General features: G+C 33.6%; 47 protein-coding genes, 1 tRNA gene, 1 pseudogene and 1 riboswitch. Of the genes and pseudogenes, 17 read left to right on the forward strand and 32 right to left on the reverse strand.

All coding sequences use genetic code 11. The annotated features are described in order from the left end of the window. The 7 genes from DYH56_RS10635 to gshB all read right to left on the reverse strand — a co-directional run. The coding region (locus tag DYH56_RS10635; RefSeq protein WP_199533018.1) for an SLC13 family permease at positions 1-763 on the reverse strand (763 nt) is incomplete at its 3' end. A 431-nt stretch (positions 764-1194) separates the two neighbouring features. Next, on the reverse strand, positions 1195-1638 hold the full coding sequence (locus DYH56_RS10640; RefSeq protein WP_114642853.1) for a MarR family winged helix-turn-helix transcriptional regulator: 444 nt from the start codon (positions 1636-1638) through the stop codon (positions 1195-1197). Between the two features lie 47 nt (positions 1639-1685). Then, the gene (locus DYH56_RS10645) at positions 1686-2744 is read right to left on the reverse strand and encodes a sodium/glutamate symporter (protein ID WP_114642854.1); all 1059 of its coding nucleotides are present in this window, start codon (positions 2742-2744) and stop codon (positions 1686-1688) included. 1 nt (position 2745) lies between these two features. Next, on the reverse strand, positions 2746-4677 hold the full coding sequence (locus DYH56_RS10650; protein WP_114642855.1) for an FAD-dependent oxidoreductase: 1932 nt from the start codon (positions 4675-4677) through the stop codon (positions 2746-2748). Beyond that, positions 4664-5809, reverse strand: coding sequence for a reductive dehalogenase domain-containing protein (locus DYH56_RS10655; protein ID WP_114642856.1), 1146 nt, complete (start codon positions 5807-5809; stop codon positions 4664-4666). Before DYH56_RS10655 ends, DYH56_RS10650 begins: the two co-directional genes overlap by 14 nt. 568 nt (positions 5810-6377) lie before the next feature. Then, positions 6378-9269, reverse strand: coding sequence for a DEAD/DEAH box helicase (locus DYH56_RS10660; protein ID WP_114642857.1), 2892 nt, complete (start codon positions 9267-9269; stop codon positions 6378-6380). A gap of 139 nt (positions 9270-9408) precedes the next feature. Further along, positions 9409-10470: a glutathione synthase gene (gene gshB, locus DYH56_RS10665; RefSeq protein WP_114642858.1), complete on the reverse strand. Its 1062-nt coding sequence runs from the start codon at positions 10468-10470 to the stop codon at positions 9409-9411. 285 nt (positions 10471-10755) lie between these two features. Between gshB and DYH56_RS10670 the strand changes: the two genes are divergently transcribed. The 4 genes from DYH56_RS10670 to DYH56_RS10685 all read left to right on the forward strand — a co-directional run bounded on the left by DYH56_RS10670 (position 10756) and on the right by DYH56_RS10685 (position 13128). Further along, positions 10756-10953, forward strand: coding sequence for a hypothetical protein (locus DYH56_RS10670; protein ID WP_114642859.1), 198 nt, complete (start codon positions 10756-10758; stop codon positions 10951-10953). Positions 10954-11233: 280 nt separating this feature from the next. Beyond that, complete coding sequence (locus DYH56_RS10675) at positions 11234-11554, forward strand: ArsR/SmtB family transcription factor (RefSeq protein ID WP_114642860.1); 321 nt, start codon at positions 11234-11236, stop codon at positions 11552-11554. An 83-nt stretch (positions 11555-11637) separates the two neighbouring features. Continuing rightward, positions 11638-12693, forward strand: coding sequence for an ACR3 family arsenite efflux transporter (arsB, locus tag DYH56_RS10680; protein ID WP_114642861.1), 1056 nt, complete (start codon positions 11638-11640; stop codon positions 12691-12693). 63 nt (positions 12694-12756) lie between these two features. Further along, positions 12757-13128 (forward strand): arsenate reductase/protein-tyrosine-phosphatase family protein, encoded by a 372-nt coding sequence (locus DYH56_RS10685; RefSeq protein ID WP_114642862.1) that lies wholly within the window; start codon positions 12757-12759, stop codon positions 13126-13128. Between the two features lie 36 nt (positions 13129-13164). On the opposite strand, the gene DYH56_RS16380 is transcribed toward DYH56_RS10685, so the two are convergent. Continuing rightward, positions 13165-13290 carry a hypothetical protein gene (locus tag DYH56_RS16380; RefSeq protein ID WP_255414705.1) on the reverse strand — a complete coding sequence of 42 codons (126 nt, stop codon included), beginning with the start codon at positions 13288-13290 and terminating at the stop codon, positions 13165-13167. Between the two features lie 180 nt (positions 13291-13470). Here DYH56_RS16380 and DYH56_RS10690 point away from each other — a divergent pair, with 180 nt between their 5' ends. Then, complete coding sequence (locus DYH56_RS10690; RefSeq protein WP_114642863.1) at positions 13471-15063, forward strand: sensor domain-containing diguanylate cyclase; 1593 nt, start codon at positions 13471-13473, stop codon at positions 15061-15063. A gap of 287 nt (positions 15064-15350) precedes the next feature. Here DYH56_RS10690 and DYH56_RS10695 read toward each other — a convergent pair whose 3' ends face one another. The 5 genes from DYH56_RS10695 to DYH56_RS10715 form a co-directional block, all read right to left on the reverse strand. After that, entirely contained in the window at positions 15351-15653 is a 303-nt protein-coding gene (locus tag DYH56_RS10695; RefSeq protein WP_114642864.1) for a hypothetical protein, read from the reverse strand. 8 nt (positions 15654-15661) lie between these two features. After that, positions 15662-16294: a YczE/YyaS/YitT family protein gene (locus DYH56_RS10700; RefSeq protein WP_114642865.1), complete on the reverse strand. Its 633-nt coding sequence runs from the start codon at positions 16292-16294 to the stop codon at positions 15662-15664. Between the two features lie 27 nt (positions 16295-16321). Next, positions 16322-17179 carry an endonuclease/exonuclease/phosphatase family protein gene (locus DYH56_RS10705; protein WP_114642866.1) on the reverse strand — a complete coding sequence of 286 codons (858 nt, stop codon included), beginning with the start codon at positions 17177-17179 and terminating at the stop codon, positions 16322-16324. Positions 17180-17241: 62 nt separating this feature from the next. Beyond that, complete coding sequence (locus DYH56_RS10710; protein WP_114642867.1) at positions 17242-19875, reverse strand: glycoside hydrolase family 38 N-terminal domain-containing protein; 2634 nt, start codon at positions 19873-19875, stop codon at positions 17242-17244. A 13-nt stretch (positions 19876-19888) separates the two neighbouring features. Then, positions 19889-21802 (reverse strand): fructose-specific PTS transporter subunit EIIC, encoded by a 1914-nt coding sequence (locus DYH56_RS10715; RefSeq protein ID WP_114642868.1) that lies wholly within the window; start codon positions 21800-21802, stop codon positions 19889-19891. Between the two features lie 159 nt (positions 21803-21961). Here DYH56_RS10715 and DYH56_RS10720 point away from each other — a divergent pair, with 159 nt between their 5' ends. Together DYH56_RS10720 and DYH56_RS10725 are read left to right on the forward strand one after the other, a co-directional pair. Next, positions 21962-24058, forward strand: a complete 2097-nt coding sequence (locus DYH56_RS10720) for a BglG family transcription antiterminator (RefSeq protein ID WP_114642869.1) — start codon at positions 21962-21964, stop codon at positions 24056-24058. A 68-nt stretch (positions 24059-24126) separates the two neighbouring features. Continuing rightward, a complete protein-coding gene (locus DYH56_RS10725) occupies positions 24127-25104 on the forward strand; it encodes a type I phosphomannose isomerase catalytic subunit (RefSeq protein WP_114642870.1) in 978 nt (325 codons plus the stop codon). Between the two features lie 260 nt (positions 25105-25364). Here DYH56_RS10725 and DYH56_RS10730 read toward each other — a convergent pair whose 3' ends face one another. From DYH56_RS10730 to DYH56_RS10740, 3 genes are all read right to left on the reverse strand, one after another. Next, positions 25365-25805 (reverse strand): MFS transporter, encoded by a 441-nt coding sequence (locus DYH56_RS10730; protein ID WP_114642871.1) that lies wholly within the window; start codon positions 25803-25805, stop codon positions 25365-25367. Positions 25806-25822: 17 nt separating this feature from the next. After that, positions 25823-26560, reverse strand: coding sequence for an MFS transporter (locus DYH56_RS10735; protein ID WP_114642872.1), 738 nt, complete (start codon positions 26558-26560; stop codon positions 25823-25825). 118 nt (positions 26561-26678) lie between these two features. Further along, on the reverse strand, positions 26679-27905 hold the full coding sequence (locus DYH56_RS10740; protein WP_114642873.1) for a MerR family transcriptional regulator: 1227 nt from the start codon (positions 27903-27905) through the stop codon (positions 26679-26681). Positions 27906-28319: 414 nt separating this feature from the next. Between DYH56_RS10740 and gltB the strand changes: the two genes are divergently transcribed. Next, entirely contained in the window at positions 28320-32555 is a 4236-nt protein-coding gene (gene gltB / locus DYH56_RS10745; protein WP_114642874.1) for a glutamate synthase large subunit, read from the forward strand. Positions 32556-32618: 63 nt separating this feature from the next. Here gltB and DYH56_RS10750 read toward each other — a convergent pair whose 3' ends face one another. The 7 genes from DYH56_RS10750 to DYH56_RS10780 all read right to left on the reverse strand — a co-directional run bounded on the left by DYH56_RS10750 (position 32619) and on the right by DYH56_RS10780 (position 41344). Further along, positions 32619-33815, reverse strand: a complete 1197-nt coding sequence (locus DYH56_RS10750) for a bifunctional 3,4-dihydroxy-2-butanone-4-phosphate synthase/GTP cyclohydrolase II (protein ID WP_114642875.1) — start codon at positions 33813-33815, stop codon at positions 32619-32621. Between the two features lie 268 nt (positions 33816-34083). Next, entirely contained in the window at positions 34084-34740 is a 657-nt protein-coding gene (locus DYH56_RS10755; protein ID WP_114642876.1) for a riboflavin synthase, read from the reverse strand. 11 nt (positions 34741-34751) lie between these two features. After that, positions 34752-35843 (reverse strand): bifunctional diaminohydroxyphosphoribosylaminopyrimidine deaminase/5-amino-6-(5-phosphoribosylamino)uracil reductase RibD, encoded by a 1092-nt coding sequence (gene ribD / locus DYH56_RS10760; protein WP_255414706.1) that lies wholly within the window; start codon positions 35841-35843, stop codon positions 34752-34754. Positions 35844-36133: 290 nt separating this feature from the next. Beyond that, positions 36134-36598, reverse strand: a complete 465-nt coding sequence (ribH, locus tag DYH56_RS10765) for a 6,7-dimethyl-8-ribityllumazine synthase (RefSeq protein ID WP_114642877.1) — start codon at positions 36596-36598, stop codon at positions 36134-36136. Positions 36599-36782: 184 nt separating this feature from the next. Further along, positions 36783-36896, reverse strand: a riboswitch (FMN riboswitch). A 157-nt stretch (positions 36897-37053) separates the two neighbouring features. Then, entirely contained in the window at positions 37054-37839 is a 786-nt protein-coding gene (locus DYH56_RS10770; RefSeq protein ID WP_114642878.1) for an outer membrane lipoprotein-sorting protein, read from the reverse strand. 11 nt (positions 37840-37850) lie between these two features. Next, positions 37851-40058 (reverse strand): efflux RND transporter permease subunit, encoded by a 2208-nt coding sequence (locus DYH56_RS10775; RefSeq protein WP_158539126.1) that lies wholly within the window; start codon positions 40056-40058, stop codon positions 37851-37853. 59 nt (positions 40059-40117) lie between these two features. Beyond that, complete coding sequence (locus DYH56_RS10780) at positions 40118-41344, reverse strand: hypothetical protein (RefSeq protein ID WP_114642880.1); 1227 nt, start codon at positions 41342-41344, stop codon at positions 40118-40120. 541 nt (positions 41345-41885) lie between these two features. Between DYH56_RS10780 and DYH56_RS15995 the strand changes: the two genes are divergently transcribed. After that, the gene (locus DYH56_RS15995) at positions 41886-42056 is read left to right on the forward strand and encodes a hypothetical protein (protein WP_158539127.1); all 171 of its coding nucleotides are present in this window, start codon (positions 41886-41888) and stop codon (positions 42054-42056) included. 77 nt (positions 42057-42133) lie between these two features. On the opposite strand, the gene mnmA is transcribed toward DYH56_RS15995, so the two are convergent. From mnmA to DYH56_RS10800, 4 genes are all read right to left on the reverse strand, one after another. Next, a complete protein-coding gene (gene mnmA / locus DYH56_RS10785; protein WP_114642881.1) occupies positions 42134-43231 on the reverse strand; it encodes a tRNA 2-thiouridine(34) synthase MnmA in 1098 nt (365 codons plus the stop codon). Between the two features lie 41 nt (positions 43232-43272). After that, positions 43273-43884: a LysE family translocator gene (locus tag DYH56_RS10790; protein WP_114642882.1), complete on the reverse strand. Its 612-nt coding sequence runs from the start codon at positions 43882-43884 to the stop codon at positions 43273-43275. A 73-nt stretch (positions 43885-43957) separates the two neighbouring features. Beyond that, complete coding sequence (locus DYH56_RS10795; RefSeq protein ID WP_114642883.1) at positions 43958-44197, reverse strand: hypothetical protein; 240 nt, start codon at positions 44195-44197, stop codon at positions 43958-43960. Between the two features lie 56 nt (positions 44198-44253). Continuing rightward, positions 44254-45642, reverse strand: a complete 1389-nt coding sequence (locus DYH56_RS10800; protein ID WP_114642884.1) for an amidohydrolase — start codon at positions 45640-45642, stop codon at positions 44254-44256. A gap of 508 nt (positions 45643-46150) precedes the next feature. On the opposite strand from DYH56_RS10800, the gene DYH56_RS10805 reads away from it, so the two are divergent. Together DYH56_RS10805 and DYH56_RS10810 are read left to right on the forward strand one after the other, a co-directional pair. Further along, entirely contained in the window at positions 46151-46564 is a 414-nt protein-coding gene (locus DYH56_RS10805; RefSeq protein ID WP_114642885.1) for a MarR family winged helix-turn-helix transcriptional regulator, read from the forward strand. 670 nt (positions 46565-47234) lie between these two features. Beyond that, positions 47235-48602, forward strand: coding sequence for an MATE family efflux transporter (locus DYH56_RS10810; protein ID WP_114642886.1), 1368 nt, complete (start codon positions 47235-47237; stop codon positions 48600-48602). 66 nt (positions 48603-48668) lie between these two features. Here the strand turns inward: DYH56_RS10810 and DYH56_RS10815 are convergent, their stop codons facing one another. Genes DYH56_RS10815 through DYH56_RS10830 form a run of 4 tightly spaced genes read right to left on the reverse strand, consistent with a single transcriptional unit; the run spans position 48669 to position 51850 of the window. Then, positions 48669-48974 carry a hypothetical protein gene (locus tag DYH56_RS10815; RefSeq protein ID WP_233500030.1) on the reverse strand — a complete coding sequence of 102 codons (306 nt, stop codon included), beginning with the start codon at positions 48972-48974 and terminating at the stop codon, positions 48669-48671. A 57-nt stretch (positions 48975-49031) separates the two neighbouring features. Next, positions 49032-50399: an RHS repeat domain-containing protein gene (locus tag DYH56_RS10820; RefSeq protein WP_114642887.1), complete on the reverse strand. Its 1368-nt coding sequence runs from the start codon at positions 50397-50399 to the stop codon at positions 49032-49034. A 13-nt stretch (positions 50400-50412) separates the two neighbouring features. Then, on the reverse strand, positions 50413-50727 hold the full coding sequence (locus DYH56_RS10825; protein ID WP_114642888.1) for a PEGA domain-containing protein: 315 nt from the start codon (positions 50725-50727) through the stop codon (positions 50413-50415). 19 nt (positions 50728-50746) lie between these two features. After that, positions 50747-51850: a hypothetical protein gene (locus DYH56_RS10830; RefSeq protein WP_114642889.1), complete on the reverse strand. Its 1104-nt coding sequence runs from the start codon at positions 51848-51850 to the stop codon at positions 50747-50749. 474 nt (positions 51851-52324) lie between these two features. Between DYH56_RS10830 and DYH56_RS10840 the strand changes: the two genes are divergently transcribed. Continuing rightward, a tRNA-Leu gene (locus DYH56_RS10840) sits at positions 52325-52410 on the forward strand. Between the two features lie 112 nt (positions 52411-52522). Here the strand turns inward: DYH56_RS10840 and DYH56_RS10845 are convergent. After that, positions 52523-52960, reverse strand: coding sequence for an NUDIX hydrolase (locus DYH56_RS10845; RefSeq protein WP_114642890.1), 438 nt, complete (start codon positions 52958-52960; stop codon positions 52523-52525). Between the two features lie 614 nt (positions 52961-53574). Between DYH56_RS10845 and DYH56_RS10850 the strand changes: the two are divergent. From DYH56_RS10850 to DYH56_RS10875, 5 genes and pseudogenes are all read left to right on the forward strand, one after another. Then, a pseudogene (locus tag DYH56_RS10850) lies at positions 53575-53780 on the forward strand (glycoside hydrolase family protein). A gap of 147 nt (positions 53781-53927) precedes the next feature. Then, positions 53928-54179 carry a hypothetical protein gene (locus tag DYH56_RS10855; protein WP_114642892.1) on the forward strand — a complete coding sequence of 84 codons (252 nt, stop codon included), beginning with the start codon at positions 53928-53930 and terminating at the stop codon, positions 54177-54179. Between the two features lie 872 nt (positions 54180-55051). Then, the gene (locus DYH56_RS10860; RefSeq protein ID WP_233500032.1) at positions 55052-55984 is read left to right on the forward strand and encodes a reverse transcriptase domain-containing protein; all 933 of its coding nucleotides are present in this window, start codon (positions 55052-55054) and stop codon (positions 55982-55984) included. 97 nt (positions 55985-56081) lie between these two features. Next, positions 56082-56585: an HNH endonuclease gene (locus DYH56_RS10865; RefSeq protein WP_158539128.1), complete on the forward strand. Its 504-nt coding sequence runs from the start codon at positions 56082-56084 to the stop codon at positions 56583-56585. A gap of 491 nt (positions 56586-57076) precedes the next feature. Continuing rightward, complete coding sequence (locus tag DYH56_RS10875) at positions 57077-57667, forward strand: outer membrane beta-barrel protein (protein ID WP_114642896.1); 591 nt, start codon at positions 57077-57079, stop codon at positions 57665-57667. Positions 57668-57671: the final 4 nt, after the last annotated feature.

The raw sequence follows: 57671 nt of genomic DNA on the forward strand, positions 1-57671 counted from the left end.
CACTGAGAGCCATTATAGCCAGTCCCTTATCGATGAAGTTATTCATCAAAAATCCAAAGATTACCAGGGCAAATATAGTAGCAGATTCCTGTAATAATCTTATGTTTTTTAAGGATCTGGATGCATCCAGTTCCATTACCCTGGCCTTTAGATCTCTCGATACAACCATCTTTCTGCCGTACATAAAATAGACTGTAATTATTAACATAATCAGTGAAATAATGGCTATTGGAGCTGTATTGATTAAGAAATCATTGAATCCTATCTTACCCTCTGCTCCTATGATCAGCTGGGTAGGATCACCGATCAATGTAGCTAATCCCCCTATGTTGGCCGACATTATGAGGGTCATGATATATACAAAGGGGTCAACTTTCAGCTGGTTTGCCAGTAAGATAGATACCGGTGCCATGAGTAAGATAGTGGTTACGTTGTCCAAAAATGCTGAACAGACTGCAGTTATTACTGCCAGAAGTACCAGTAAGGGAAAGGGTTCTCCCTTTACTAATTGTGCTACCTTTACTGCTAAATACTGGAAGACTCCTGTTTCGGAGATAAAATGAACGATGATCATCATCCCTACCAGCAGGAGTATTATTTCCAGTCTGAAGCCGATGGCATGGAGTGCTTCGTGTTCATTTATGATTCCCACAAGTGCCATGGACAGCCCCCCTAAAAGGGTGGCTATGGGACCCGGGACTTTTTCTGTTATTATCAAATAAAATGTCGTTATAAATATGATTAAACCTATTGCTAGTTGCATCTTTTCTTTCCTCCTAAACTTATGGTTCTGTTGCAATAATTATTCTAATATTTCTTGATTTAATTTGTTTCTAAACATTGATTCCAAATAAGTTATTTATAAAATCTACTGATTCCTCTTTTATTGCATTGAAACATAAGACGTCTATATCATCCCAGTTGCAGATAGGATTTTCTTTATCGGGGAGCATCTTTTTTCAAAATTCGCCTTTCAAACTTAATTTATCTTTGCAATTGTTTCAATAACAATAGTTTCTTTATGCAACTATTTTATATAAAAAAATTTATTCTATTTTCTTCAAATAATTTTCAAGTCTAAAATAAGCATATTTTCTTCTTTTCCTACCTTTTTACAAATTACTGTAAGGAGCTTTTTAACTATAAAAAAAGTCCCCCAGAAAGACTGCAGTCTTTCTGACGGCTTCATAAAATTTAAAGCTTTCTCAGTTTATCGGCTTCTTCCTGGATATTATTCTGCAGTATATCTAAAAGTTTCAACAGTTCTGTTTTTTGTGGATCGGATAAACCCCTGGAAAAAATCTGATTTATATTATTTGTTATTTCAATAAAATCTTTTCTGTCAAAAGAACCCTTCTCAGTGATATAAAGTCTGTAGATCCTTTTATCTTCTAAATCCTTTACTTTATTGATATACCCCTGTTTTTCCAGGTTTTTTACAGCCTTACTGACAGTTATTTTATCTTCTTTTAAAATAGAACAGACTTCATTCTGGCTTAAACCGGAATACTGATTAATAACCTTTAAAGCTCTTATCTCATGTTTTCCGATATTATACTGCTTTAACTTCTTATTCATATAATAGTTATAATCCCGTTCAATACTGGATAAAGCCATTGTAATTAAATGTTCCTTCATAATCTCTCCTTTAAAAAATTCTTAAATAAATTATATCATAGATAAACTTAATTTAAGAAAAAATTTGAAATAACAGGATTAAAATACGTTATCAGCCATGCTCCTACAACAGGAACAATCATAATCATATGAGGAGGTGTCCCCCTTTCTTTCCCCACCTGCTGCAGTACCGACATAGTAGATGGAGGAACACCTATACTGAATCCGAGGATGGCTGCGGACAAAAAAACAGCTAAAGTTTTTTTCCTGTATATTTTATATACGAAGAAGGCCGAGAATAAGACAAGCAGGATAATCTGCAAAAAAACAATAAAAATATCACTTAAAGCCAGTATCTGCAGGCTTTTTATATCTAAGGATGAAAATTTTAGGAGGATGAATAATGACAGGAAATAATTTCCTATTTTATTTATATGAAAATTTTCTAAATATACTGCTTTTTTATCCAGGTTCCATCTGAATAACAGCCCTGAGATATATGCAATACCAATACTTTTCAAGGGAGATAAATAAGTTTTCTCCAGTAAAAGGGATAAAACAGTGATTATAAAAATAATAACTGCAGGTTTAAAAATATTTTTTATACTGGTTTTTTGCAGTTTTTCCGTATACAGCTTTTTCCCCTTCGAAATAACTAAAAAGAATAAACTGCAGGAGATAGTTCCTAAAATTATAGTAAGGGTTTCCATCCCTGAAATAGAAGGATGGGAGGAGTATTTTGAAACTACAGAAAAATCCCCCATGAGCATCAGTGAAGAATACAATTTGATATCTTTAAAACAGACAAAAGAACCTACTATTTTGATAAATAAATTCTGAAATACAGACACAGAAACAGCAGAGATTAAAAATATCATCTGCCACTTGAACCCTTTAAAAAAAGTTTTTTTGGAATACCTCAGACCGATAGTTGAAAAAAATGCAGTCAATAAAATTTTACCGGTCTCCTGGGTAAAATTAAACTTAAAATATATATTAAATAAAGATACTAAAATCCCTATGAAGAAAAGGGAAGGAAAAGAGATCTTTCGTAAATGAGAGATCTCTTTTCTAAATTTAATATCTGCCAATAAACATATGTTTAAAAATATAAAAGTTTTCAGCATACTACTTTAAGTGCAGAGGTTTAATGGAATTCCTGTCGCACCTCATACACCTGCCCGCTTCTTTTTTGGCTTCCTCTCTGGTATATACCACAGAGACCAGTTCAAAGTTATCGGCTAAATTTTGGGGAACATGAATATTTTCATCAGCTTTTTCAACTTCCCACATCTGGCAGTTAAGAGGTCTTTCCGGGATCTCAATTTCCTCTCCTAAATAGAGCCCGTCTCCTCCCAAGGCTTCATCCATGGCAGCTGCTGCTTTTTTAGCTTCTGCAATGGCTTTTATGGCTATCCCGGGTCTGTACATATCTCCTATGGCATAAACACCTTCAGCTGTAGTCTTAAATGAATATTTATCTGTTTTAACCCAGCCATTTACTGTTTTGATATCTTCATCTAAATAACTATTATCCGGTCTCTGGCCTATTGCCATAATTAAATTATCTACCTCTAAAGTTTTAATATCATCTTCATCATATTGAGGGTCGAACCTGCCGTCTTTTTCCAGTATCAGGCACCTTTTTAATGTAACCAGAAGCTTTTCTCCCTCTATCTCGATAGTTTTAATTCCATACTGGTTGAGAAAATTAACTCCCTCTTCTCCGGCTTCGTGTTTCTCCTCTTTACTTGGCATCTGATCAAAACTCTCTAAAGAAGCCACAATAACATCCGCTTCCAGCCTGAGAGCTGTTCTGGCAGCATCCATCGCTACATCCCCGCCGCCGATAACCAATACAGTTTCTCCTATTGTTTTTCTTTTATCAATTTTAACCTCTTTTAAAAATTTAACAGCCGGTTCAATATTTTCTGATTCCGGACCGAATTTATTTCCCATATGACATCCGGAAGCCAGTAATACTGCATCATTACTGTCTCTCAAAGTTTTCAATGAAATATCTTTTCCTATTTTTGTGTTTTTAATTATTTTTACTCCAAGGTTGGTGATCAACTCTACTTCATCGTCGATAGTTTTCTGGGGCAGTCTGTATTCCGGTATTCCCATTGCCAGCATTCCTCCGATAACAGAAGAAGCTTCATAGATGGTCACACTGTACCCGGTTCTAGCCAGGTAATATGAAGCACTGATCCCGGCAGGCCCTCCCCCTACAACAGCAATTTTTTTGGAATTAGATTCCAGTTTATCTTCGGTATATTCTTTATTGTTAACCACCAGATCACAGGTAAATCTTTTTAGAGCCCGGACTCCAACTGTACTTTCGATCTCCTTTCTTCTGCACCTTTCTTCACAAGGCCTGGCACAAATCTTCCCGCATATGAAGGAAAGGGGATTGTTTTTTCTCATAAGATCATATGCCTTTTCATACTGGTCATTTTTCATGAGTTCAATATACCCGGGGATATAAACTTCAGCAGGACATGCATTTATACACTGTGCAGTGATGAGAGTCCTGCAGATACCCGTTGAACATTTTTTATCCAGGATATGCTCCAAAACCTCATCTTTAAATTCATCCAAAAGAAATAAAAAGATGTCAGCCAGACGTTTTTCTGCTACAGTTTTTCCCAGGACAAGAGATTTTTTAATCTCTTCCAGGGTCTCCAGGTCTCCCCTTCCCTGGGTTATTTTTTCAATCGACTGGTTTAATTTTCTTATGTTATCGTTGTCAATTCTAAGTTCTCTTATTAAAAACCTGGTTAAAAACCTCATATAGTCTACCGGGCAGAACAGATCATTTAAAAAAGCTATCATCCTTCCATTGAAAAACTTTTCAAATTCATTGATATTTTTGGATATATCCTTTGGAGGAATACAAATTCCCAGGGGTCCTCCGATCTGGACCACTTTTAACTTCCTGTTTTCTTTCATACCTTCAGATTCACTTAAAATATCCGAGACAGTGGTTTTCTCATTTATTTCCACAGCTGATTTATTGCAGATATCTCCAAAAGTATGGATTATTTTATTTTTTTCCATCTATTTCACCTTCTCCTCTTAAAAATTCCATATCTAAATCTTCTTTGGCCAGATTATACCTGTAGTATTCCGGTAACGTATCCATACATTTTTCATACCCGAAAAGACTGAAAGGACATACTCTTACGCACTTCATACACTCCCTGTCCGTTGTCATCATTTCAAAACAAGTAGCGAAACGTGTCTGGCGCTTAAGAATTCCCTTATGCATTTTTTCTTCCTTAGGGATAGATTTTGAAGGACATGATTTCTGGCACATCCTGCACCTTGAGCAGAATTCTTCGATATTAAAATCTCTGGGTTGATCTATGGGCAGTTCATCTATTAAAATAGCGCAATATTTAAGACGAGTCCCGGCTTCCGGGGTGATACATACACCATAGGTTGAATAATTCCCCAAGCCTGCATTTACAGAATGGGGCGGATATTTAATACCACCTTTCCAGTCCCTGGCCTGGCACTGATAACCTTTATCTCTTATGAAATCTGCCACCTTGTGAACATTCCGTGCACAGCCCGTATATGCATAAAAAGCACCTAATTCTCCCTGGGGCTTTGGATAGTTCTCAATTATCTCTTTGGGCATCTCATATCCCAATAAGATAATGGTGTCATAAGCTATTTCATTTTCATACCCGGCAGAAACATACCTTCTGTCTAATTTTGTCACGCCCACACTTGAAAATCCCAAACTCTTGGCATATTTTTTCATTTCACCTTTTAATTCATGAAGATCCATTTTTTTCTCTGGATTGGGCTTGGGAGCTCCGCCTTTTATCTCCTTCATAATTCTTTCCATGGAGATCATCTGGTCTTTAAAATAATGCATCTCATCTCCTGTTACTTCTTTGTGCATCACTTTAAAAAATTCCCCGGTTTTACTTTTGGGATTTCCCGATCTTGCCATAGCAGGCGGAGACAGGGGATATGGTTCATTTTCCAATAATAATTCAAACTCTTCAACATCTAAAATATTGACATAGGGATTATTGTCTGTGATTTTTTTCCCTTGATTTTCCCTAAAAAACAAGACATCTGTATCATCCCAGTTGCAGATAGGGTTTTCTTTATCTATCAGCATATTTTTTTTTCTTTCTCTCCATTCTCTAGCCAATTCATCATATTTTTTCATAAACTCACCTCTTAAACTTAGTTTCTTTGTGCAACTATTTTAACATGTATGGTTTCAAAAAGCAACTATCATGCATATAGCAACCTTATCTAAGTTATTTATTTCATTTAAAAAAATTCTTTATGAACTTTTTTGACATAGGTTCTAAACTCTTGACGCTGATTAGAATCTGACTCTATCTTTTGACTTTTAATTTTGAAGTTTATAGTCGTCTAGCTTCCTCAGTAAACACCTTGCAAGTTTCGTCGCACCTGTCATGCCCGTCAGGCACCCCAATAAGAAACGGGAATCCTCTGACTTACTCATAAAGATAATTATAAACTTGCGGCTCTTTTTGGATACTTATTTCTAGCTGTAGAGAAAAAGTATTCCGTATTAAAGATGGAATCTTTAGAATTTTTCTTTGTCACGAATTATTACGAAATTTATTGATGGCAAAGCTTTTATTTTCCAGGTAAGCACAAGACCTTACCCTTACTAGTCGTTCCTCTTTCCATAAAAAAATACCCCTAAATCAATGTAAGTTAATTCTACATCGATTTAGAGGCATAAACGGAGATATCCACAACTACTCCTCCATCAGATACCTGTACATCTCATCTTCTACACTCCTGTTTAACCTGCACTCTATTCCTACCACCGAGACATCTTTTCCCTTTTTATCCTTTATTATGGTTTCCTTTATCCCGTCTTTTTTCGGGGTCAGATCTCCCATATAGAAAAATTCTATCCCCTCATCCTCACTTTTTTTTACAAATAAAGGCATCCTTATCCTCCGGTTTCTGATCACAGTCATATCCGGACTGGTTAATTTTCTCCTGGCCTTGGACATCCATTTAAATTCCGACCTGCTTAAAAAACCGTGATCATAGATCTGTTCATCCCCGTGATAGGTAATAAATACAGGGCAGTTCCCCAGTTTTTCATTCACCTTATATCCTGCAATCCCCTGGGCAACTTCATTTTTTTCCCAGTTCAGTACCCTTATGACATCTTTTCTGGAGTATTTTTCATAGAGGATAAATCCCTCATAGAAATTTTCTTTTTTATAGACCTTATCATATTGAATTATAGAATAATTTAAAAGATCCAATAAAAAAGTCTTAAAAGTTTCGTCTTTCAATGACTTTAGAAAATCATCTTCCAAGGTAAATTTACTATCTTCTAAATTTACTATATTAAATCCATATTTTTCCCTTACACTGACCAGCTTCTTCTCCTGCTTCTCTGTTATAAATTCAAAATTAAGATTTTTATAGAGGGAAATCACAGTTTCATGGGATATCTCATACCCATATTTTTTTAAAATATCATTCCTCAATGCTTCTACCCCATAGTTATTTCTCTCTATCAGCTGGGAGATCACCACCACTTCCTCAATCCTTTTCACATTGGCAATATCTGTGGAAAAAAACTCCAATAGTTTTTTCTCCCTTTCCTCCAGGGGAGGGATCAGGTCTTTTTCCTGGGAAGCTATAAAATTATAGTAGGATTTAGAATAATCTACATAGGTTTTGGGATCCCTGGAATTCATCTCTGCAAAGTCGGTCATCATGGGTATTTTTCCCAGCTTATATTTTAAAAGTTCATAATCTTTTACCAGATCTTTTTTGGTCTTTAAGTTAGCCAGGTCAAGAGCTTTAAAGATCCTTTCTTTGGATATCCTGTCAAAATTAATACTGGAGCTTCCGGGGATCATCCTGCTTTCATTGACCAGCATCTTTTTTATCTTACTCTTGTCAAAACTGTTATCCCCGTAGAGGGCTATGGGAATCAGATAGTTATTGTTGTAATTTCCTATAAAATCAATAACTGTAAGATAGCTTTTTCCCCTGCTTTTTCGAAGACCCCTTCCCAGCTGCTGGATAAATATTATGGCTGACTGGGTTGGACGAATCATAATTATCTGGTTTACTTTTGGTATATCTATCCCTTCATTGAAGATATCCACTGTGAAGATATAATCCAGTCTGTCAAAATCCTCCGATTCCAGCCTTCTGACAGCCTCTTCCCTCTCATTTTCCGTGCTTTCCCCCGTAAGAGCTGCTGTCCTATACCCTTTTTCATTGAATAATCTGGACAACTCCTGGCTTTCCTTCTTCCTGCTGCAGAATATCAGTCCCCGAACAGTCCCGTCATCTGTTCCGTAAAATTTTGATTTTTCAATTATCCTGTCCACCCTCTCTTTCGAGGTCAGTCTGGAAAAGTTTTCATCTTCAGATATGGAGTTATTTTCCATCTTTATATCGGTAACCCCGTAATAATGAAAGGGCACCAGCATCTCCTCCTCCAAGGCTCCATCCAATCTGATTTCATAGGCAATATTGTGATCGAACTGGTCAAATATATCAAAACCGTCTGTTCTTTCGGGAGTTGCTGTCATTCCCAGTAGAAATTCGGGAGTAAAATAATTTAATATCTTCTGGTATGTAGGAGCACTGGCCCTGTGGGTTTCATCGATTACAATATAGTCAAAATGATCCTTTGAAAATAATTCTAAATTTGATTCTTTGGAGATGGTCTGCACCGTGGAAAATATAAAATCCGACTCTGTATCTTTTTCCTCCCCTGAAAACAGTCCCAACCTTTTTTCTCTGCCAAAGATGGTCTTATAGCTTTCCATGGCTTTTTTTGCTATATTTCTCCTGTGGACTATAAAGAGAAATTTCCTGGGATTAAATTCCTTTACGTCAAAGGCCGACAGGTAGGTTTTACCTGTTCCTGTTGCTGATATGAGGAGCCCCCTGTCATTTCCGGCTCTTCTCAATCTTTCTATATTTTTCAGGGCTTCTTCCTGCATCTTATTGGGTTCAACCCTCTTTAAAATACTCTCTATCTCCTCCCTGTTTTTATACCTCACTTCCCTCTGGTGATCATAGATTTTTTCGTAGATCTTTATATATTCAGGGGTTACAGGATATCCCTTTTCAAATTCTGAATCAGCTTCTTCCAAAACCTCCGATATCAGATTTGAGTTATCCGATGCGGTTACCATGAGGTTCCACTCCTTGTTGGTGCAGAGTGCACTGGCAGTGAGGTTGCTGCTTCCCACCATGAGGGTGTACCGGTTTTTATGTTTAAAAAAATATCCCTTGGCATGAAAATTACCCACAGTTGCTATACGGAGTTCGATGTTCTCAAACTGCAGGAGGGTTTTCAGGGCTTCCGGCTGGGTAAAATCCTGATATTGGGACACCAAAACTTTTCCCCTTATTCCCCGGTTCCTCAGCTCCTCCAGAGTATTTATCAGCACAGCCACTCCGCTTTTAGTCAAAAATGCAACTGAAAAATAAAACTCGTCACAGGTTCGCAGTTCATTTAAGAGGGTCGACAGGACTTTTTTATTTTTTAATCTGTTATTTGTGATTAACTGGGGCAGATATAGTCTGTTTGAACTGTAATTTTTATCTATAAACCCTGTTTCCACAGACCTTCTTAATTCTTCATGGACAGATCCCATCTACATCCTCCCTTTTTTATATTTATTTACCTTTATAACAACATATTAACATAAAAAGGCAGTGGGATAAAATTTATATGGATAAACTACCGGTTAAAAAATAAAAGGTATAAAATTTCTTATCCTGTGAATAATCTTCCTAGTTCTTAATTTTTAAACCGGACATCTCTTTTTTAAATAATTTTCTTCTGTTGAGTCTGTATTCTTTTACTTTGGCAAATTCCTCTATCTCATGAACCTTTTCCTCCACAAAATCTATAATATTTTTTTGAATCTTATTTCCAGTCATTTTATTGATATTTACTATCCCACCGGGACTTTGAACATTGACCTCTATAAGTTTTCCTGCAATAATATCAAGGCCTACCAGATAAAGACCGTCCTGAACAAGTTTCTTTCCTATCCTCCTGCACATCTTCAGATCATGGTCTGTAAGTTTATACTTTTCGGCACTACCTCCGGCATGTATATTCGACCTGTTATCCGTTTTTGAAGGTACTCTCCTATAGGCTCCTATTGGTTCACCGTTTAACATAATTACTCTGACATCACCATTTTCAGCCTCAGGGATATACTCCTGCACTATTACATAGTGTTTACCGGTCTTTCCATTTATATAAAAATCCAGAAGGGAACTTAAATTTTTGCTGGCACTTTTTTCAATGATAATTACTCCGCTTCCCCCATAACCATCAAGAGGTTTTAATATCATTCTTTCCTCAGCTGATTTTTCCATTATTCCCTTTAAGTATTCGGTATTTTTGGATACATAGGTTTTTGGAAGAAATTCATCTTCCGGGTCATGAAAAGTAGTAGTATAAAGTTTGTTGTTAGCTTTCCTGATCCCGTCGATATCATTTACTATAAATACCTCATCCTTAACCGAATCCAGAAAATTAAGCATAATAGAATCTACCGGTGGAGCAGCTCTTAAAAACATTGCATCAAATGCATTTATAGGCATCATCTTCTCATCAAATTCCATCTTTTTATGAAAACTTGTAAAGTTATTCAGTGCATAACTTTCTTTTTTTAATACCTTAACAAAGCCATAGGTGATATTATCTCTTATAGTAAGGTTGCAGGGATATAAGATCCCCACATTATGACCCCTTGCACAGCATTCGTGAATCATTCTTAAAGTGGAATTTTTAGACGGGTTCAATTTTCCCCAATCACCTATAACAAAACCTATATTCATTTTTTCCTCCATAATAAAATCTTTTTTACGTAAAAATTATTTATATATAAATGATTTTTAGTAAGATATTCTATGCTTTTGCAATTAAAAAGTCAACTTAATTTTGAGTGAAATCACGTCTAATTTTTGTGTGAAAAAATAAAAAAAATACAATTGATTAATCCATTAAAATATAGTACTATAATGTCTGTCAAAAGAAGAAAATCTCCTAAATCAACTTGATATTTCTATAATAATTAAAGGAGGAAAAATTTCTTAATAAATTTACAACAAGGAGAACAAATTATGGATTTAGATGAATTAAAAGAGATTATGACACCGGAGGATTTTTACAGGTTTTTAGAACTGTTTGAACGTGAAGAAGATATGTATACTCCTGAATGGTTTGAGGCCGAAGAAATGAAAGAAGAAATACTTGAAAAATATGATATAGATTACCCTGAAGATTCAGACGAGGTAGAATCTGATAATGATTACTATTAAAAAAAATACAAATAAAGAGATTAATATTTTAGAGAATTCTCTAGGAGGATAGCTAAATAAAAAGAGGGTGGCTCAAGTAGAAAATTTACTTATGAGTCGCCCTCTTTTTATTTAGGTACCTGGATATCTTATTTTATTTTTACTGCAACTTTATTTCCTAAAATTCCTCCACCTGCTGAAGGAGCAAAGAAAACACACACCGATAACGATTAAAATATCTTGACTTATATTGTAAAAAAAAGTAATATGATTATATAATCATATAGCTGAGGAGGAAAACATGGAGATAATAGAGATATTAAAGTTGATTTCAGATAAAAATAGAATGAGAATATTAAATATATTACACAACAAAAATAAAACCTGTGTCTGTATATTGGAAGAAATATTGGAACTCAACCAATCGAATCTTTCCAGACACCTCAATAAACTAAAAAAAGCGGGAATAATTGTAGGAGAAAAAAGAGTTCAGTGGGTTTATTATGAGATTTCTGAAAAGTTTCTGAAAGAAAATTACTTTGTAAAAGAAATATTGGAGAGTAGATTAAATGGAGGGATATTTTTAGAAGATTTAAACAGGATTAAATACTCAGAATGTTAGTATATTTTTTTTAATCAGGTATATGATTTGATAATCATATACGGTTATCAATATAATTTTAAGTTTTACAGGGAGGAAAAAGGATGAAAAAAGAAACAGGAATTAATTTTTTTGAAAAATACCTTACAGTTTGGGTGATCTTGTGTATGATCGGAGGGACATTGATTGGAAAATATATCCCTCAAATTCCAACAGCCTTAGGTAAGTTAGAGTATGCAAATATTTCCATGCCGATAGCAGTATTGATATGGCTGATCATCTATCCAATGATGCTTAAGATTGATTTTAAAAGTATCGTAGGTGCAACGAAAAATGTAAAAGGATTAACCATAACTACCAGTATGAACTGGTTGATTAAACCCTTTACAATGTATGCTATAGCAGTACTATTTTTAAAGGGAGTTTTTGGCGGACTTATCCCTACAGAGCTTGCAGATGAATATATCACCGGGGCAGTTTTATTAGGGGCAGCACCTTGTACAGCAATGGTCTTTGTATGGAGTAAACTTACTAAGGGTGATACTGCATATACCCTGGTGCAGGTAGCAGTAAACGACCTTATACTATTGGTGGCGTTTGTTCCCATTGTAGGGTTTTTATTAGGAGTTTCCAATGTTACCGTACCATATGCAACTTTATTTTTATCAGTGGTTTTATTTGTGGTAACCCCTCTAGTTGCAGCATGGGTTACAAGAAAATCTGTAGTAGCTCACAAAGGGCTGGATTACTTGGAAAACACATTTATTAAAAAGTTTGATAAAAGTACTATGACAGGATTATTGTTAACTCTTATCATTATATTTTCTTTCCAGGGAGATAAGCTGTTGACCAATCCAATGGATATAGCTCTTATTGCGGTGCCTCTTACTATCCAGACGTTCCTGATATTTATTATAGCCTACCTATGGGCTAAAAAATGGGGAATGCCCCATGAGATTGCTTCTCCAGGAGCTATGATTGGAGCCAGTAATTTCTTTGAGCTGGCAGTGGCAGTGGCAATAGCATTATTCGGTATTAACTCTGGAGTCACTTTAGCAACTGTAGTAGGGCTTCTGGTAGAAGTACCTGTAATGTTAATACTGGTAAAAATTTCAAATTCAACAAGAAAATATTTTAAAGCAAAAGAAGCAACTGTATAAGAGAGTATCTTAGAATCAATGAATCAATGAAAAAATATTAAAATAAAAAAGGAGAGTAAACAAATGAAAATAGCATTCGTATGTAGCGGAAATTCTTTTAAATCTCTTATTGGAGAAAGGTTTGGAAATGAATTTAATGATGGAACTTTTGAAATTTATTCAGCAGGAACTAATCCGGCTGAAAAGGTAAATGAAGCTGGGGAAAAGATAATGAAATCCAAAGGATACTCCATGGAGGGATATCATCCAAGCAGTATGGATAAGTTGCCTGAAAAAGTAGATGTTTTGGTAAAGATGGGGTGCGATATTGACTGTCCAATCCATCTGGCAGATAAAGTGGTTAATTTTGGACTGGAAAATGTAAAGGACAAGAAAAAATGTGTAGAGATGATAGAGTTAAAGGTAAAAAAATTATTAGAAGATCTGAGTCAATAATTATTAGGTCATAAGATCAACACTTTAGAGGATTCTTTAGAAGAATCCAACAACAAAAGAGCTTCTAATCGAAGCTCTTTTTGTTGTTGTTAGATTTTCCAGTTCCTGCTTTCTCAAATTTTCCCCGTTAACTATATCGACCAGAACCTTTCCAAGCTGCATAATCTTGTCTGAAGTCCGCTCAAACTTCTTACTTAAAAACAAACAATAACAGGCTTACAATCGATTCCCTTAACTTAATTGAATATAATGAACTATTGAAAAAACTTCAATTTTGAAAAATTAAGTAGTATACTAGTGATAACATCTGCAACATTAAAGATAAAATAAGGGAGGATTTAGTTGAAAAAAAATCTAGAAAATTCTATGAAAAAATGGTTCTTTTCTCTTATATGCATAATGGCCGTTACCTATATAAGTTCTTATATTTTGGTTGTTATTCCGGCTCTTAAAAGAGCTACCAGAGAGAAACATAAACAGGATATAAATAAATTATTTTCAGTTACTTCACAGCAATTTGACCACCTTTCTTCTATCCTAAAGGACAATGCCGAGTGGGATACACTCTACCAAAGCATGGATGGATCTATGGGCAGGGAAGAAAAACAAAAATTTTGGGAGGGACTTTTTACAGAAGACTCCCTGAAACTCTTTGGACTGGATTACATTGCTATCTATGACAATAAGCAAAACGAGGTTGTTAATTATTCTTTTCCCGAAACAAATATAAAAAATGTCATCTCATTAAAAGGTAAAAAATATTTTTTCAGCAGCCAGCCAAATGGTGAAAACCGGGTCAAAACAGTATCGGGGTATATGGATATAGCCGGGAAAGCCTATATATTTTTTTCCCATGTTATTTTGGACAGCAATGGAAATGGAAAAGCAGCCGGACACCTTCTGTTTATTCAAGAAATAGATGATGACTATATATTTGATTTAAAGATAAAAAATAATTTATCATTGCAACTTTATATTCCCAATGAAAATGATAAAAAACTTATACAAAATATTCTTGATTCAAAAAAAGAGCTGGATTTTTATTCCGATAAAATAGAAGGCGGGAAGAGAGTTTATTACCTTCCCTATATGAAAAGTGTTCATAAAATAGCTTACATCATAAAGGTGACGGTAGATGACCGGATTTCCAAGGGTGCTTTATTGAATTTTTGGATAGGAATGATCCCTATTATCCTTTCATTCCTATTTATTTTCTTTGTAAAAAATAGAGTGAATAAAAAATTGATTACTCCCCTTGTATCCCTTTATAGTCATATTACTTCTATAAGGGAAAATCAAAAATATAAGCTGCTTGAATATCCTGAGGTAGGCAATGAGATGGATGAAGTTATAAGAGCATTTAATAATCTTATGGTTCAAACAGAAGAACAAAAAAACGATATAGAAGATAAAAAAATTGCTCTGGAAAAATTAGCATATACAGATTATTTAACAGGGCTGTCTACCAGAAGGTTTCTGGATGAAGGATATGATCTGCTGTTTAAGAGTGCTAAGAGGTCTGGAAGCATATTAACTCTCATCATGATGGATATAGATTATTTTAAGAAATATAATGACAGGTACGGGCACCCTGAGGGAGACCGGGTTTTAAAAATAATAGGGAAGCTTCTAAAAAAAGTTTTTAAAAGGGAAGGAGACATCGCCGGCAGGTACGGTGGGGAGGAGTTTTTAATAATTTTATACCAGACCCCTTTGGAAGAAACTATATGTCTGATAAATGAATTCCAGAAAAAATTAGAAATGTGCAATCTGGAACATAAGGATTCTAATTTTGGGCAGGTAACGGTCAGTATGGGGATAAAGAGCTCTACAATTCCCAAAGATCAAAATTCTTATTTATTTTTGAAGGAAGCCGATAAGGCTCTCTACAAAGCCAAGGAAAGCGGCAGGAATAGATATATACTTCAATCTTAATAAAATAAAAACCTCCTGACTGCTATTACAGCTGGGAGGTCTTTTATTTTTTTTATATCTTTTTGTTATTGTACCATTTTTAATATCTAAGGTGAATTTTTCACTTGGAAGATCTGTAGAAAATTTTAACATGGTAGAAGAAATTCCATTAAACCTTTTTTTGAAAATGTTTGAAATACTATTTCCCCCACAAACTTTATTATCTTCATAAATGAGTTTGATGTCAGTATCTGAAAAAGCTTTAGATAGAAGTTTATATTGTCCAATTCTCTTGAGAGGGATATCTTTTAAGCAAGGGAATCTGCATTTCTTGGTTTATAAAAATCAGTTATAAGATTGAATCCACTCCAGTTTTCATAATCTTCCAAAGATTCACCTTTATTTAATAGATTTTTAGCTTTATCTTCTGCATTCGCCCATTCAGGGGTATTTTTAAAATCAGTGCTATTCCATTGGTCAAAACTTATTTCTGTTTCTAATTGTGAGAGGATGAGCATCTCTTTTCCATTGAGTTTAAAAATCATTTCTTTGATATCTTCTGGCCATTCCTTTGGTATGAAACAAAGCCTAACTAATTTTTTAATGTCCACTCATTATTTTAATTTTTCAAAACAAGATTTAACCCTTTTCTTGCTGTAGGCATCATAAAATGAATGATATTCCCCATAAAAAAGGTATTAATGATAGTTCCAATTCCAAAGTTTGAAAAATCTTTTAAATATAATCCTAAGATAAATGAAATAAGTAAGGCAGAGGTGTCGGCAGCTGTTTTGACAAACTTATACTCTAAGTTAAAAGTATTAGTTATTGAAAATACAAAAGTTTCAGTATGATTTTTAGGGAAATTTGTTACAAAGATCATGGCACACCCTAATCCAATTGCTATAATTCCTAATATTAAAATCAAGAAACTTATCATGAAATTATCAAAGTTGCTCCCTTTAAAGACACTATAATACCAAAAATTAATAACTTTACCTGTAACTGCTGAAACTATTAAAGCTGCTAAATTTGGTATTTCCCTTTTTATTAAAGCTGCCAAAAGTACTAGAGTTATTCCAATTAAAAGAATGATGGTTCCAATTTTTATATCGATTAGTTTACTTATATTTTCAGTAAGGGCATCCCATCCGCCAGCTCCTAAGTTACTTAGAAGGGTCAAACTAACTCCTAAAGATAAAAATATAATTCCTATAAAATAATAACTGATTTTTCGAATATCTTGATTCATTGTAGCTCCTTTAGGTAGTTTTTTTAATTATTGCTTAAGTAATTTGATTTCTGAGATAACCGGTCCATGATCTGACAAATAAATACCATCTTTAATCATTTTATATTGACCATAGCTATTAACTTTTATTTTGTCATTGACAAAAATATAGTCAATTTCTTCTACAGGATTTTTTCCAAAACCATTATATGTAAATTTTTTCCCTTTAGCAGCAGTAGCTGTAATAACCTTAGCATCACTATAATTTTCTTTAAATGCATTATATGATCTTTCGTTAGTTCTTTCAAAATTAAGGTCTCCCATAATTATAACTGCTTCTTTTTCAGAATCAGTAAATTCCTTTGATTTATCTGCAAGAAGTTTAGCACTTTCTTCTTGAGCTAACATTCCAATATGATCAAAGTGTGTATTAAAAACAAGAACTCTATTTCCTGTTTTCTTTTCCTCAAGTCTTACCCAAGTTGCAATTCTAGTAAGTTCTGCATCCCAACCGACACTTGCTACTTTTTCAGGAGTTTCAGAGAGCCAAAATGTTCCACCGGCTATATAAGAAAATCTATCTTTTTTATAATAAATATTACTATGTTCTCCGCTTTTTTGACCGTCATCCCTACCTACTCCTACCCATCCATATCCAGGAAGTTGCTCGTCTAAAAACATTACTTGATCATAGAAAGCCTCTTGAATACCAAAAATATCAAATTTTTCTTCTTTTATTAACGAAACAATTTTATTTTTTCTAGCAGGCCAATTATGTTTTCCATCGATTTTAAGAGTGCTATCCTTACTATTTCTAATATTAAAACTCATAATATTAACAGATTCTCCAAAACTTACACTAAAAATTGACACCAATAAACTTAAAATTAAAACTATTTTTTTCATTTTTATTCCTCCTTTGATTAAATTTAAATATAATATTTTTTAGAATATATACCCTAAAAATATTAGTTAAGAACTATTTTAATGGTTTTATATCCAAAACCATCAATGGTTATTTCTTTTATCTCATCCATCTCTTTTTCATTTAACTTAACTTCTATTAATTTTTTTATATTTTTTCCTAAAATACTTACTTTTTCAGATTTCTCACTAGGATTATATAATCTTACAATAATTCCTTCTCCATTATAAGGCTTTTTACAACTACTCATATAGATCTTTTGATTATCGATTTTAAATAGAGAAAAACTTGTTGAAATACTTGTGTTTAGGTGTGATATCGAAAAACGTTCTAATCGTTCTTCAAAACTATTTAAATTTTGATTTTGATAAACGCAGGATCTTTCAAGGTAATTTTCAACATTATCATAAATATTATTTATATTAGTATCACAATCAAAATAAATAGCATAGTCGAATTTTAACTCTCCTATGAGCTGCCCATTGGGGTTTTTTACTACAGTATTGTTTATTCCAGAAGCTCTATTAGGGCGCCATAGAAGGTTATCTCTACCTAATAATCCATTGCCTCTATAGAGGGTAAGAGCAAATTTATCTTTTTCTAAAATCTCATATTCTTTTAATCCTTCTACAATAACTCCAGCCAAAGAAGTGTTATCTTTTACCAGTGCAATATTTTCCATATTATAGATTGGGACAGGAGCTTCTACGTATTTATTTTCCTTCCATATCTCCATTCGTAGAGATATAGTTTCGTGCGGAATTAAAGCATATCCGCTATCAGCATAGGAATTAGCCGGATTAAATATACCGGTTTTAAATATAGTTCTGACCCTGTGATCTTTTATATTGTTATCTATTTTATGACTAACTCTAATAAATTTTTCACCCTTTCTAAGTTCAAAAGTTGTATAGATTTCCAATGTTTTAGAAGTGGTTTTAGATTTTCTTTCCTCTAAATCTTTTGGTAAAACTAACCTGTGTAGAAGTTTTATTTTTTCATTAAAATTATTCTTAGTAACTTCTATAACTTTTGTTAGATTTATTTTAAATGGAATGTCTCCTTCCAACGGTGAAAAATCATATGAATCACCATAGTCACCACAATCTTCAAAGTAAAAAGCATCCTCTATCATACTTCCAAATTTTTCAATATTTATTTTGCCATTTTCAACTATAACTTTAATATCTTTATTACCGATACTTTCATTGATAGATTTCTTTTCTTTTAAAGGTTCTGAGTGTTCTTCCATAAGGAGTGTATTCCAACCCATAGATTGGATCTTAGTTTTGATTAAAACCTCGGACCTATAATATCCAGGTAATTCAATTTCTACATCTCCTTTATCACTGACTACAATTTTCTTCCCACCCCCTATATATTTTTGATGAATGATTTCACTTTGAACATTGTTCCCAACGGTATCTTTCAAACTTAATGTTGGTTGTTTGGTGAATAGGATAGATTTTTTTAGTCCTGAAAATTCCTTGCTGTTAGTGTTAAACAAAACAACTATATTGCTTTTGTTTAGCCCCTTTGAAATTGCAAAAGTTATTCTTTTTTTCAATAAATTAACGAGTCCATCACATGTTCTATTTACTTTTCTTAATCGACCTATAACCTCTGCATTGGTATCGTCAGAGTTACATCCGCCTATAGAGTCATGGGCATGAGCATCAAATAGTTGTTTCCACATCAAATCTAACCAAGATTTAGGATATTCTAATTGAAATTGTTCCCCTATAATTGCCAAAGGCTCTAAGGTGTTTAATATCTTATTTTCTACCTCTGAATTTGCTTTTTTTATGTCATATCTCATAGATCCTATGGTTCTGTGAACTCTTTGGCTTTCAGTTCCCCTTAGTTCTCCATGTAACGTAGTCTCAAACTCCTTATTTTCCCAAGAATTATCCATAAAATCTTCAAAATTAGAGATAATAATTTCATAGTCGTCTACCTTTGAATTGATATTTTTAATGACTTCAGGAAGGTTTTTTTGAATTAAATTTTGATCCCCTCCCACTAAAAATAAAATATTGTTACTATTTTTATTTGTTTTTTCTATTTTTTTTACTAAAGGTAAAAACTTTTGATCTATAAATTCATCTGAATCAGAAATAAATTCTCCTGGAGAATATCCTAAGATAAGATAATTAGATTTGATCTTTTCTCCATCAGGAGAAGACCAGTTAAAATTAACATCTTCTTTTATTTCATCGGAATAAATTCCTCTTTTTAAGATAGAATAATCAATATCAAACCCTTTGAATATAGAAGGCAGATATGTATTTTGACCAAATGTATCAGGGAGATATCCTACATTCATAGAGTGACCAAAAGATTCACAAATACGTGTTCCATAGAGTAAATTCCTGACGATAGATTCTTTATTTACTAATAAGCAATCTGTTTGGGTGTACCATGGACCTACGAAGATCCTCTTTTCTTTGATGAGTTTAGATAACCGTTTTTTTTCTTCTGGAACTACTTTTAAAAATTCATCGATGATAGATGCTTGAGCGTCAAAGGAATAAGAGGAAAAGCTTTGGTTTTCCTCTAAGGTGTCCATAACATTTTTTAAATTTTCAATTAATAGTATATTTGAGTCTTCTATCGTAAAATACCACTCTCTATCCCAATGGGTATGAGCAACTATATAAATTGTTTTTTTCTTCAAAATATTTTCTCCCTTATGCTAAATCTAATGCTCTTTCTTTTCTTTTTCCCTTTAAAAACACACTAACTACAGCAATAAATATAGAACCAGTTAGAATAGATATTACATAGATCTGCCAATTTTCTACAGCTAACCATCCATAAAATCCAGAGATAGGTGCGGTATTATTTGCTCCCAATCCAACAGCCATAGCAGAAGCTAAAGCAGAGCCTAAAACTGTTACAGGAATTACTTTTAATGGGGCTTCTATTGCGAAAGGAATAGCTCCTTCTGAAATACCAACTAATCCCATTAAAATAGAAGATTTTCCAGCTTCCACCAAAGAATCACTATATTTATCCTTACCGAATATAGTAGCTAATCCTAACCCGATAGGCGGAACAATTATTGCTACCTGGGCAGCTGTATTAGGAAGACTGATTCCAGAAGCTAATAATGCCATAGAAGTAGTTACAGCAGCTTTGTTTACAGGTCCACCTAAATCAAACCCTACCATTCCTCCAACAATTGCAGCCATTATTATTTTATTTCCTCCTGACAATCCCATAAGCCATACTTCTAATGCTTTATTTAAAAATGACAGTGGAGTTCCAACTATATAAATCATGAGTAATGCAGTAACGAGAGTTCCTAAAACTGGAGCGATAAATATAGAGGTTATTCCAGAAGCAAAACCAGGTAATTTTATCTTTATTAAAATATATTTAACAATATAACCAGCCATAAGTCCCGCTATTAACGCTCCTAAAAAACCAGTATTTAATTCTTTTGCTAGGAGTCCACCGACAAAACCTGGGACTAATCCGACTCTATCGCCAATAGAATAAGCTATAAATCCCGCTATAAATGGAAGCATTAAACCTAAAGCACGTCCTCCAATACCATCCATTAAATGAAATAATTTTACCAATGTATTTCCACTTTCCATATGTGAACCATCCCAAATGTCTGTAACGCCAAACATAGATCCACCAATTCTGGCCATTCCCATAATTACAGCTCCTGCAATTACAAGTGGGATCATATAAGAAACTCCAGTCATAAAATGTCTTTTTATGTCTGATCCGATCCCTGTATCTGAAGATTTATTTTCCTTAGATTTATTAACTTTCCCGTCTAAAATCCCATCAGGGTTATTTAGAACTCTTTCTAACATTCCCTGAGCGTCTTTTAAGGGTGTGGCAACTCTGGTTTTTATGAATGGTTTTCCAGCAAATCGTTCTATATCTTTAGGCGCCACATCTGTAGCAATTATTACTGCATCTGCTTTTTCAATTAATTCTTGTGTATGTTTATTCTCTATACCACTAGCTCCCTGTTTCTCACTAATTACTCGAATGCCCATTTTTGCCCCGGCTTTTTCCAAAGCCTCTGCTGCTAAATATGTATGTGCTATTCCAGTGGCACAAGCTGTAATAGCAAGAATTAATTTAGAGTCTTTAGAATATTCGATAGTTTCTTCTTCCATAATTTCTTTTTCTAAAACGGCAATTAAATCTTTTGGAGTTTTAGCCTTTTGTAAATTTCCAATAAATCCTTCACGCATGAAAGAGGTCGTAAGCTCTGTTAATACTTCTATATGAGTTGACCCTTGTTCAGCCTTTGGAATAGCTATTAAAAATACCAAGGTTACCTCGTTATCCTCATCAATAGATTCCCAATCTTCAATAGGATTATTTAATCTTGCTACAGCAAAAGCAGCTTTATTTACTGCATCTGATTTTCCATGGGGAATTGCAAGCCCTTCTTCTAACCCTGTAGGAGAAACTTTTTCTCTTTCTAGTACTGCAGAAAGAAATTCTTCTTTGGATTTCAAAACCCCATCACAGTCCAAACGCTCCACTAATTTTTCAATAGCTTCTACTTTGGATTTTGCTTCCAAGTCTAAAATAATTAGATTTTCATTGGTTAAATCAGTTAAATTCATAATATGCCCCCTTATATTTTATTTAAAAAAATAATAACACTGATTTTAAAAAAATAAAACTGTATATTTTTTGCAATTTTTTATGAAAAAATCATTCCATGTAATTATATTTTATTTATTGTATAATTATTGTTATAGTTCTTAAGGGGGTATAGAAAAATGCTAAATAAAAGAATGCTTCTCATTATTGAATATCTAATTAATAATAATGGAAAAGGAATATTGAAAGAAATGGTTGATTTTATTAATATGAGTGAGAGAACAATCAGGTACGATATAGATAAAATAAATGAATTTCTTTTAGATAATAAAGCGGGTAAAGTGATAAAAAAACCCAAGGGAGAGATAGAACTTTTTAATCCACAGAAGGTAAAAAATTATTTACTCGAAAATTTTCATAAAATATTTTTTTTAGAATATAGAGATATTTCTATTTTAATTTCTATACTTTTTAAAGGAAAAATTAATATTTCTCATTTGTGTGAAGAATTTGATTTGAGCCGTACAACAATAAAAAATGATTTAAAAGGGATAAAAAAAGTACTTTCGAAATACAATCTAGAATTAATTATAAATCCAAAGAAAGGTCTACTTTTAGAAGGGAAAGAGGAAGATGTTAGAAGGTTGCAGTTAAAAATATTGAATGATCATTTTAAGATTGGTTGTTCGAAATCTTTGGAAAAAACATATACATCTATTTTGATTCAAAAAAATTTTAAAGGGATTGATATAAAACATATCAATAGTTTTATTGATGATATTACCAAATTAATCGATAAAGTGATCTCCGATGAAGCTTATTCTATTATTAGGAATTATACCCTTATAATGATTTCTAGAATTAAAGAAGAGTTTTACCTTAATTCTTCACCTAATAAAAAGTTTATGTCTGCAACTGAGGAAATTTCGGCAGTTTCAAAAACAATCCCTATACTAGAAGAAAACTACCAGATAAATCTCAATGAATTTGAGATATTTAAACTGACTGATTATTTCTTGGGAAGTCATAGTTATAACACCAATATGTCTTTTTATAAAAACTGGATTGAAATTGAAACTATGACAAAAAAAATAATAAGGAAATTTGGTAAGGAAATTTGTTTAGATCTATCAAAGGATGAATTTTTAATTAATGGGTTATTAAATCATATTAAGCCTGCTATTCATAGGATAAAAAATAATATCGAACTAAAAAATTCTATTTACACTGAAGTTATTGTAGAATATCCAAAATTATTCGAGATAACCAAAAATTCTATCACAATTTTAGAAGATTTTTTAGAAAAACCATTTCCTCAAGAAGAAGTTTGTTTTTTAGTATTACATTTCAAAGGAGCTGTAGATCGAAATTTATACCAAAAAAAAGAAACTAAAAAGATTTTACTGGTTTGTGGAGGCGGCTTAGGAACATCTAAGTTAATAGAACAACAACTAAAAGAAAATTACGATATCAATATAATAAAGACTATCCCGCTAAATCAACTGGAAAAAACTATTGTAGAGAAGAAAGAAACGCCAGATTTAATAATAACAACCTTAGAAATTAATGAATTTAACACAGAAATCCCTGTAATTCATGTAAAGACAATATTAAATACAGAGGAATTAAAAAAATTAGAAAAATATAATCTTCCTAAATACAATAAAAAAATACTAATTTCAAATATTTTAAAAAGTTTAAGAAAGGGAGCTGTAATAAAAGATGAAAAAATAATTATAAATGAATTAAAAAAACACCTTGGAAATAAACTTATCGATGATACAAAGGGAGAACCTCCCATCCTTTCAGAACTTCTTCTTCAAAGTAATATAGAGTTGAACCTCAATATAAAAACCTGGGAAGAAGCAATAAAAAAAGCAGGAAATATACTCTATAGAGAGGGATATGTGGAAGGGAATTATTCAACTGAAATGATAAAAGTCATAAGTAGATTTGGCCCATATATGGTTATAGCGCCAAATTTAGCTATTCCCCATACTGAAAAAAAATATGTCAAAAAAACAGGGATGTGTTTAATAACGTTGACTCAGCCAGTTTATTTTTCAGGAGGAATCCCTGTTAATACTGTATTAGCTTTTTCATCTGTAGATGACAGTGAACACTTTTTTGCTCTGTCTAAGTTTTTAGAGATGGTAAAATCCTATGATTTTCTAAAGAAAGCTCATAATACATCCTCACCTAAGAAAATAATAGAAATCATAAAAAAATATGAATTTTTGATAAATTTAGGAAAACATAAGGAACCAAACTTTTAATAGAAGTTATTTTAAATTAAAGATATGACATTATATCTGCGATAAATAAAATGTAAAGGAGATACATTATGAAAAAATTATATCCGCTTAAATTTAAAAAAATATTTAAAAAAAAAGTATGGGGTGGAAGAGGTTTTAAAGAAAACCTGGGAATAAATCTTCCTACCAAAGATTCATATGGAGAATCCTGGGAAGTAAGCTCCCATAAAAATGGAATGAGTATAGTGGACAATGGCAGCTTAAAAGGTAAAGATTTAGATGAACTGCTTTTAGAATACAAAGAAAAACTTGTAGGAGGCGAGGTATATGATAAATATAAAGATAAATTCCCATTACTTATAAAGTATCTCGATGTAAATGACAGATTATCTGTTCAAGTACATCCAAGTGATGAATATGCACTTGGGGTCGAAAAAGAATTTGGCAAATCAGAATCATGGTATATATTAGAAGCTAGTTCCGATGCTAAATTAATTATGGGATTAAGAAAAGGGATGACTAAAGAAATGTTTATAAAAAAAACTAAAAATAAAGATTTTAATGATTTATTTAACGTAATCTCTGTAAAAAAAGGAGATTTTATAAATATTACTCCTGGACTAGTCCATGCAAGTTTAGAAGGGAGTGTATTAATTTGCGAAATCCAACAAAATTCAGACACAACCTATAGAATCTATGATTTTGACAGGCTAATAGATGGGAAACTTCGTGACCTTCATTTTGATAAAGCCATAGAAGTTATAGGTTATCAAAATGTTCCCCAAATCAGTAGTGATGAAAATAGAAAAAATATAGAAGTTTCAGGGGGAACGAAGCAGGAAATTATTAGAGGTGAATATTTTAATATAGATAAATTTCTCATTCAGGAAAAGTTTAAAGATATAGATAAAGACTCCTTTATGATCTACTCTATATTGGAAGGAGAAGGCAACCTAAATTGTGAAGGAGTAATCTATCCTGTAAAAAAAGGTGAAACTTGGTATATCCCTCCTGAATTAAATATATGCATAGAAGGAAAATTAGAAATATTTAAAACATTTATATAAAAAGGTAGTGTGAATAATTTTAAAACTTTTTCCTGTTTTTTCCGACTAATTAACATAAGCAGATAAAAATCAAATAAAGACCTCTTCACTGTATGACTATTACAGCTGGGAGGTCTTTTATTTTTATAATTCAAACCCTGTGTTTATGGTGAAAGGATAGCTCTCCATTAACCACAATTTTCCGCCTCTCTAATTTCCCTTCTAAGCCCTGCAAGATTCTTAGATGCACAAGCTATCTTTAGAAGTCTTGGTGGTGCCCTTTATTTGAATACATCCCCCTCCCCTCCGAGATAAATACTGCTGTCCTGTGGAGGAGTTAACAATAAAAATACCAGTGATATTGCTATGGGAACTACACCTAGGATTATGCTGTAACCCGGTGTACTCATATCGATGATCTTCCCGGATAATAATAATGCTATGGGCATTATTGTTTTTACCATTCCTATGAACAGTCCTATTATCTGTCCTCTGATATTATCCGGCAGTTCCTGTTGAAAATAAGTAAATAAGGGAATATCTACTGAAGCAGCCAGTCCTCCTGTCAGAAACATTCCAATGGAATAGATTGTTATAGTTACCATCTGGTCTAAATCTGCAAATATTGGAATTAAAAATAGAATGTTTACTCCTATAAATCCAATAAATAACACTTTTATCAATTTAGGTGTCAATTTGAAGTTAAATTTCCCTATTATCATAGCTCCAACTATTAATCCTATGGAAAATAATTTGTAATAAGATATGGAATAGGAACTACTATTGCCATTGGGAATGAAAAGTTTAAAATAATTAATAAAACAACATATTTTTTTAACTTTTTATCCACCATCATATACCTTAAGCCTTTAGTCAGAGATATCTTTTCTTTTTTCTCTGCTTCTGTTTTGACATCCTGTATAGTTAAAAAGGTCTCTATAATCATAGAAAATAAGAACGAAATTCCGTTGAATAAAATAAAGGTTCTTATATCAATAAATGCATATACCAATCCTCCTAAAAATGGCCCTGCTATCCTGCTTCCTGAACTGATTATGGATGATAAAGAATTAGCCTTTACCAGCCAATCCTTTTCAAACATCTGAGCTATTCCGCTTTCAAATCCTATGGATACAAGCAGAGAAAATATACTGGTGAATACAGAACCTGCGTAGATTAAAGTGAGATTATCTACAGAATTCCACATATAGAAGATTCCAAACATTAGAAGAGCATTTAAAAAATCTCCTAAGATTATAAGTTTTTTCTTGGAGTACCTGTCTACAAATATCCCAAAAATCGGTGATAAAACAACAACCGGTATTGTATATAATATTATATTAAAAGCATACGATGTCCCCTGATGGGTTACATCCAATAAATACATCCCTGTAGCAAATGAAAATAATACCGACCCCAATAGAGATATAAATATCCCCGGGAAATATATCAGTTTATTTTTTAAATAACTATTCATCTCTTTCCTCCCCAATATTTTATTATCTTAATCTTATTATAAAATATAGATATAAGGCGACAGCAATAGCCAAAATAAAAAAAATTAATAATAAAAATGGTAAAAGGTGGAGTTAACCCTACCTTTTACCAAAGTATAGATATGTTGAAATTATTTCTCCAGGAACGGTAAAATCCTCATATTTCCCTAACTCTCCATCAATAAAAAAGGAAGGAAGCTGTTTTTGGGATAAAACCTTATAATTCATTTCAAATAGTTTAGTTTCAATATTTTTTAAGATTAAATATTTTCTGAAATCTGGTTTGATACGTGAATTCTTTTTAAATTTTTCAAAGATAATATATCCGCTCAAAAGAGCTGAGTTCTTTTTTAAATATTTTTCTAAATTTTCAATAAGAAAACCTCTATTTCTAAAGGAAAAATTACTGCTGGTCAGATAATCTACGAGAATATCAACACTATTCATCTTTATTGGTATCTCTTCAACATCTGAACAGATAAAAATTATTTTTTTTTTGATACCTTTCCTTTCAAGTCTTTTTTTTAGAAAAATTTGTGAATCCAAATTTAAATCTACAGAAATATAGGTAGTATCTTCACTGAGATTATCATAAATATTGTTCAGAAAAAAACCTATACCGCTTCCTATCTCCAATAAAGTCTTATTTTTCAAAAAATTATTGGGAATTATATTGGAAAACCATGCTGAATTTTTGTAAACATTCTCTAATAATTCATCCCTGGTATTATTAATATAACTTAATAAAAAGTCTTCAGGATAGTCATACCGGCTCTCAAAAGGAGTATCAGAAACAATAAGAATCCCATCTTTAATTAGATACTCTTTTTGACAATGACATCTAAGAACTCCTTCTAAAATTTGATTGTCTTCTATACTCCCTTTATAAATTCCGAGATCGGACTGACAGAAAGGACATCGTAACAGATGAAGGCTGTTTAAAGGGATTCCTATCTTTATTTTTGAGTTATCCTCCTGTGAAAGTAAGTTTCCAATCTCCTTATTAAGTTCTTTATCCATTTGTCTTAGAGATTCGATTTCTTCTTTTATTTCCTTGCTTTTTTCCAGATAGTATTTTTTATATAAATAAGAACTGGTTTTTGAATCGAGGTTTCCTAATCTTTTGGTTAAAATAATACTTTTAATTTCACTCAAAGTAAACTTTAAAGATTTTAGACGCAGAATCTGGTTCAACGTTTTCTGGTCATTTTCTGTGAAATCATATTGATTATTTATTTTTTTAGGATTAAGAATTCCAAGGCTTATATAATACCTAATCGTGTCCTTAGTAAGGTTATTATTTTCTGTAAAATTTCCTATTTTCATATAGTTCCCCTTATATGCATATTTGTAGAAGCTTTTTTATTTCGATGTTCATAAAGTTCCAATTCTTTTAAAAGGCTCCCCCTTTTTTAGCTTCATTATATATATATGATTATCTCTCAAGTTTGTCAAAAAAATGTTTTTATTTTTAATTTTGCAATATTATCTATTTTAAAGGTGTCGCGGCGACATTTTTCTTCTTTCAAAGTTTCTCCTTTATTTCAAATATTTTTTCCCCGACTATGATAAAATTGCTTAAATAAAAAAATTAATACTTTTATAAAAAAACAATTGACATTACCATTCAAAAAATATATCATTAATGAATAAATCATTCAATATATATATGTAAAATGTATAAATATAATATGATTATACTATAAATGTAGGTAGAGACTTGAAATAAAGGAGGAATTTATGAAGGAACATTCAAATTGTGGAATAGGAGTAGTAGCTGATATAAACAATATCCCCCAGCACCAGATAGTCAGAGAGGGTATAAAAATATTAAACAGGTTGGAACACCGGGGAGGAACTTTAAGAGACGGCAGTGGCGACGGCGCCGGTCTTCTGGTTCAGATCCCCAGAGAATTTTTTAAAGAAAAAACAGGTATAGACGGTGATTATCATGTGGCTATGACATTTCTTCCTAAAAATGAAATTTTAAGAAAAACCTGTATAGACATAATTTTAGAGGAGGCCTCTTCTGCCGGAGCGTTTATCCTGGCTGAAAGAGAAGTCCCTGTAAAGGAGGAGATTCTTGGAAGTAGTGCAAGAAAATCTCTTCCATATATATATCAATATTTTATAGAGATCCCTCAAAGTAAAAATAATTTTTCTGCATATACTCTCAGAAGAAATATAGAAAAAAGGATTTCTGCTGAAGGAATATTCAAAAAAGACTTTTATTTTGCTTCCTTTTCCAATAAGACGGTAGTTTATAAGGGACTTATTACTCCCAAACAATTCAATGATTTTTATACAGACCTCTCCGAGGAAAGTTTCAAATCTGCCTATGTAATGATTCATCAGAGGTTCAGTACAAATACCCTCCCTTCATGGGATCTGGCCCAGCCATTCAGGATTTTAGAGCACAATGGAGAGATCAACACAATAAATGGTAATACAGCCTGGATAGAAGCCAGAAAAAATGATACTTACTCCAAAGAGTACCTAAAAGATGAGATAGAAAATATATTTCCCCTTACCGGTTCTGAAAATTCCGACAGTGCCAATCTCGACAGTGTGGTGGAATTTATGATGTATACAGGGAAAAAACTCCCTGAGATAGTTACTACCCTGGTTCCCCAGGCGTGGGAAAAAAATAATAATTTAGAAAAAAACTTAAAAGAATATTATGAGGCTAAATCTTTGGTAATGGAACCCTGGGACGGACCTGCGGGACTTATTACATCCAATGGGGATGAGATCTTTGCATCCCTGGACAGAAATGGTCTGAGACCTATGAGATATACAATTACCACGGATAATAAACTCATTATCTCTTCAGAGATGGGAGTGCTGGATACAGATTTTTCAAAGATTGCCTGTAGCGGTAAGTTAAGTGCGGGGGAATTTCTCCATTTAGACCTTATAGAAAAAAAACTTCTGACCAGAAACGAGATAATAGAAAGGATCATAAGTACTACAGATTACACTGAAGAGATAAAAAATCTAAAAAAATACAGCAGGGCAGAGGAAATGAAGGCTCATATGGAGATAGGGGAGATAGAAAATCTTTTAGACCGATATTCATATACCAAGGAAGATATAGATATGTCTATAGAGCACCTGGCTATAGAAGGGAAAGAAATGGTAGCATCTACAAATTACGATGCGCCTCTGGCTGTCCTGGATGAAAAAAATCCCAGATTATTCTTTGATTATTTCAAGCAGAAATTTGCCCAGGTAACCAATCCTCCGACGGATTCCATCAGGGAAAAATCAATATTTTCTATCACTTCCCATTTTGGAGGGAGAAAAAATATTTTGGATTCCACCGAAGACAGGGGAATTATCCACCAGTTTACCTCTCCCATAGTGGAAAATAAATATATAAGTGGGTTAAAAAAACAAAACTCAGCCGTAATTTCAACGGCATTTGAAAAAAATATGGAAAAATCCTTAAAAGAGATCGTAGAAAATGCCCTGTCAAAAGCAAAAGAAAATAAAAATATCATCCTGACCGACAGAGGAAGCAAAAGATCCATTCCTACATTACTTGCCATATCCGCAGTACATCATGCCCTTGTGAAAGCAGGTTTGAGAGGAAGAATAGGACTGGCTGCAGAGAGTGGCGAGATCCGTGAAATTACCCACTATGCCCTTCTTATCGGGTACGGGGCAGATCTTGTGAACCCATATCTTGTATTGGAGTATCTTGCAGTTAAAGAACTGGACACAGCTAAATATTTAAAAGCAGTAGATGACGGGATACAGAAGATAATGTCCAAGATGGGAATATCTTCCATAGCATCCTACAGGGGAGCTAAAATATTTGAAGGGATCGGTTTATCCCGTGAACTCTGCAGTAAATATATGGGAAATACATCTTCGGATCTTGACGGACTGAATATAGAGGATATAGAAAAAGAAGTAATCCTCAGAGAAGAAGCTGGATATTCCCACAGGAAAAGCATTGGGGAGTTTATCTCTTTAAAAAATGGACTAGCTCATAAAAATTCGTATGATATGGTAAAAAAACTCCAGGAGGCAATATCTTCAAAGGACTATATGAAATATAAGGAATACAGCGACAGTTTCCATAGGGTAAAGGGAACACTGAGGGATCATTTCAATTTGAAAAATAATCCTATTCCATTATGGGAAGTTGAATCTGAAGAAGATATATTAAAAAGATTTGTAGCAGGAGCAATGTCCTTTGGAGCTCTTTCCAAGGAAGCCCATGAGACTATAGCTATGGCATTTAATTCCATAGGAGCAATGTCAAATTCCGGTGAAGGGGGGGAAGATAATGACAGACTGAGGGATAACCGTATATCCCAGGTAAAGCAGGTAGCCAGCGGAAGATTCGGTGTAACAACAAACTATCTTATGCATGCCAGGGAACTTCAGATAAAGATGGCTCAGGGAGCAAAACCCGGGGAGGGAGGACATCTTCCGGGGCATAAGGTAAGTGAGATTATAGGAAAAGTAAGAAATACAGTTCCCGGAACAGATCTTATCTCGCCGCCGCCCCATCATGATATCTATTCCATAGAGGATCTGGCTCAGCTGATATTTGACCTCAAAAACTTAAACACAGATGCCAGGGTAAGTGTGAAACTGGCCAGTGAAAAGGGAGTAGGTATAATAGCCAGCGGGACAGTAAAAGCAGGGGCAGACAAGGTCGTTATATCAGGATCTGACGGGGGAACAGGAGCGGCAGTTTCTTCATCTATGAAATTTGCAGCTACCCCTTGGGAATTAGGACTTTCAGATACCCATAAGGTGTTATGTGAAAATGATCTGAGAGATCTGGTTAAACTCCAGGTAGACGGAGGAATAAAAACAGGATACGATATTGTTGTAGCAGCTCTTCTGGGAGCAGATGAGTATGCCTTTGGAAGCGGACTCCTTGTTGCTGAAGGATGTATCTTCTGCAGAAGGTGTCATACCAATTCCTGTCCTGTGGGAATAACAACCCAGAAGGAAGAATTGAGGAAAAAATTCACCGGGTCGGTGGAAGATATCATCATATATCTAAAATTTATAGCTAGTGAAATAAGGGAATTACTGGGATCCATAGGAGCTAAAAGTCTAGAGGAGATAATTGGAAGATCCTCTTTATTATCCTCCGATTTGGGTTCTGGATATAAAAAATCTAAATTAAATTTTGATCCTATCTTCAGGGAGGTTAGAAGCCAAAAAGAATACTGTGGGAATATCAATACAGTGGATCATCTAAATGAAGTGATATGTCAAAATTCAAATCACGGAAATTTGGAATATCACGGAATAATTGATAATACAAACAGATCTTTTGGGACTACAATAGCTGGAAAAGCTCAGTTAGAGGCCTTTGAGAATAATGGAAAAACAAATTTAAATATAAACCTCAGGGGATATTCGGGACAGAGTTTTGGAGCCTTTGCTGTGAAGGGACAGAAAATAACCTTAGAGGGTTATGGAAATGACTATGTAGCCAAGGGTCTCTCCGGGGGAACAATCATAATTAAAAAACCTCAGGAAGCAGATTACCCGTCTGATATGGGATGTATTGCCGGAAACACAGTATTATATGGAGCTACAGGAGGAGAATTATACTTAAACGGCAGTGCAGGAGAAAGATTTGCAGTGAGAAACTCCGGAGCTTCTGCTGTGGTAGAAGGTATAGGAAACCATGGGTGTGAATATATGACCGGCGGTCACGTTGTTATCTTAGGAAATACAGGAAACAATTTTGGAGCAGGAATGAGCGGAGGAACAGCCTATCTGTTGAAAGAAAAATTTTTAGAAGGTAATATAAATATGGATATGGTGGAATGCTTTGATATAAATGAAAAGGACCTGGGAATATTAGAAGATCTATTGAAAAAACATCTGGAATATACAGAAAGTGAGATAGCAGAAAATATCCTAAAAAAAGGTTTCAAAAATAATTTTATAAAAATAGCCTCCAAAAGATATCTGGAAAAAACAAGGAATATATAAATAAGTAAAAAAGACAGATATTTTTTAATATCTGTCTTTTTTATCTACCAATTGAGACCCATTTTATACCTCTTCCAGCATATGGTCTAATTTTTCTTTCTTAGTTTTTAAATATCTTTTATTCTCTTCATTGGGTGTAATTTCGATATTTTCTCTCTCTACAACATCTATTCCGTAAGATTTTAGTCCTTCTATCTTCTTGGGATTATTTGTCATAAGTTTAACCGATTTTACTCCTAAATCTTTTAATATCTGAGATCCCAATACATAATCTCTTAGATCTGCTTCAAATCCCAGTTTTTCATTGGCTTCTACAGTATCCAGCCCTTCATCCTGCAGATTATAAGCCTTCATCTTATTATAAAGACCGATACCTCTTCCTTCCTGACGCAGATAAAGGATAACTCCCTCTTCTTTCTCATCTATAGTTTTCATAGCCTTGTGTAATTGGGAACCACAGTCACATCTACGGGATCCCAATACATCTCCTGTAAAACATTCGGAATGGATCCTTACCAATACCCCTTCCTTACCCTTTACATCTCCCTTTACCAGGGCAATATGCTCTTTATCATCCAGGCAGTTTTCATAGGCATGAAGATTAAAATCTCCCCACTGGGTAGGCATCTTGGCTACTGCCACTTCGTTTACTAAAACGTCATTTTCTTTTCTATATTTTATAAGATCTTCTATACTTACAAGTTTTAAATTATGCTTTTTGGCAAAGATCTTCAGGTCATCTAACCTTGCCATAGTACCGTCGTCTTTTAAAATTTCACAAATTACACCCATCGGCTTCAGCCCTGCTAAACGTGCAAAATCTACAGATGCTTCTGTATGACCGTTTCTGATCAGAACTCCACCATCTTTAGCCACAAGGGGAAATAGATGTCCCGGTCTGTTAAAGTCATCAGCACCTTTATTTCTATCGGATAGATCTTTTATAGTCTGTACCCTGTCTCTGATGGATATTCCTGTAGTAGTATCCTTTGAATCTACAGATACTGTAAAGGCTGTCCCATGGGGATCGGTATTATTTCCTACCATTTGATTTAACTTTAATTCCCTGGCTCTCATTCTGTCCATTGGAATACAAGTAAGTCCTCTGGCATGAACTGCCATAAAATTAATGGCATCATAGGATACCATGTCCGCAGCCATTACTATATCCCCTTCATTTTCTCTGTCTTCATCGTCTACTACAATTATCATCTTTCCCTGTTTTATATCTTCAATTGCATCTTTTATATTATCTAACATAGTTATTTTCCTCCTAAACTTTTATAGATGTTACACAGATTTTTTTTGCCACCAATCTACACTAATCGATATACGAGTATTAAAATTAAGTGTACCTAAAACTTAATAAAATAATTTAAATGTATTCAATTTTATTAGTGATAATTGGTGTTTATTAGTGGCTAAGTTTTTTGGGTTATCAATTGTATATTTTATTTTTTCTCCGTATGCCTTAGTGTCCTCTTTTCTTTGTGATTAATCTTTTTTAGTTTTTACTTCTTACCTGGGTCTAATAAAATCCATTTTCAGCTAAAAAACCTTCTGTGATCTTACTTTTTTTCTCAGTGACAGGACTCTCCTTAAAGTTCATCATCCTCTCCACATATTTCCCGATGAGATCGGTCTCTACATTGAGATAATCTCCTACACTTTTGCTCCCCAAAGTTATCATCTCCTGGGTATGAGGAATCAGGGATACACTCAAGAAATCATCTCCAAAATCTACTACAGTCAGACTGGCTCCATCCAGGGTAATTCTGCCCTTTTCCACAACATATTTCATAAGTCGCGGCTCTATCTTTACCACATAGATTTTTGCTATTCCATCGGAATAAATATTAGATATCATTCCTTCACCATCTACATCTCCCGTTACCAGATGCCCTCCCAGGGGAGTTGCCAAAGTTATAGATTTTTCTAAATTTACACGATCTCCAACCTTTAATCTTTTAAGGTTGGTTCTTTTTACACTTTCATGCATTATGTCGGCTTGGAAATAATCTCCGCCTATCTTAGTAGCAGTCAGACAGGTTCCATTGGTCGCAATACTGTCTCCTAATTTAGCTCCTTCGATTACTTTTTCACACCTCAGTGTTATTTTAAGTGAAAGATCTCCTGTTTCCAGACCGATTACTTCCCCCATCTCCTCTACTAATCCTGTAAACATAATTTTTCTCCTTATAAATTAAATTCTACTGCTACATTATCTCCATAGACTTTAAACTTCACATCTTTTAACTCTATACTCTCTTTCATGGTTCCTATATTAAAACCGCTTATAAATGGTATGGCACCATTATCTCCTGTTATTTTTGGAGCAATGAATATCTCTCCTCCATCCAAGGCCTTTTCTTTAAAAGCCATGGATATCATGGAATTTCCGCCTTCCAACAGGATGGAATCTATTCCTGATTTACCGATCTCTTTTAATATATCTTCCATTAAAAATCGATTTCCATCTAAAAATATAAACTTCACCTTATAATTTTTTTCGAATTTCACATGTTTTTCACTGTGGATATTCCCTTTGGAAGTGATTATTATAGATTTATTGTCACTGTTATTCTGGATAAAATTATAATCCTCCGGTGTTTTTAAGCCCGGATCCACAACTATTCTATGGGGGTTATTTCCTCCCTCTATCCTTGCATTCAGTCTGGGGTTATCTCCTAAAAGGGTGTTTATCCCTACCATTATTCCCATATATTTATGCCGAAGTTCCTGTACCCTGGCCCTTGATTTTTCATTGGAGATCCATTTGGAATCCCCGCTTTTAGTGGCTATCTTTCCATCCAGGGTGATGGCACACTTTAAAAATAAATAGGGAATCTTTTCCTCTATATATTTAAAAAATACAATATTTTGTTTTAAGGCTGCATCTTTTAAAACATTAATTTTTACTTCTATCCCTGCATCTTCTAAAAGTTTAACACCTTTCCCTGCTACCAGGGGATTGGGATCCAGAGCAGCGATCACACATCGTTTAATTCCCATCTTAATTATTTTTTCAGCACAGGGAGGAGTTTTCCCATGGTGGGAACACGGTTCCAAAGTCACATAGATAGTAGCTCCAGAAGCTTCTACCCCGGCCTCATCCAATGCAAAAACTTCTGCATGGGGTCCGCCATATTTTTTATGGTAACCCCTTCCAATTATTTTACCAGCTTTTACAACTACCGATCCTACCATGGGATTAGGATTTACATTTCCCTCACCTAGGGCAGCCAGCTCCAGGGCTAATTCCATATATTTTTCGTCTAAATTCACCACAGTTAACCCTCCCCATTTTTTATCCTATTTTTACCACCAATCTACACTAATTTTCTCCAATCTTTTAATCTGTGTTAGTCTGCGTAATCTGCGACTAAAAATTCTTTTTTTTCTTTGTCACCAATTAAAATCTTTCAACACAGAGATTCACTGAGTTTTCACTTAGAGTTTCACAGAGCTTTTTTATTAGTAATTATTCACTTTATCTCCTGATACCTCTTTTTCCTTCTATATAACTCTGTTACTTAAATTTTCAATTTTTCATTATCCATTTTCAATTTTCCTCTTCCTTATCCTATTGTGTTGATCAGATTTACCATCTCTATAGCTGATACTCCTGCATCAAACCCTTTATTCCCTGCTTTAGTTCCTGCTCTTTCTATAGCCTGCTCTATTGTGTTAGTTGTTAAAACTCCGAAAATCACAGGAATTCCAGCATCCATAGATACAGTTGCTATTCCTTTAGATACTTCTGCACATACATAGTCAAAATGAGGTGTTGATCCCTTTATTACTGCTCCTAAAGCTATTACAGCATCATATTTTTTAGTTTCTACCATTTTTTTAGCTATCAGCGGCATTTCAAATACTCCCGGAACCCATGCCATATCTATATTTTCATCATTTACACCATGTCTAACCAGAGCATCCTTAGCTCCTCCTAATAATTTAGAAGTGATAAATTCATTAAATCTTCCGCATACTATTCCTACTCTGATGTTTTCTCCGTTAAAATTTCCTTCAAATGTTCTCATAATTTTTTCCCCCGTATATTTTATTTTTTTTTATAAAAAAAGCCTCAAGTTTTTTACTTGAGGCTTTGGACTTTTAATAATTTTCATTAATTCATAATTTTGTTAACAACATTTTTCTCTGAGCTTATTAAGAATGCAGCAAAAAGAAAAAATGCTTTTAAACTTTATAAATTAAAATTTTATTAAAAAACTTCTTTCATCCAGACTATCACTGTCGGTACCAGAATTTCACTAGTTCAGCTTACGCTCGCGGACTATTACCGCCGGTAGGGAATCACACCCTGCCCCGAAGTTCATATTCAATTTTATAATTGATTATATCCTTAATTTCTTTTCCTTGTCAAACATTTTTTTTATTAATAATTTAAGACAAACAAATAAATAACTTAATCTATCCGACTTGTACAAATTTTTACTGAAAAAAAATCTTCAGCATTAGCCGAAGTTTTTTTTTCTCACTCCCTTTTCAGGTACCTGAAGGAAAAGTACTCATCCTTTACATCTCTGTTCAAGACTATTTGGTCCGTTATCATCTCCGAAACTCTTTCATTTTCCAGGTTTTTCATGACCATATGTGTCAATCTGTACCTTTTTTTTTCCAGGTCCACCTCTTTTATGGAAAGGACGCTAAACTCTTTTCTGGGCTCACCGTCAAAGTTGTAATACAGGGCCCTTCTTATGATAAAATCTTTTTTAGATATGTAGATAATCTTTTTTAAAAAATCGTACTCTTCCTCTTTCTCCTCATTTATGGGCACCTGTTCTATCTCCCAGCAGGCTTCCCTGTTGACCATTTTTTCCCCCGACAGCTTGAAATTGAAGTCGGTGATTTTAATCCCACCTATGTCTGCATAGGTAAACTCCGACCCCATGAAGCTGTTCCCTTTTTCAGATGAAACAATCCTCCTTATCTTCCTAAGTGACGGGAGATACAGCCACTGGTCATTGTCCTTTGAACTGTCATAGTTGTATGTCAAAAAACTTGTTCCCTTTATCTCCCTTGGTTCCAAAAACCTCATGAGTATCTTATTTGTTTCCCCCTTGTCATAGAGTTTGGTGACTGCTGCAATTTTTCTGACCCTCATGTTTCCCCTGTTGTCGTAGATCACAAGCCTCATGACGGCTTCTGAACCATCCAATTTAAGTTTTTCTTTATAAGTATCCACTATTTCATCAGCTGTATAATTTTGACCAAAACTCATGTTGAAAATTAAAAAGAATAAAAATAAAAGTTTCTTCATGGCATTTCCCCCTATCTTAAAAATTTTGGATCGAACACAATACACATGGCAGGAAGAGTTACAATAGCAGCTATAAGACAGGTTGTGATAGACACCACCACAAGGAACCCGAAGAACTGTACAGGGAGAAAGTTTGAAAGCAGCAGGGCCAAAAAACCTACTATAACGGAGAGGGCATTGAATACAATTCCCCTGCCCACTGTGGTAAGGGTCTTTTTAGCAGCCTCCCCACTTGTTTCCCCCATTCTTTTATACACCCTGTACCTCCATAAAAAATGGATTGTATAGTCCACCCCCACCCCTATCATTATCGAGGTTAGCATTACGGTGACTATGTTTAACTCTATTCCAAAATATCCCATGAGACCGAAAAGTACCAGGATGGCAGAGCATATGGGGATTGTTGAGAATAGTCCTGCCCACATAGACCGGAATAGAAATCCTACTATAACAGCAACTACCGTCATAGACAGTGCAAGGCTCAGCAGCTGCCCCCTTACAACGGCTGTCACAAGCTCTGCAAGTATATCGCCGAAGCCGCCGATCAGTTTAAAGGGTGAATTTTCAAACTCGATATCATTCTTTATGACCCTTAATTCATCCTGTATCGCCTTGACACTTTTACTGGCTACCCTCTCTGTAATAAGGGCATTTTCATAGTTAAAGTCAATCAACTTTTCAAGATCCTCAGGGTCTCCACTCATGGAATAGAGCAGATAGTACTCTGAGATTGTTCTTGTGTTTTCAGGCACCCGGTCAAATTCCGGGTCGTCGTTATTTAGGACCTTGTTCATCTTTCTCATTACATCGGAAATAGAACTAACACTCCCCACTATCTCCCTGCTCTCCATTTTTTTGCCCAATGTATCCAAATCTTTCATTATCTTTGGATCTTTTAGATCTCCACTTGCAAGTACGGATATTGTGGTGGAACCGCCAAATTTTTCATTTATAAAGTTGTCCGCTCTGACAATGGGGGAGTGTTTTGGAAAATAGTTTACCGGATTTGTGTCCACAACAATCTTGAATATTCCCAGGGAAGCCAGCACTACAAAGACTGTGCTGGCGAAAATAACTTTTTTGGGTTTTTCAGCCACTGTATCTGCCAGGATTTTCAGGATTTTTTCAAGGGGGGACCCCCTTCCTGTTTTTTTACTCTTAGGTTTTGATTTTGGCAGTATGGCAAGGAATGCAGGTATGAATACCAGACTTGAAAACAGAGCAAATGCAATACCTATAGAAGCAAGTATCCCCAACTGTTTTGCAGGGACTATTATATGGGTTGCCAGACAAAGCAGTCCGGCAATTGTAGTGAGACCAGCTGCAATAACAGGACCCCCAAGTGATTTAAGAATTTTTTTGATTAACTTTTCTTTATCCATATCCGGGTTTTCTCTCAGTTCAAACTGGTATTCTGCAATAAGATGGATGCCGTAATCATTTGCAATTGCAATCAGTATAACCGGTAATATAATGGTAATAAACTGTATCTTCCAGCCAAATAGACGTATTGAACCCATGGCAATTGAGATTGAAAGTATTACAACTACAAAGGGAAGTAGTACCCCCTTTAACTCCCTAAAGCAGACATATAGAAAAATCAGCATGATGAGTATCCCCACAGGCATAAAGGTTTTTATGTCTTTTCTCATGTATTGAGAGACAAGAGACCTGATATATGGCAAGCCAGCGATCTCTACCTTTTCCTTTCCTGGGTATTTTTCAATTGTCTTTTTTATCTCCCCTACTATATACTCATCATTTATATTTTTCTCCACAAAAACCACTATGGAGGCTGCATCGAAATTCTTGGATACCAATGACCCGTAAACCATATCATTTTCAACTATATGTTTTTTCAGCTCTTCAAAATCGGATTTTTTTCTTGGTATTCTTTTTAAGAAGGGGCTGATCAGCAGCGCCCCCTTTACAGACCTTATGTCATTTGTTTCAGAAAGGCTCATTATTCTGTCAACACCATGGATCTTACCCAGCTCTTTTGAAAGATCCTTTACCCTTTTTAATGTGTCCCCATTTAATATGTTGTCTGTTTCCAGGCCTATCATTATTATCTCTGTCCCGCCAAAAATCTCCTCTATCCTGTCCAGCCTCAGTCTGGATGGCATATCATCCGGGAGCTGGCTTTTTATATCGGCATCGAACTGGGTCCTGGGGATGTTTCTGGCAAATACAAGTCCGATAACTATAAAAAAGGCCACAAGAAACCACCTGTACTTTATATAAAACTTAGAAATTTTTCCCCACATAGCTTTCACCCCTAGAAATTTAATTTTATCTCTGCATAACAGCTTGTCTTCCTATCCCCGATTAGGTCGAAAAGGGTACCACTATCCCCTAAAAATAGATCTGCCCCCACTGTGAGTACGAGGTCATCTGTGATATTATATTCAGCTTTTATCCTGGTAAAAAGCTCTTTTGTGTCTATGTTGTAGTTTGTCAGGTTCTCCAATTTAAGAGTTTCATAGAAGAGATCCCAGGAGAGTCTGTAGACAAGAGAGTTTTGCAGTTTTTGGGTCTGCCCGGCAAGGACAGAGTTAAACCTCTCTATTTCACTGGAGTATTCCCCACGAAAATCAACTACATAGGTTCCCATATACTGTAAAATCAGATTAAGATCCTTTGCGATCTCCCTGTCAATACCCATTATATATTCTATTTCAGGATTTGGGACATAATCCTTCTTCCTATAATTTTTTGTATGTTTGTAAGCAAATTCACCCCTGAATCCATAGTCCCCTAATGTTGTTGCAAAATCAGCCCCCAGCACATCATACCTGTAGGGCTTTTTTACCCTTTCCCCATCTATCACAGCAACCCCAAATTCCGGGGAATAGCCATGAAAATAGGAGATCGATCCGTCAAATGCAGGATCCTCAAATGTAAGCTTTAAGGCTTCGGAAAATTTTTCCTCATATTCACCCTCTGGCAGTTCTATGGGTATTTCTGAAAACTTATATCTGGGTATGAGAACGCCCTGCAGGGTGAATGGGTAGAAATTATAGTCGGTTTTTGCCATGAAGTTTGCCAGTCTCCTGTCATCCTCCTGGGGAGAAAAGAGACCCAGGTCTTTAGGATTTAGGTTATCAGTTGGGTTTACCCCATCACCTCTACCCCATACAATCACCTGTTCCCCCACTCTAAAGTCAAATTTATCCAGATAGATGTCCAGATACCCTTCCCTTATAGACACCATGTCCTCCTCCGACTTTATCCTCAGGTCCACATATGCCATTCCGATTTGCTCTCTGGGGATCTTAAGCTGCAGTGAGGTTTCAAAATATTGATCAGCTACCTCACCATCCTTCTCCAGGAAGATATCTCCCCGGACATATCCTCCCAAATCATATTTTGGTCTTCCCTCATCACCTTTTAAAATCGAACTTTCAAAATTCCCTGTTTCTTCAGAGATTGCAGACTCAAAAAGCCCATTTTCCCCTAGAAGAGAAGTGCTTAGCGTGATAAAAAGCAGAAATATATTTTTCAAACTATCCACCTCCCAAATAAAAAATAAAAGAATATCTAAATTTTGTTTTTAAACGTTAGTTTTATATACCTAATTTAAGTATATAATCTTTTTTATAGTTTTCAATAAATTTAGTTTATTTTTTTTATTTGTAAATAGTTAGTAATATTTTGTCATCTCATGCATTATTTCGATGACTTTCGGCACACTTTGAAGTTAGGTTAAAAACGAAATAGTTAATTTGAAATAAAGGAAAATCTTATCTTATCGAATAAATAGTAATATATCAAAAATTAATCTTAAAAAAAAGTGAGCTATTCACGACGAGAAGCAATGAGTATTTTAGAGGATACCCTATTGGCGGAGCTGTTGGTGATACCTTAGGTCTTTTTTACAAATAACAATCAGGTTAAACAATCATTAAATATTAAAAAAAATTAATTTTATGGAGTGTAAATTTATAAAATTTTTAATGGAGTTTTAATTTTATTCTATCTATTATAGGTGGTATACTCGTATTGAGGAGATATTACCTTAATTACTTTCAGGAGGTGTCTATAAGGTGAAAGCGTTTCTTATATTGAAAAAAGGTGAAAAAATAATACAAAACTTTAACAACAAAACATTACTTCTAGCTTCTATCATATCTTGGAATAGAAGTTTTGGAGACTATGATCCTATGAAAATAATCATGGCTCTAGACGGCAGCGGACAGATAATTTTTAGTTCTTAATTTTTTATAATTTTAAAAGCCCAAGTCTTTAGACTTGGGCTTTATTATTGGAAATAATTTTAATTTTTTAAATCTTATTATTTAACTATAAATCCACTGGCCATGACTTCACCATCATAATTATAAAGTACCACACCTTGCCCCGGAGTTATAGCTCTAACCTTCTCTTGCGTAAAATCTATCTTTATCTTATCATTTTCTAAAACCTTTACAGTACAAGGATGAAATTTATCCCGAGATCTAGTCTTTGCTCTCAATTTCATATTTTTTAAATCTTCTATCATTTCGCAGCCCAAAAGATTTATCTTATCGGCTATCAAATATGAACTGAATAATTCTTCATTATTTCCAACTATCAAACGATTTTTTTTCCCATCTATCTGAACAACATAAAGCGGTGTAGGGTAACTGATTCCCAGGCCTTTTCTCTGCCCAATAGTATAAAAACTAACTCCTCTATGCTTACCTATTACCTTTCCGTCTGTTGTAACAATCTCACCTTCACATGTGGCTTTACCATCTGTCAGCTCATTTAAGAACTCTCCTAATTTACCATCTTCTACAAAACAGATCTCCTGACTGTCTTTTTTAGCATATACTCTGATATTTAATAGCTCAGCTAATTCTCTTACCTGGGGCTTTTCAAGATCTCCTATTGGAAACATTAATTTTTTTATATTTTCTTTTCTCATTTGAGACAGGAAATATACCTGATCTTTATTTGGATCGTCACCTATTTTTAACAGCCCATTTTCTATCTTGGCATAATGCCCGGTAGCTATAAAATCTGCTCCGTGGGATAATCCTAATTCTACCAGCCTTCCAAACTTGATGTATCTATTACACACCATGCATGGATTAGGAGTTCTTCCTTCCATATAGTCATTTACAAAGCTGTCTACTACTATGTCTTTGAATTCATCTCCTAAACGAATCATATGATGTTCTATCCCCAGATCATCACATACTTTTTTTGCATCACTTAAGTCTATACTTGTACTGCATGCTGACCCGCTGGTCCATACTTCCATTGTGATTCCAAAAACTTTGTATCCCTGTTTTTTTAACAGATACGCTACTGTTGAAGAATCTACTCCTCCACTCATTGCCACTGCTACTGTTACATTTTCATTCTTCGGATCATACTTTAAGTATGAGTCTAATTTTTTTACCATTTCACTACTCCTTTTTTAAGATTATAGGAAAAAGCTATATCTTAGTTTTTTATAAATGATGACAGAGTGATTGCCACTCCGCCTAACATAATTATTACACTGGCATAATGCCTCAATGTTTCTAAAGTTTTTAATGTTATTTTTTTTCTATAATGAGATAAGGCCCCAGTTATTACAAACCACTGGACTCCTCCGCCAATTATTATTCCCAAAGCAATTTTTAAACTAATACTTTCTACATTTGTAGATACACCCAAGATCGCAAAAAGACCTATAAAAGTCAAGATAGAAAGGGGATTAGCAAGTGCCACTAAAATAGTCGTTGCATAAGATCTCATACATCCAAAGTGATCTTCTTCCACAATATTTGTTATCTCTTTTCGACTTCTAAAAATTTTATATCCCAATCCTAATATCAATATCCCGGATACTATTTTGATCTCCACTTGATAGTCCTGCAATAATTCTTCCACATATCTAAATCCAAATAATGCAATAAGCCCGTAAAAAACATCCACTGTTATCATTCCCAAAGAGGACATAAATCCCCTATTCCTTCCTTCAGATAGTGTTTTTTCCATGCAGTATATAGCCAGCGGACCAAAAGGCAATGAAAGTACCATCCCACATATAATTCCATCTAATAAATACACATAAATCTCCTCTTCTGCTACTTTATATGAACAATTTATCTACATTATATCATATTTCATCTATTTTTTCCCTCTAATATTCATACTCCATTATTGTTTCTTTATCCGCTCCCATATCGGATATTTTCATCATTGTCTTCCTTTTGGAATTGTCATATCTGTATTCATATATCCAGTGAACTAAGGTTTCCCCCATACCGTCTATTTTTTTAAACAAAATTGGATCTCCATATTCATTATATTTATACTCCTGGATACTTTTTATATTTTGATCTTTATCTTTAATAACTATTTTCTTTGGATTTTTTTCCACCTTAATCCTCCTCTAAATTTAAATCCACCCCCAAAAGGAGTAGATTTACTTTTCATCTATAAAGTTTCTGCTATCTTTTTAACTTTTTTAGAAAATTCCTGAACAGCCTTTCTATTCTTTTCCTCATCATAGGTCAATAATTTTTTATCCTCTACAATCAACTTTCCATTTACAATTACCGTATCTACATTGGAAGCATTGGCTGAGTATACCAATACTGAATACGGATCAAATATAGGGTGCATATTTACAGATCTCGTCTCTAAAACTACTATATCCGCCAACTTCCCATTTTCTAAAGAACCTAATTCATCTTCCCTGTGGATAGCTCTGGCTCCTCCCATTGTAGCCATCTCCACCACTTTATACGGCGGCATTGCCGACCTGTCTTTATTTGCTAATTTATGCAATTTTGCCACATATCCCATTTGACCGATAATATCCAGGGTATTCCCGCTCATAGGTCCGTCTGTTCCAAGGCCGATTCTAACTCCGTCATCAAACATCTTCAATGCCGGAGATACACCTTTTGCCGATTTAATATTGGCTACCATATTATGAGCTACTCCTACATCTCTTTTTTTCATAAGTTCAATATCGGTGTCTGTTACAAAGATAGAATGAGCTGATATAAACCTTTCATTTAATAAGCCTATAGAGTCTAAATATTCAACAGGGGTCATATTATATTTGGTTTTAAATTTATCAAATTCTTTTTGAGTTTCTGCCACATGCATAGAAACCGGAACATCATATTTTTTAGACAGATCTCTTATTCTCTCCAAATCTTCCTCCTTAACTGTATGAGGTGCATGAGGTCCAAACCCAGGAGTGATCAATTGGTCATTTTTATATTTTTCTACAAATGCTATTGCCATCTCTACCTTGGCATCTCCATCTTTTCCATCTGCTGTAGGATATTTTATGATGTTTTGTGTCATTATCCCTCTCAGCCCAATCTCTTTTACAGCCTGTGCCGCACTTTCTTCAAAGAGGTACATATCTACCATAGTTGTAACTCCGCCCTTAGCCATCTCTATGGACCCATGAACAGCACCGGTATAAACCATCTCTTGAGATACCATTTTGTTTTCCAGGGGGAATATATATCTGTTTAATCTATCTGGAACATCATCTGCTAAACTTCTGAATACACTCATAGAAACGTGGGTATGAGTATTTATCATCCCCGGCATGATGATTCCCCCATCTGCATCTATTGTTTTTTTAGAAGAATATTTTTTTAATATCTTTTTATCCCCTACTTCTACTATCTTATTTCCTTTAACAATGACTACACCATCATCTAATATTTCCTTTTCCCCATTCATAGTCAAAACTATTCCATTTTTCACTATTAAATCTACTTTTTTTGCTGCTTTTACCTCTGCATTATTAAATGCAAACAATGAAACAATCGATCCCAATAACAATATTTTTTTCATTTTTTCCCCCTTAATTATTTAAATTATTTCATTATATCATTCCAATGTTTATATGGATATTTATTTTTCCATCTATTTTAAAAAGTGTCGCCGCGACACTTTTTGATTTTTCTTTATTTTTTTATCCTCTCATTCATACTCCACCTGTTTCCGCCTCTAGCACATTCTAAATTATTTTATTTAAAATAAAAGTAATTTAGATACTCGTGTCTCTGGCGGACAAAGCTCAATTTTGAGTTTCATCTTAAAGTTTATAGTCGTTGAGCTTCAGCAGTACTGTTTCTACAACAACGATTGTGACTTCTTCACATTTCTCACCACAGAAACGATATAAAGAGTTCCACTAAGAAATGACACATAATTTTTAAAATCAAAAAGTGTCGCCGCGACACTTTTTGATTTTTTATGTTTTATAAGTTTATTGTTACTTTATATTCCTTATTGTTATTGACAATTTTAACATTCCACCTTATACTGTTTACATATAAACAGTATAGGAGGTAAGTTTATGTTTTCAAAATATATCAGTATAACCTACAGACAATACCAACATTATATGAGGGAGGAACTGAAAAAATATAAGATAGGCAACAGCGATTACCCCATCTTACTCTGTCTGATCAATAATCCGGGGATCTGCCAGAATGAGGTTTCCAGATTAACCAAATTAAATAAAAGTTTAATATCGAAAGGGGTAAAAAAATTAATCCAATACGAATATCTATACCAGGAGGAGGATACCCACCACAAACAAAAACAAAAACTGTTTTTGACAAAAAATGGAAAAAAGATAATCCCTGATCTAAAAGATATTATCACCCGTTGGAAAAAAATCGTCTTTAAAGATCTCACAGAGCCAGAGATCGAGATCCTATACAAGGTCATGAAAACCGTGGATCAGAATTCAATGGCTATAAAATAAAAAAATATTTGATTCTTCACTACAAAGTAAGGGTCATAGAACTACTCGTAAAGGGCATCACCAAAATAACTAGAACTTATCAAGTAAGTTAAGAATTTTGCGATATTAGTTTATTTCATAAACATAGAACTGAAAATAAGATAAAGAGTTTTGCAAAGAAAATCTAAACTTTCTTTTGACGCAGACTAAAAGCTGACTTTCTCTTTTGAACTTAATTTCTTTTTCTAGATGTTCCCTAGCTTTTTCAGATTTACTTAGTTTTTTGTTTTTAATTTCGAAGTTTATAGTCGTTACACTTCAGCTGTACTGTTTCTGCAATAACGATCGTGACTTACTCACTAAGACAATTATAAACTCCTGGCACTTTTTGGTTACTTTTTCTTGCTACAGAGAAAAAGCAACCCGTATCAAGGACGGAACCCTTGGAACTTATTTTGATCCTCTTTGGTTTGTTCCGATTCATGATTATTAAATTTATTTACATAAATAAAAAAATTTAAATATGACTCACTAAAAGAAATAAACCCAGTTGAAGATGAGATCCTTAGGTATTTTTTACAACTAGCAACTTCGATGAACTATTTAATTAGTACTATGACAAAAAAACAAAAAGTGTCGCGGCGACACTTTTTATTTAATAATTTTATCAGCATTTTTTTTAGGAGTGTATATGAAAAACATAAGATTAGAATCAGAAAAAATATCCAAACTTTTATGGGAATATTCCATACCTGCCATCACAGGAACATTGGTCTACATCCTATATAATATCGTAGACAGAATATTTATAAGTTTTGGCGTTGGACGATTAGCTATTGCCGGAATAAGTATAGCCCTGCCGCTTTTCACCTTTATACTGGCAACAGGGTTATTTATAGGTGTAGGAGGAGGAGCTCTTATATCTATAAATTTAGGAAAAAAAGACAGGGAAAAAGCAGAACAGATCTTGGGAAATGCACTGACTTTATTTATTCTAACAGGGATTTTATTTTCAATTTTAGGTACCCTGTTCCTGGATGATATCCTTTTATTGTTTGGTGCTACAGCAAACAACATCGATTATGCCAAAGATTATATGTCTATAATCTTTTTTGCCACTACCTTTCAACTGCTGTTTATAGGAATGAATAATATTATGAGGGGAGAGGGCAACCCAAAAGCTGCCATGAAAATGAGCATCATAGGCTGCGGGTTGAATATCCTGCTTGATCCCCTTTTTATATTCACACTGGATATGGGGATAAAAGGGGCAGCCATGGCCACGGTTATCTCAAATATACTTGTAGCATCACTTCAAATCAGGCATTTTTTAAATGGCGACAGCAATATAAAATTAAAATTAATAAATTTGAAATTAAAAAAAGAGATCCTTCTGGGGATGGCCGGCATAGGGATAGCACCATTTATCATGCAGATGTCCAATTCCATTGTGGTTATTTTTATCAACAAAAATTTAAATATCTATGGAGGCGATATTGCAATTGCCGCTTATGGAATAATCAACAGTATAAGCGTCCTTATGTATATGCCCATTGTGGGAATATATCAGGGAAGTCAGCCTATATTAGGATACAATTACGGTGCTAAAAATTATAGAAGGGTAAGGGAGACATATAAACTATCTCTTTTAGTGGCCATCAGTATTTCAGCCATAGGATTTATTCTGGCTATCTTTATGCCCCATATATTAATTTCACCATTTATCAACAATGATAAAACATTATTGGATCTGACAGTAAATGCAACTAAAATATTTTTCAGTATGACCCTTTTTATGGGATTTCATATGATTGGCAGCAGTTATTTCCAGACAGTTGGAAAGGCCAAAATAACCACAGCTATAAATATTATCCGTCAGTTTATCCTTATGCTGCCCCTCCTATATTTTTTACCTAAATACTATGGTGTAAAGGGGGTTTGGTTAGCTGCTCCCATTACAGATTTCACCCTGGCTGTAATAACATCATATTTTGTTGTCAGGGAGTTTAAAACTCTTAAAAGGAAGTCAAATTTGAAAAGAGAAATTGTTGAGATCTAAATATATTGCAAAAAAAAGCAAAAAGTGTCGCGGCGACACTTTTTGCTTTTTTTATGTGTTTAAATTTTATCCCTCTAAAATCTCTGCTGTAGCTTCATAATAAGGTCCCTCTTCATCTTCTCCATATTCTACAAAAAAAGTTACTTGTAAATCTCCCAGGTAGAACCCTACTCCATTTCCTTCTTTTTCAACAAAGTATTCTATTTTCTTTAATTTTGTTGTTAAGATTAGTTCGGCGATATCTTCTCTCATCTCCACTAATTCTTTCATATCTTCCTCTAAGTCAAAACCTAATTCACTTATCTTCTCACTCATTGCCACAACTCTTCTATCTAATTTTTCTCTCATCTCTTGATCTAATATAATACTCAATATAATCACTTCCTTTAATTTTTTATTTCTTATTATACCATAAAAAATAAAACAAACTTATAATTCTTTCTTTCTATATCCATCCCTCAATGTTATAGTTTTATATTCATGAATTTCTTTTCTTTTATATCCACTTTTCCCTTTTTCGTATTCTTCAATCATATTTCCATAAGAATCATATTTATATGCGGATTTGGAGTAAAACCCACCCCTGAACTCTTTGGAAGATTCAACCATCTGATTATCACTGTTGTATCCATATGTGTATTTTTCCCAGTTAAAATCATCCCTATATTTTTTAATTAAATTTCCATTATTATCATATGTATAAATCATATTATCTGAGAAACGAACCTTTCTTTCTTCTTTTAACCGGCCATTATTATTATATACATATACCGTTATAAACTTATTACCTGGATCACCAATTATAGAAGTTTCCTTTATAATTTGATTCTTATAGTTATATTCATATTTATCCTTTCTCCATTCCCCATTTGAACGTTTTTCAGATTTCTCTATCATATTATTTTCCCTGTTGTATTTATAAGTAGTCTTTTCCCACCTATCATAACTATCATCCATGTATTTTTCAATAAGATTATTATGGATATCATATTTGTAGATAGTTTTTTTTCTGCCATATTGTTCTCTTCTTTCTTCTGTAATCAATTTATTATTTTCATCATATGTATATGTAATCTTATCTTTAGCATCACGAGCATGTAACCCTTCCCGTTCTAAACTTTTTTCTATAAGGTTACCTCTCCCGTCGTATCTATAGACAGTTTCGTCTACATCTATAGATATACCGGTTATTTTTTTTGAAACGATTAGATGAAACTTTTTATCTAGAAGTTTTTCACTATATTTTCCATGGGGATATTTTTCTAAATAATTTTGTGTCCCCTTTAGAGTAGATGTTTTTTTATAGACTTCCTCCTCTATAAATTTTTTGAGTTCTTCACTATACCTTCCCTTTGGATATCTTTTTAGATAATCCTCTGCCTTACTTATAGTGGTAGCTCTTTTAGAATATTGTAATTCAATAAAACCTTTCTTCTCTTTAGCATATTCACTATTAGGATATCTCTTTAAAAACCATTCTGCACCTTCCAAAGTCATAGTTTGTTTAAAATATTCATCCTCTATAACTTCTTTAATCTTTAAACTATATTTTCCATGGGGATAAAATTTCAGATATTTTTCTGCACTCTCTATATCAACCGCTTCTTTAAAGTATTCATCTTCTATAAAATCTCTCATCTTCCCACTATATCTACTTTCAGGATATTTTTGCAGATACACTCTAGCCTTATCTATGGTAGTGGCATCTCTTACATACTCCACCTCAATAAAGTTTTTTATCCTCTCACTATGCTTACTGTCAGGGTAGTACCTCAGATATTTTTCAGCCTCCTCCACTGTAGTTGCTTTTCTAAGATAATATTCCTCGGGATACTTTTTTTTCTAAAATGGCATTTATCGGGACCTTTATATCTATTTTACCCACTTTTAAAGTTTTGGAATAATAACCATAACTTCCATCTCCATTCTCATTTTTTACTTCTAGCAGATATTTTCCAGCAGGGAGTATAAACTCAAGGGGAAGTTCGTCATAGGTCCCCGCTATTTCGCCATCGACATATATATCACTTCCACTCTGGTCACTCATCAACTTTATATAGGCATCTGAAAATGACAGTTGTCCATAAAAGATTCCCAGGATCATAATCCATAATATTTTTTTCATCTTTTCTCCTTAATTAATTTTAATAACCGTCATACGATATATAATAGATTGCTTCAAATCTTCCTAAATCTGTAAAATTCTTCTCCAATAATTCCTGTAATTTTTCCACAGAGATTTCTAAACCATATTTTTTAATTATATAGTTTGTGCACTCTCCTTTAATATTTTTTCTTTTTTCTTCCCATCTGCTCTGCAGTCTGGGCAGATCATTTATAGCAGCCTTCTTCACTCTCCTGACTCTTTCCTCCCTTTTTCTCTCGTATTCTTTCGATCTTTGTTCCCGTTTTTTTCTTTGGGCACCTGTTTCGCCAATATATTCTGCTGTAAGAGTAAGTCCTCTTCCTTTTACCTCTACCATTGTATAATAATCCCCACATCTATCCGAGATAAACTTTATTATCTCCCCATCTATTTTCTTTAAATCTTCCTTGGGATCTTCAGAATTCATCTTATCAAATTTTTTGAAGGGGTCTTCCTTGGTAAATAGACTCTTTTTTTTGTCTTTATTCTGTATCCAGCTTTTTATAGGATTCAAATTAAATTCAATCCTTCCAATACAAGAAGAATCCTCATTTAGTCCAGCTATAAAGATCTGTTTTGCATCACTCTCAGAAAGGTAGTAGTGTTTTTTAATACCCCCATATGGAGAAGTTTTATAGACAGTCTTATCCCATTGGGGGGAACCCGGTACATTAAAACTAAAATATTTCCCTCTTTGTTCTTTGGATAGATTAAATAAGTGCCCCCAATAGATATCCCCCATGGAACCTAAATCAAAATACATATAGCGTTCATAATCCAAAATTGCAGCGGCACTAGCAGATACAACCAATATTTTTTTTATTATCTCCTTGGGAACCTTGTACAGTTTTTCCTTATAGACCACAGAAGATGTTGTCCCTGGAGAATTAAAGGTGATCCCAACTATCCCTCTGGCATTTAAAACAGGTTCTCCCATCAAGGTACTGGCACTCCACTCTATATATAAAGAAGCTGTCTCGTGCACTTTGGTATCCCCATCCTCTATCACAATACTTTTTATGGTATCGTGCCCCTTATACTCCTGACCATATAATAACCCGCAACCGAGAATCATTATGAGAAGTATTAATTTTTTATACATCTTCCCACCCCTAATTTTATATTTCCCCTTAAACTAACTAATTATTTTACTATCATATAATGATATATGTCCAATAATTATTCAAAAAAAAGTGTCGCCGCGACACTTTTTGATTTTTTTCTATCTCTGAAATAAAACCTGCTTCTATACTATTTAGAAATATCTCCTCGTATTCATCTGGATGGGAATATCTACCTGGCTGTAGGAGATACTATATCTGGAGATATCATAGGAGATCACTGCTCTCCTATCTCATATACTACCATCATGTCATCTATGGCAACAGACATCATGTTAGGACTCCGATCCCCTATGCCCTCCTAAATGCAGGGATAAGTTCTATAATATTTATTATTTTAGGATATCTGGGTTAAAATTTAGACGATCTATCAGACAGCTGATTTCACTTATATTATTTTAAAAAAACTTTTGATTGACAAGTGTAGGAGATTACTATATAATTTCCTATGTTGAGCATCAGTGGCGGAATGGTAGACGCGTAAGGTTGAGGGCTTTATGGGAATTTTCCTGTGGGGGTTCAAGTCCCCCCTGATGCACCATGTATTACCTCTAAAAATAATATTCAAAGCTTCCAAGGCTCCAGAGCCTATGGAAGCTTTTTTTTATAAAAAAAAATACACTATATAAAATAATGTACTTTCTGTTTTAAATCTATTCCCACCCAAAAGTTGTAAATGGGCTTTTCTTTTTATAATTTTCTATTGCATATTTTATATAAGGAATAGTATTCTCGGGAAGTTTATCTATTTCAAACCACTCTAGTTTGTCACACTTATGAGGCTCCATATTTCTTATCTCTTCCTTCCAAGTTAAAGTTTCTAAAAAATAATCTATTCTTTCTTCAAAAGATTTCTTTCTATGCATTACTTGAATAGGTAAAATTTCTTCTTTTTTTATAATTATCCCCGTTTCTTCTTTAGCCTCTCTTATTGCGGCCTCTATAAAAGTTTCATTTCCATCCACATGTCCAGCCGGAACACTATAATTCCCATCTTCATATCCTGTGTTATATCTTCTTAACAGTAAAATTTTATTCTCTTTGATTATAAATAAATGAACTGCCACATACATTTTAATCCTTTCTTTCATCAAATTCCCCCTATATAATTTATCTATATAATATACATAATTTTTTTTAAAGTAAATATATATTCAATTTTAGTTATAGTTTAGAATGACCTCATAATCAAATACCTTTTGAGTCTCTTTTCATATATTTCTAAACTTTTTATGATATTATCATGATCTATACTCACATCATTAATCTCTTTCAACTGATCCATTTGTTTAAGTTTTTTAAAAACATATTTTTCTATCAAATCAGCATTAACTTTCTTTTTACAGCCATTACATTGATAACTCCTATAAACCTTCCCTGATTTTTCACTTCATAACTCTATTTTATATTTTTTTAATTCTCTTTTGACCTCCACCCTCTCAGAAACTCTAAAATGCGTTTTTATGCATTTTAGTCATCTCTCGATACATGCCTTGTAAATGTTTATAAGATCGAGATTTAAGCCTTCTAAGTGGATAATACAGAGCCATATAGTCAATCTTAATAAGATTATTAAAGAGATAACAAAAGAGGATGAAGGGATTTTAGCACACCTGAAAACAGCCATAGAGTTGCTTAAAGGAGGGAACAGATGAAAATATCTAAACAGGGAATAGACCTTTTAAAGCATTTCGATAGTTACGAAATGAAAGCTTATACTTGCCCTGCTGGGGTTTGGACATTAGGGTGGGGATTCACTCAGGTTAATGGTGTAAAAGTAAAAGAAGGGGATATGATGCCCTGGTCTCTCTTTGTAACAACATTGGAGGATCAAGTTTTAGAAGGTCCGACATAGTTAAATTGATCAATAGTAGGAACTTTATAGGAGCTTGTAGAATTTTCAACCTGTGATCAAAGGCAGCTAAAAAGAGATCCAAAGGATTACTCAGAAGAAGGATGTCAGAAAGAAATTTATTCTGCAGTTGGCCAGATCCAATTTTAAAGACCGTTCCCAAAAATTATCAGGAAACACATAAAGAGTTATGAGGAGAGTGCAAAATGATAGAATTATTTACAAACCCATTAGTATTACAGATATTGTTTGGAATCATATTATTGGTTCTACCATCACCGTTACTGAAGAAAACATGGGATAAGGTAGGAGATGCAATTGAAGGTGTAGGTGGAGAAAAGGCCAGAGGTGTAGCTTATAATTTTACTGAGGGATTAAAGAACTCTAAACATGATGGAGACATCAATTTAACCTCCAATGACCAAATCGATAGAGAGTTGGATAAATACAAGATATAGTTGGGTTTGATGGATTCAAAATGTGCGACACGTTTTACAATGAAAAGTTGTAAGGGTCTTTAATTAACAATATTAAAGATAATAACTGTAAATCCAATAAGAGGAATGATGGCGTAACGTCCTGAAACTCTTTTCCTAATACTACGATATGCGTCTAATGTACTTTAATACATAGAGGTGTAAAGCTCGTTGAAGTCAGTTGAGAGGTAGCCCTAAGATACTTTAGGAAAGGTAGTTTCAATGGAAACTAGGTTACTGATAGACTGGGGATCTATAAAATTAATATGATAAGAATGTGATAAAATCACTGACGAAATTACGAATGTACAGGTCTATAAATCCAACATATAGTAATGTATGGACTTCTGAATAGAAGGGAATGTGAGGTTGAGTAAAATTATTTTATATGAAAAACCTTTTAATGTTACAGGCGTTAACAAGCATTCAGGCTCAGAGTAATCATCTAAGTTAGTCATGTAAAGATAAGATTTACGGAACGTGGGAAGCGAAGAACAATTATTCCAAACAGTTAAAGATGGATTGGTAGATATAAGATATTACGAAATATTGAAATTCTTTTATCTTCGTGAAAGTAGGGACACAGTACCAATGAAACCGTGATAATAAGCGGTGGAGGGATAGTCCCAAGTCAAAATTATATATAGAATAATATAATTACAATTGAATTTCTGAATGGTAGTAAACCGAGATAATAATTTTGTTTAACCAAATTCAAGTAGGTGAAAACGAATGAATAAGAAAAGTATCTTTTCAGAGATAATCAAAAAGGAAAACTTTGAAGTAGCAATAGATAAAATCAAAAAAATGGTGAAAAAGCAACTGGGATAGATAACATCTCTATTGAGGAATTTATCAAAACCCAGAACCCATACCAAACTATCCTTGAAAGACTAAAAGATTTCACACCCAATGGAGTTAAAAGAGTTGATATACCAAAAAGTGATGGCAAAACTAGACCTTTAGGCATACCAACAATCGAAGATAAAATAATACAAATGATGTTCAAGAATATTCTTGAACCCATAAGTGAAAAGAAATTTCATAATCACTCGTACGGTTTTAGACCTAATAGAAGAGCGGAACACGCAATTGCATGGAATAATCGATTAATAAACCAAAGCAAGTTACACTTCTGTGTAGATATTGATATTAAAGGCTTCTTCGACAATATTAACCACACCAAACTGATAAAACAATGCATAAAAATTGGGATAAAAGACATGAAAGTTATTAGTATAATCAAAGCAATGTTAAAAGCTCCTATACACCATAAGAATGGGGAAATAGAAATACCTAATAAAGGAACCCCTCAAGGAGGGATACTTAGCCCCTTACTATCTAACATCTGCTTAAACGAATTAGATTGGTGGATAAGCAATCAATGGCAAACCTTTAAAACTAGACATACATATAGTTCAAGGAATCACACATATAGAGCATTAAAAAAAGAAAACTTAACAGAAGTATATTTAATAAGATATGCAGATGACTTTAAACTATTGTGCAGATATAGAGGAAATGCTGAAAGAATGTTTAATATAACTAAACTATTTTTAAAGAATAGACTAAAACTTGAAATATCTAAAAAGAAATCTAAAATTGTAAATCTTAGAAAACAAAAATCTGAATTCTTAGGTTTTGCAATTAAAGCTGTTCGAAAAGGAAAGAAGGGTAAAAGGGTAGCTCATACTTGGATGAAAGATAGTGCCATTAAAAGTTGTACAACAAAACTAAAGGAAACTATTAAGAAAATCAAAAGAAAACCCAATATAAAAAAATATTAGGTTATATAACAGTCAAGTAAGAGGTATTCAAAATTATTACCAAATTGCTACCCATATATCTATTAGTCTAGGAAAAATAGGTTTCATAACAGATAAGGTGATATACAACAGACTAAAAGATATCGCTAGGAGAAATCATAAGGATGAAAGATACCGAGAAAGGTTTCGAGGATACAACTACAAAACTTGGAGTATAAATAATACAACTCTCTTCACAATTCAAGCTAGAAAATGGAAACTAGCAAAATTATCTTCTAAGAAAAAACCTAAAAAACTTACTATTAAGCAAGATAAATCGAAAAGATTGATTGATGAAAAAACATCACATAAAAATAATCAAGCTTATAGTAAGGAATGGAGTGCAATCAGAGCTATATTATATCACCGAGAAAATTGTATCTGCTATGTAACGGGAGAATATGTAAGGCATAATGAATTTGTAGTACATCATATTATCCCAAAAGAATATGGAGGAAAAGATAACTTTGAGAATTTAATTATACTCAAAAAAGAAATCCATATTGAATTACATAAAAAGAACCCTAGTTTTAGTAATCCGAAATTTGATGAACTTAGAAAAGAAATTCTAAATTGTAAATAAATTAATTAAATGTAATTTTTGATGGAACGCCGTATGAGGTGAAAGTCTCACGTACGGTGTGGATGAGGGGAAAAGATGGAGATAATTTCAAAGTCTTACCTATTCATATCAAAGGGAAAGGATTAGAATTTAGAGTGAACCCATGGAAGTATAAGACTAATCTATTTGAGTTTAGGGTTTGTAGGAAGGCTGATTCGATATGGGAATTATTTTGGAAATATAAAAAGTAGATTAAAGGGATGATTTTGAGCATTCCTTTTTATATTTAATAGAATAAATATAAATTAAATGATTTTTTTAATATTGCAAAATTAAGTCGAATTTCAAAGTACATAAGATTAATGTAATTATATTTTTAATTTGTTTTTTATAAATATCCATTTTAAAAATATAAAGTCTTAAAATTTGACTTTTTTTAACATATACATTACAATTTCATCGAGTTTTTATTAAATTTAAATTAAAAACTAATTATTTTTAGGGGGGAAAGCATGAAAAAAATATTATTAGGACTATTTGCATTATCAGCTATATCAATGGCATCAACAGAACAGGGAACGTTTAGTAATAGAGTTGGAATTAATATGGCTAACAAGGGAACTGAAAAATGGGATGAAATAGATTTAAATGATGATAACGTTTATGATGAAAGTTATGGAATTAATTATAAACTTCTTTATAATGTAACTGATAGATTTAGATGGGGTGCAGAATTAGGGTATGATGTTGTTGCATATTCTGATGAATTTTCTAAAGAATTTGATACTGATGGTGATTATATAGGATTATTAACATATGGTATTACAGGGGAATATGATGTATACCAAAATGATCAATTATCAGTTTATTTAACTGGTTCATTAGGGGGAGCCTATAATGAATTAGAAGCAAATATTATCTTAGAAGAGTTGACTTTGACTGCAAAAGCTTATGCTAAATTAGGTTTAGGTACAAGATTCCAAAATGGATTAGGATTAGAAATTGGAACTAAAGCAGTTGCATATGATCTTGATACTAATTATTCTGGTAGTGATGAAATGACTAGACAACAATACTATTTTGAAGCAAACTTTACATTTTAGTTGA

Source organism: Psychrilyobacter piezotolerans (genome assembly GCF_003391055.1).
GTDB classification, from domain to species: Bacteria; Fusobacteriota; Fusobacteriia; order Fusobacteriales; family Fusobacteriaceae; genus Psychrilyobacter; species Psychrilyobacter piezotolerans.

Coding starts and splice junctions, on each gene's coding strand:
- DYH56_RS10705 (WP_114642866.1), bottom strand. CDS start 17,179: ATGAAAAAAATAGTTTTAATTTTAAGTTTATTGGTGTCAATTTTTAGT.
- ribH (WP_114642877.1), bottom strand. CDS start 36,598: ATGAGAACATTTGAAGGAAATTTTAACGGAGAAAACATCAGAGTAGGA.
- DYH56_RS10750 (WP_114642875.1), bottom strand. CDS start 33,815: ATGTTAGATAATATAAAAGATGCAATTGAAGATATAAAACAGGGAAAG.
- DYH56_RS10670 (WP_114642859.1), top strand. CDS start 10,756: ATGGATTTAGATGAATTAAAAGAGATTATGACACCGGAGGATTTTTAC.
- DYH56_RS10805 (WP_114642885.1), top strand. CDS start 46,151: ATGTTTTCAAAATATATCAGTATAACCTACAGACAATACCAACATTAT.
- DYH56_RS10730 (WP_114642871.1), bottom strand. CDS start 25,805: ATGATAATAGGGAAATTTAACTTCAAATTGACACCTAAATTGATAAAA.
- DYH56_RS10825 (WP_114642888.1), bottom strand. CDS start 50,727: ATGAAAAAAATATTATGGATTATGATCCTGGGAATCTTTTATGGACAA.
- DYH56_RS10855 (WP_114642892.1), top strand. CDS start 53,928: ATGATAGAATTATTTACAAACCCATTAGTATTACAGATATTGTTTGGA.
- DYH56_RS10660 (WP_114642857.1), bottom strand. CDS start 9,269: ATGGGATCTGTCCATGAAGAATTAAGAAGGTCTGTGGAAACAGGGTTT.
- DYH56_RS10755 (WP_114642876.1), bottom strand. CDS start 34,740: ATGTTTACAGGATTAGTAGAGGAGATGGGGGAAGTAATCGGTCTGGAA.
- DYH56_RS10720 (WP_114642869.1), top strand. CDS start 21,962: ATGCTAAATAAAAGAATGCTTCTCATTATTGAATATCTAATTAATAAT.
- DYH56_RS10685 (WP_114642862.1), top strand. CDS start 12,757: ATGAAAATAGCATTCGTATGTAGCGGAAATTCTTTTAAATCTCTTATT.
- DYH56_RS10740 (WP_114642873.1), bottom strand. CDS start 27,905: ATGAAAATAGGAAATTTTACAGAAAATAATAACCTTACTAAGGACACG.
- DYH56_RS10770 (WP_114642878.1), bottom strand. CDS start 37,839: ATGAAGAAACTTTTATTTTTATTCTTTTTAATTTTCAACATGAGTTTT.
- arsB (WP_114642861.1), top strand. CDS start 11,638: ATGAAAAAAGAAACAGGAATTAATTTTTTTGAAAAATACCTTACAGTT.
- DYH56_RS10735 (WP_114642872.1), bottom strand. CDS start 26,560: ATGAATAGTTATTTAAAAAATAAACTGATATATTTCCCGGGGATATTT.
- mnmA (WP_114642881.1), bottom strand. CDS start 43,231: ATGGTAAAAAAATTAGACTCATACTTAAAGTATGATCCGAAGAATGAA.
- DYH56_RS10810 (WP_114642886.1), top strand. CDS start 47,235: ATGAAAAACATAAGATTAGAATCAGAAAAAATATCCAAACTTTTATGG.
- gshB (WP_114642858.1), bottom strand. CDS start 10,470: ATGAATATAGGTTTTGTTATAGGTGATTGGGGAAAATTGAACCCGTCT.
- DYH56_RS10645 (WP_114642854.1), bottom strand. CDS start 2,744: ATGCTGAAAACTTTTATATTTTTAAACATATGTTTATTGGCAGATATT.
- gltB (WP_114642874.1), top strand. CDS start 28,320: ATGAAGGAACATTCAAATTGTGGAATAGGAGTAGTAGCTGATATAAAC.
- DYH56_RS10830 (WP_114642889.1), bottom strand. CDS start 51,850: ATGTATAAAAAATTAATACTTCTCATAATGATTCTCGGTTGCGGGTTA.
- DYH56_RS10700 (WP_114642865.1), bottom strand. CDS start 16,294: ATGAATCAAGATATTCGAAAAATCAGTTATTATTTTATAGGAATTATA.
- DYH56_RS10725 (WP_114642870.1), top strand. CDS start 24,127: ATGAAAAAATTATATCCGCTTAAATTTAAAAAAATATTTAAAAAAAAA.
- DYH56_RS10640 (WP_114642853.1), bottom strand. CDS start 1,638: ATGAAGGAACATTTAATTACAATGGCTTTATCCAGTATTGAACGGGAT.
- DYH56_RS10800 (WP_114642884.1), bottom strand. CDS start 45,642: ATGAAAAAAATATTGTTATTGGGATCGATTGTTTCATTGTTTGCATTT.
- DYH56_RS10715 (WP_114642868.1), bottom strand. CDS start 21,802: ATGAATTTAACTGATTTAACCAATGAAAATCTAATTATTTTAGACTTG.
- DYH56_RS10650 (WP_114642855.1), bottom strand. CDS start 4,677: ATGGAAAAAAATAAAATAATCCATACTTTTGGAGATATCTGCAATAAA.
- DYH56_RS10655 (WP_114642856.1), bottom strand. CDS start 5,809: ATGAAAAAATATGATGAATTGGCTAGAGAATGGAGAGAAAGAAAAAAA.
- DYH56_RS10845 (WP_114642890.1), bottom strand. CDS start 52,960: ATGAAAGAAAGGATTAAAATGTATGTGGCAGTTCATTTATTTATAATC.
- DYH56_RS16380 (WP_255414705.1), bottom strand. CDS start 13,290: ATGCAGCTTGGAAAGGTTCTGGTCGATATAGTTAACGGGGAAAATTTG.
- DYH56_RS10875 (WP_114642896.1), top strand. CDS start 57,077: ATGAAAAAAATATTATTAGGACTATTTGCATTATCAGCTATATCAATG.
- DYH56_RS10675 (WP_114642860.1), top strand. CDS start 11,234: ATGGAGATAATAGAGATATTAAAGTTGATTTCAGATAAAAATAGAATG.